Origin of the sequence: Pseudomonas guariconensis (assembly GCF_900102675.1) — a bacterium.
Taxonomy (GTDB): domain Bacteria; phylum Pseudomonadota; class Gammaproteobacteria; order Pseudomonadales; family Pseudomonadaceae; genus Aquipseudomonas; species Aquipseudomonas guariconensis.
On record NZ_FMYX01000007.1, the window covers coordinates 224,112 to 281,620 of the forward strand.

54 protein-coding genes (2 of these 54 cut by a window edge) are annotated in these 57,509 nt (G+C 62.3%); 32 read left to right on the forward strand and 22 right to left on the reverse strand.

Annotation, left to right across the window (positions count from 1 at the left end):
- From secD to BLS27_RS14070, 3 genes are all read left to right on the forward strand, one after another.
- On the forward strand, positions 1–187 hold the 3' end of the coding sequence (gene secD / locus BLS27_RS14060) for a protein translocase subunit SecD (protein ID WP_090345274.1). The gene continues 1,676 nt to the left of window position 1, outside the view; 187 of the gene's 1,863 nt are visible here — the last part of the coding sequence; its start codon lies off the left edge, out of view; it ends in the stop codon at positions 185–187.
- 10 nt (positions 188–197) lie between these two features.
- The gene (gene secF / locus BLS27_RS14065; RefSeq protein WP_043208072.1) at positions 198–1,106 is read left to right on the forward strand and encodes a protein translocase subunit SecF; all 909 of its coding nucleotides are present in this window, start codon (positions 198–200) and stop codon (positions 1,104–1,106) included.
- 120 nt (positions 1,107–1,226) lie between these two features.
- Positions 1,227–1,775, forward strand: a complete 549-nt coding sequence (locus BLS27_RS14070; RefSeq protein WP_043208074.1) for a glycine zipper 2TM domain-containing protein — start codon at positions 1,227–1,229, stop codon at positions 1,773–1,775.
- Positions 1,776–1,920: 145 nt separating this feature from the next.
- Here BLS27_RS14070 and suhB read toward each other — a convergent pair whose 3' ends face one another.
- The gene (gene suhB / locus BLS27_RS14075) at positions 1,921–2,739 is read right to left on the reverse strand and encodes a type III secretion system regulator SuhB (protein WP_043208077.1); all 819 of its coding nucleotides are present in this window, start codon (positions 2,737–2,739) and stop codon (positions 1,921–1,923) included.
- A 150-nt stretch (positions 2,740–2,889) separates the two neighbouring features.
- Between suhB and trmJ the strand changes: the two genes are divergently transcribed.
- From trmJ to BLS27_RS14180, 21 genes are all read left to right on the forward strand, one after another.
- Entirely contained in the window at positions 2,890–3,660 is a 771-nt protein-coding gene (gene trmJ / locus BLS27_RS14080) for a tRNA (cytosine(32)/uridine(32)-2'-O)-methyltransferase TrmJ (protein WP_090345276.1), read from the forward strand.
- 6 nt (positions 3,661–3,666) lie between these two features.
- The gene (gene cysE, locus BLS27_RS14085; RefSeq protein ID WP_043208082.1) at positions 3,667–4,452 is read left to right on the forward strand and encodes a serine O-acetyltransferase; all 786 of its coding nucleotides are present in this window, start codon (positions 3,667–3,669) and stop codon (positions 4,450–4,452) included.
- Positions 4,453–4,620: 168 nt separating this feature from the next.
- Positions 4,621–5,112 carry a Fe-S cluster assembly transcriptional regulator IscR gene (gene iscR, locus BLS27_RS14090; protein ID WP_043208084.1) on the forward strand — a complete coding sequence of 164 codons (492 nt, stop codon included), beginning with the start codon at positions 4,621–4,623 and terminating at the stop codon, positions 5,110–5,112.
- A gap of 42 nt (positions 5,113–5,154) precedes the next feature.
- Positions 5,155–6,369: an IscS subfamily cysteine desulfurase gene (locus BLS27_RS14095; protein WP_043208086.1), complete on the forward strand. Its 1,215-nt coding sequence runs from the start codon at positions 5,155–5,157 to the stop codon at positions 6,367–6,369.
- 46 nt (positions 6,370–6,415) lie between these two features.
- Positions 6,416–6,802 (forward strand): Fe-S cluster assembly scaffold IscU, encoded by a 387-nt coding sequence (gene iscU, locus BLS27_RS14100; protein WP_043208088.1) that lies wholly within the window; start codon positions 6,416–6,418, stop codon positions 6,800–6,802.
- A gap of 42 nt (positions 6,803–6,844) precedes the next feature.
- Complete coding sequence (iscA, locus tag BLS27_RS14105; protein ID WP_043208089.1) at positions 6,845–7,168, forward strand: iron-sulfur cluster assembly protein IscA; 324 nt, start codon at positions 6,845–6,847, stop codon at positions 7,166–7,168.
- Between the two features lie 8 nt (positions 7,169–7,176).
- Positions 7,177–7,698 carry a co-chaperone HscB gene (gene hscB, locus BLS27_RS14110; RefSeq protein ID WP_090345278.1) on the forward strand — a complete coding sequence of 174 codons (522 nt, stop codon included), beginning with the start codon at positions 7,177–7,179 and terminating at the stop codon, positions 7,696–7,698.
- 43 nt (positions 7,699–7,741) lie between these two features.
- Positions 7,742–9,604, forward strand: a complete 1,863-nt coding sequence (gene hscA, locus BLS27_RS14115; RefSeq protein ID WP_090345280.1) for a Fe-S protein assembly chaperone HscA — start codon at positions 7,742–7,744, stop codon at positions 9,602–9,604.
- A 3-nt stretch (positions 9,605–9,607) separates the two neighbouring features.
- Positions 9,608–9,949, forward strand: a complete 342-nt coding sequence (fdx, locus tag BLS27_RS14120; protein ID WP_043208095.1) for an ISC system 2Fe-2S type ferredoxin — start codon at positions 9,608–9,610, stop codon at positions 9,947–9,949.
- A gap of 9 nt (positions 9,950–9,958) precedes the next feature.
- Positions 9,959–10,159 carry a Fe-S cluster assembly protein IscX gene (iscX, locus tag BLS27_RS14125; protein WP_023382209.1) on the forward strand — a complete coding sequence of 67 codons (201 nt, stop codon included), beginning with the start codon at positions 9,959–9,961 and terminating at the stop codon, positions 10,157–10,159.
- An 89-nt stretch (positions 10,160–10,248) separates the two neighbouring features.
- Complete coding sequence (gene ndk / locus BLS27_RS14130; RefSeq protein ID WP_023382208.1) at positions 10,249–10,680, forward strand: nucleoside-diphosphate kinase; 432 nt, start codon at positions 10,249–10,251, stop codon at positions 10,678–10,680.
- Between the two features lie 24 nt (positions 10,681–10,704).
- A complete protein-coding gene (rlmN, locus tag BLS27_RS14135; RefSeq protein WP_043208097.1) occupies positions 10,705–11,850 on the forward strand; it encodes a dual-specificity RNA methyltransferase RlmN in 1,146 nt (381 codons plus the stop codon).
- A 12-nt stretch (positions 11,851–11,862) separates the two neighbouring features.
- Positions 11,863–12,624 carry a type IV pilus biogenesis/stability protein PilW gene (gene pilW, locus BLS27_RS14140; protein ID WP_090345282.1) on the forward strand — a complete coding sequence of 254 codons (762 nt, stop codon included), beginning with the start codon at positions 11,863–11,865 and terminating at the stop codon, positions 12,622–12,624.
- The gene (locus BLS27_RS14145; protein ID WP_090345284.1) at positions 12,621–13,661 is read left to right on the forward strand and encodes a RodZ domain-containing protein; all 1,041 of its coding nucleotides are present in this window, start codon (positions 12,621–12,623) and stop codon (positions 13,659–13,661) included. The genes pilW and BLS27_RS14145 overlap by 4 nt, the downstream gene beginning before the upstream one ends.
- Positions 13,662–13,663: 2 nt before the next feature.
- Positions 13,664–14,773, forward strand: a complete 1,110-nt coding sequence (gene ispG, locus BLS27_RS14150) for a flavodoxin-dependent (E)-4-hydroxy-3-methylbut-2-enyl-diphosphate synthase (RefSeq protein WP_090345286.1) — start codon at positions 13,664–13,666, stop codon at positions 14,771–14,773.
- Positions 14,774–14,797: 24 nt separating this feature from the next.
- Entirely contained in the window at positions 14,798–16,087 is a 1,290-nt protein-coding gene (gene hisS / locus BLS27_RS14155; RefSeq protein ID WP_043208106.1) for a histidine--tRNA ligase, read from the forward strand.
- A gap of 39 nt (positions 16,088–16,126) precedes the next feature.
- On the forward strand, positions 16,127–16,768 hold the full coding sequence (locus tag BLS27_RS14160; RefSeq protein ID WP_043208108.1) for a tetratricopeptide repeat protein: 642 nt from the start codon (positions 16,127–16,129) through the stop codon (positions 16,766–16,768).
- A gap of 1 nt (position 16,769) precedes the next feature.
- The gene (gene bamB, locus BLS27_RS14165) at positions 16,770–17,912 is read left to right on the forward strand and encodes an outer membrane protein assembly factor BamB (RefSeq protein WP_070577057.1); all 1,143 of its coding nucleotides are present in this window, start codon (positions 16,770–16,772) and stop codon (positions 17,910–17,912) included.
- Between the two features lie 117 nt (positions 17,913–18,029).
- Positions 18,030–19,496, forward strand: coding sequence for a ribosome biogenesis GTPase Der (gene der / locus BLS27_RS14170; protein WP_043208112.1), 1,467 nt, complete (start codon positions 18,030–18,032; stop codon positions 19,494–19,496).
- 168 nt (positions 19,497–19,664) lie between these two features.
- Entirely contained in the window at positions 19,665–20,813 is a 1,149-nt protein-coding gene (locus tag BLS27_RS14175; RefSeq protein ID WP_090345288.1) for a pyridoxal phosphate-dependent aminotransferase, read from the forward strand.
- A complete protein-coding gene (locus BLS27_RS14180; RefSeq protein ID WP_043208116.1) occupies positions 20,801–21,595 on the forward strand; it encodes an amidohydrolase in 795 nt (264 codons plus the stop codon). The genes BLS27_RS14175 and BLS27_RS14180 overlap by 13 nt, the downstream gene beginning before the upstream one ends.
- 83 nt (positions 21,596–21,678) lie before the next feature.
- Here BLS27_RS14180 and BLS27_RS14185 read toward each other — a convergent pair whose 3' ends face one another.
- Positions 21,679–24,234: a sulfite reductase flavoprotein subunit alpha gene (locus tag BLS27_RS14185; RefSeq protein WP_090345290.1), complete on the reverse strand. Its 2,556-nt coding sequence runs from the start codon at positions 24,232–24,234 to the stop codon at positions 21,679–21,681.
- A gap of 108 nt (positions 24,235–24,342) precedes the next feature.
- Positions 24,343–26,583, reverse strand: coding sequence for a TonB-dependent receptor (locus BLS27_RS14190; RefSeq protein WP_070577065.1), 2,241 nt, complete (start codon positions 26,581–26,583; stop codon positions 24,343–24,345).
- Positions 26,584–26,804: 221 nt separating this feature from the next.
- On the opposite strand from BLS27_RS14190, the gene BLS27_RS14195 reads away from it, so the two are divergent.
- Together BLS27_RS14195 and BLS27_RS14200 are read left to right on the forward strand one after the other, a co-directional pair.
- Positions 26,805–27,485 (forward strand): Fe2+-dependent dioxygenase, encoded by a 681-nt coding sequence (locus tag BLS27_RS14195; RefSeq protein ID WP_070577067.1) that lies wholly within the window; start codon positions 26,805–26,807, stop codon positions 27,483–27,485.
- Between the two features lie 3 nt (positions 27,486–27,488).
- The gene (locus BLS27_RS14200; RefSeq protein WP_090345292.1) at positions 27,489–28,238 is read left to right on the forward strand and encodes a tetratricopeptide repeat protein; all 750 of its coding nucleotides are present in this window, start codon (positions 27,489–27,491) and stop codon (positions 28,236–28,238) included.
- Between the two features lie 124 nt (positions 28,239–28,362).
- Here BLS27_RS14200 and BLS27_RS14205 read toward each other — a convergent pair whose 3' ends face one another.
- The gene (locus tag BLS27_RS14205; protein ID WP_043208127.1) at positions 28,363–29,526 is read right to left on the reverse strand and encodes a type III PLP-dependent enzyme; all 1,164 of its coding nucleotides are present in this window, start codon (positions 29,524–29,526) and stop codon (positions 28,363–28,365) included.
- A gap of 213 nt (positions 29,527–29,739) precedes the next feature.
- Entirely contained in the window at positions 29,740–30,060 is a 321-nt protein-coding gene (locus BLS27_RS23665) for a hypothetical protein (RefSeq protein WP_139205752.1), read from the reverse strand.
- Positions 30,061–30,120: 60 nt separating this feature from the next.
- On the opposite strand from BLS27_RS23665, the gene BLS27_RS14210 reads away from it, so the two are divergent.
- The 3 genes from BLS27_RS14210 to BLS27_RS14220 all read left to right on the forward strand — a co-directional run bounded on the left by BLS27_RS14210 (position 30,121) and on the right by BLS27_RS14220 (position 34,136).
- Entirely contained in the window at positions 30,121–30,621 is a 501-nt protein-coding gene (locus tag BLS27_RS14210; RefSeq protein WP_043208129.1) for an RNA polymerase sigma factor, read from the forward strand.
- A 17-nt stretch (positions 30,622–30,638) separates the two neighbouring features.
- Positions 30,639–31,601 carry a FecR family protein gene (locus tag BLS27_RS14215; RefSeq protein WP_043208130.1) on the forward strand — a complete coding sequence of 321 codons (963 nt, stop codon included), beginning with the start codon at positions 30,639–30,641 and terminating at the stop codon, positions 31,599–31,601.
- A 108-nt stretch (positions 31,602–31,709) separates the two neighbouring features.
- Entirely contained in the window at positions 31,710–34,136 is a 2,427-nt protein-coding gene (locus BLS27_RS14220; protein ID WP_090345295.1) for a TonB-dependent siderophore receptor, read from the forward strand.
- Positions 34,137–34,242: 106 nt separating this feature from the next.
- Here BLS27_RS14220 and BLS27_RS14225 read toward each other — a convergent pair whose 3' ends face one another.
- From BLS27_RS14225 to BLS27_RS14240, 4 genes are read right to left on the reverse strand one after another with little or no spacing between them, the layout of a single operon-like run.
- Entirely contained in the window at positions 34,243–35,403 is a 1,161-nt protein-coding gene (locus BLS27_RS14225; RefSeq protein WP_090345298.1) for an osmoprotectant ABC transporter ATP-binding protein OsmV, read from the reverse strand.
- The gene (locus BLS27_RS14230; protein ID WP_043208136.1) at positions 35,400–36,053 is read right to left on the reverse strand and encodes an ABC transporter permease; all 654 of its coding nucleotides are present in this window, start codon (positions 36,051–36,053) and stop codon (positions 35,400–35,402) included. The genes BLS27_RS14225 and BLS27_RS14230 overlap by 4 nt, the downstream gene beginning before the upstream one ends.
- On the reverse strand, positions 36,050–36,961 hold the full coding sequence (locus tag BLS27_RS14235) for a glycine betaine ABC transporter substrate-binding protein (protein ID WP_043208137.1): 912 nt from the start codon (positions 36,959–36,961) through the stop codon (positions 36,050–36,052). Before BLS27_RS14235 ends, BLS27_RS14230 begins: the two co-directional genes overlap by 4 nt.
- 13 nt (positions 36,962–36,974) lie before the next feature.
- Complete coding sequence (locus tag BLS27_RS14240) at positions 36,975–37,688, reverse strand: ABC transporter permease (protein WP_043208139.1); 714 nt, start codon at positions 37,686–37,688, stop codon at positions 36,975–36,977.
- 565 nt (positions 37,689–38,253) lie between these two features.
- Here BLS27_RS14240 and BLS27_RS14250 point away from each other — a divergent pair.
- Complete coding sequence (locus tag BLS27_RS14250; protein WP_043208143.1) at positions 38,254–39,837, forward strand: peptide chain release factor 3; 1,584 nt, start codon at positions 38,254–38,256, stop codon at positions 39,835–39,837.
- A gap of 95 nt (positions 39,838–39,932) precedes the next feature.
- On the opposite strand, the gene BLS27_RS14255 is transcribed toward BLS27_RS14250, so the two are convergent.
- From BLS27_RS14255 to BLS27_RS14315, 13 genes are all read right to left on the reverse strand, one after another.
- Positions 39,933–41,012, reverse strand: coding sequence for a polyamine ABC transporter substrate-binding protein (locus BLS27_RS14255; RefSeq protein WP_043208145.1), 1,080 nt, complete (start codon positions 41,010–41,012; stop codon positions 39,933–39,935).
- Between the two features lie 56 nt (positions 41,013–41,068).
- Positions 41,069–41,410, reverse strand: coding sequence for a cupin domain-containing protein (locus BLS27_RS14260; RefSeq protein WP_090345302.1), 342 nt, complete (start codon positions 41,408–41,410; stop codon positions 41,069–41,071).
- A gap of 33 nt (positions 41,411–41,443) precedes the next feature.
- Entirely contained in the window at positions 41,444–42,850 is a 1,407-nt protein-coding gene (locus BLS27_RS14265; protein ID WP_090345304.1) for an NAD(P)/FAD-dependent oxidoreductase, read from the reverse strand.
- Between the two features lie 64 nt (positions 42,851–42,914).
- The gene (locus tag BLS27_RS14270; protein WP_090345306.1) at positions 42,915–43,724 is read right to left on the reverse strand and encodes an AraC family transcriptional regulator; all 810 of its coding nucleotides are present in this window, start codon (positions 43,722–43,724) and stop codon (positions 42,915–42,917) included.
- 350 nt (positions 43,725–44,074) lie between these two features.
- Positions 44,075–45,043 (reverse strand): peptide ABC transporter ATP-binding protein, encoded by a 969-nt coding sequence (locus BLS27_RS14275; protein WP_043208153.1) that lies wholly within the window; start codon positions 45,041–45,043, stop codon positions 44,075–44,077.
- Complete coding sequence (locus tag BLS27_RS14280) at positions 45,043–46,011, reverse strand: ABC transporter ATP-binding protein (RefSeq protein WP_043208155.1); 969 nt, start codon at positions 46,009–46,011, stop codon at positions 45,043–45,045. Before BLS27_RS14280 ends, BLS27_RS14275 begins: the two co-directional genes overlap by 1 nt.
- 10 nt (positions 46,012–46,021) lie before the next feature.
- Positions 46,022–46,948: an ABC transporter permease subunit gene (locus BLS27_RS14285; RefSeq protein ID WP_043208158.1), complete on the reverse strand. Its 927-nt coding sequence runs from the start codon at positions 46,946–46,948 to the stop codon at positions 46,022–46,024.
- 10 nt (positions 46,949–46,958) lie between these two features.
- On the reverse strand, positions 46,959–47,969 hold the full coding sequence (locus BLS27_RS14290; protein WP_043208159.1) for an ABC transporter permease subunit: 1,011 nt from the start codon (positions 47,967–47,969) through the stop codon (positions 46,959–46,961).
- A 78-nt stretch (positions 47,970–48,047) separates the two neighbouring features.
- On the reverse strand, positions 48,048–49,643 hold the full coding sequence (locus BLS27_RS14295; RefSeq protein ID WP_043208161.1) for an ABC transporter substrate-binding protein: 1,596 nt from the start codon (positions 49,641–49,643) through the stop codon (positions 48,048–48,050).
- Between the two features lie 65 nt (positions 49,644–49,708).
- A complete protein-coding gene (locus BLS27_RS14300) occupies positions 49,709–51,085 on the reverse strand; it encodes an OprD family porin (RefSeq protein ID WP_043208163.1) in 1,377 nt (458 codons plus the stop codon).
- A gap of 203 nt (positions 51,086–51,288) precedes the next feature.
- Positions 51,289–52,881, reverse strand: coding sequence for an ABC transporter substrate-binding protein (locus BLS27_RS14305; protein ID WP_090345308.1), 1,593 nt, complete (start codon positions 52,879–52,881; stop codon positions 51,289–51,291).
- Between the two features lie 162 nt (positions 52,882–53,043).
- Positions 53,044–54,669, reverse strand: a complete 1,626-nt coding sequence (locus BLS27_RS14310; RefSeq protein ID WP_090345310.1) for an ABC transporter substrate-binding protein — start codon at positions 54,667–54,669, stop codon at positions 53,044–53,046.
- 333 nt (positions 54,670–55,002) lie between these two features.
- Positions 55,003–55,719, reverse strand: coding sequence for an SIMPL domain-containing protein (locus BLS27_RS14315; RefSeq protein ID WP_090345312.1), 717 nt, complete (start codon positions 55,717–55,719; stop codon positions 55,003–55,005).
- A 198-nt stretch (positions 55,720–55,917) separates the two neighbouring features.
- Between BLS27_RS14315 and BLS27_RS14320 the strand changes: the two genes are divergently transcribed.
- Positions 55,918–57,177 (forward strand): ATP-binding protein, encoded by a 1,260-nt coding sequence (locus tag BLS27_RS14320; RefSeq protein WP_070577091.1) that lies wholly within the window; start codon positions 55,918–55,920, stop codon positions 57,175–57,177.
- Positions 57,174–57,509 carry the 5' portion of a response regulator transcription factor gene (locus BLS27_RS14325; RefSeq protein ID WP_070093026.1) on the forward strand. It continues 225 nt past the right edge of the window, so the window shows 336 of its 561 coding nt (coding positions 1–336); the start codon lies at positions 57,174–57,176; its stop codon lies off the right edge, out of view. The genes BLS27_RS14320 and BLS27_RS14325 overlap by 4 nt, the downstream gene beginning before the upstream one ends.

A 57,509-nucleotide genomic window follows, 5' to 3' on the forward strand; every position in this document is an offset into this window, starting at 1 on the left:
CGATGCCAACCTGACCACGCTGCTGGTCGGCGGCATCCTGTTCGCCATGGGTACCGGTCCGGTTAAAGGCTTCGCCGTCACCATGTCCCTCGGGATTTTCACCTCGATGTTCACCGCCGTCATGATGACCCGTGCACTGGTCAACCTGACTTGTGGCGGGCGTGACATCAAGAAGCTGTGGGTTTGAGGGAGCTGACATGAAAACCATCAACTTCATGGGCGTACGCAACGTCGCGTTCGCCATCACTGCGCTCCTGACTGTCCTGGCGTTGTTCAGCTGGTGGCAAAAGGGCCTGAACTTCGGCCTGGACTTCACCGGCGGTACGCTGATCGAGCTGACCTATGAGCGTCCTGCGGACCTCAAGGCGGTCCGTGCCGAGCTGGTCGACTCCGGCTTCCACGAGGCTGTCGTGCAGAGCTTCGGCGCCACCACCGACCTGCTGGTGCGTATGCCTGGTGACGACCCGCAATTGGGTAATAAGGTGGCCGAAGCCCTGCAGAAGGCAGGTGGCGACAATCCGGCAACCGTCAAGCGTGTCGAGTTCGTCGGCCCTCAGGTGGGCGAGGAGCTGCGTGACCAGGGTGGCCTGGGCATGCTCCTGGCGCTGGGGGGCATCCTGGTCTACCTGGCATTCCGCTTCCAGTGGAAGTTCGCCGTTGGTGCAATCGTCTCGCTGATCCACGACGTGGTGGTGACGCTGGGTATCCTGTCGTTCTTCCAGATCACCTTCGACCTGACGGTGCTGGCGGCGGTCCTGGCGATCATTGGTTACTCGCTCAACGACACCATCGTCGTCTTCGACCGGGTACGTGAAAACTTCCGCGTCATGCGCAAGGCCTCGCTGATCGAGAACATCAACGTTTCGACCACCCAGACCCTGCTGCGTACCATCGCCACCTCGGTGTCGACCTTGCTGGCTATCGCTGCGCTGCTGTTCTTCGGTGGTGACAACCTGTTCGGCTTCTCCCTGGCGCTGTTCATCGGTGTCATGGCGGGTACCTACTCGTCGATCTACATCGCCAACGTGGTGCTGATCTGGCTGAATCTGAGCAGTGAAGACCTGATTCCGCCCGCCAAGACTGACGGTGTGGACGACCGTCCGTAAGGTTGTTTCCTACGCCATTTGGCGTAAAGAGAGGCGCGAGTATTGAACTCGCGCCTTTTTTTTTGCTCCAAGGCTGGGAGAAGGCGGGCGCGAGCCCGCAGGTGCGATCAGGAGGTTCACGTGAATAAATCAATGCTAGTGGGTGCGGTTCTGGGTGCTGTCGGTGTAACCGCCGGAGGTGCTGTGGCGACCTACAGCTTGGTGAACAAGGGGCCGGAGTACGCCCAGGTCACGGACGTGCAGCCCATCAAGGAAACCATCAAGACGCCGCGTCAGGTCTGCCGGGACGTCGCGGTCACGCGTCAGGCGCCGGTCAAGGACCAGCATCAGATCGCCGGTACCGTGGTCGGAGCAATCGCAGGTGGCCTGCTGGGTAACCAGATCGGTGGCGGCACCGGCAAGAAGATCGCGACCGTGGCCGGTGCGGTCGGTGGCGGCTATGCGGGAAACAAGGTGCAGGAGGGGATGCAGGAGCGTGACACCTATACCACCACGCAAACCCGCTGCAACACCGTCAATGACCTGAGCGAGAAAGTGGTCGGCTACAACGTGACCTACTCCATTGGAGACAAGGTCGGGCGGGTGAAAATGAACCACGAGCCGGGTTCGACCATCCCGCTGGACAAGAACGGCAACCTGGTCCTTAGCGAAAACCAGGCAGGACAATGACGCTCACGCCGGCACTCTGGTGCTGGCCGCTTCGCGGGTGAGTCCGCGCTCCCACAGGTTCTAGGCTTGCACAGCGCTTGTGGTCTTTCTCTGAACCATAAAAAAAGCACCCCGAGGGGTGCTTTTTTTATGCGGCAATCGGCGCTTAGCGTTTCATGTGCTCGGGCAGGTGTGGCTGGATGGCAGTCAGCACGGCCTTGAAGCACTTGATGTTGCCGGCGACGATGTGGCCTTTGTCGAGGAAGTCGTGGCCGCCATTGAAGTCGCTCACCAGTCCACCAGCTTCCTGGATCAGCAGTACACCAGCGGCCATGTCCCACTCGGACAGGCCCGACTCCCAGAAGGCGTCGAAACGGCCGGCAGCAACATAGGCCAGGTCCAGGCTCGCGGAGCCGGCCCGACGGATGCCGGCGGTCTGGCCAGTCAGGGCGCGGAACATACCCAGGTAGTTGTCCAGATCGGCCATCTGGTTGTCGCGGAACGGGAAGCCGGTACCCAGCAGGGCGCCTTCCAGGCTGGTGCGCGAGCTGACGCGCAGGCGACGGCCGTTGAGTTGCGCGCCGCGACCCCGGCTGGCGGTGAATTCTTCCTGGCGAACCGGATCGACGATGACGGCGTGCTCAAGGCGGCCACGGTACTTGCAGGCGATGCTGACGGCGAAGTGAGGAACGCCACGCAGGAAGTTGGTGGTACCGTCCAGTGGGTCGATGATCCACAGGTAGTCCTTGCCTTCCTCGCCGGAGCCGGCGTGCAGGCCGGTCTCTTCACCCTGGATGGAGTGGTTCGGGTAGGCCTTGCGCAGGGCGTTGACGATGGTCTGCTCGGCGGCGCGATCGACTTCGGAGACGTAATCCTTGGCGTCTTTCTCGTCGACCTTGAGGCTATCCAGGCGTTCGATGGAGCGGAAAATCAGTTCACTGGCGCTGCGAGCGGCGCGCAGCGCGATATTCAGCATAGGCTGCATGGGCGTTTCACCTGGGATGTTAAAGAAGAAAGCCGCACATTCTATCAGAAAACTGTTCCGGCAGAAGGGTGACATTTGCTTTCATGGCGTTACGTCTGTCGGTTCTGTAAGATCGACTCCCCCTTTTCCTGTCTCTGTGAGCTCTACACCTTGCTGCAAAATATTCGTGTTGTTCTGGTCAATACCAGCCACCCCGGCAATATCGGCGGCGCTGCGCGAGCCATGAAAAACATGGGCTTGTCGCGCCTGGTGCTGGTCCAGCCACTGGATTTCCCTTCGGTGGACGCCACCGCCCGCGCATCCGGCGCCGATGACGTGCTGGAAAACGCCCAAGTGGTCGACAGCCTGGAAGCGGCGCTGGTCGGCTGCAGTCTGGCGATCGGCACCAGTGCCCGCGATCGCAGCATTCCCTGGCCCTTGCTCGACCCCCGCGAATGCGGTGCAAAGACCGTCGAGCAGGCGGGGGCTGGTGAGGAAATCGCCCTGGTGTTCGGTCGTGAGCACGCCGGTCTGACCAACGAAGAGCTGCAGCGATGTCACTTCCACGTGCACATTCCCTCGAACCCCGACTTCAGTTCGCTGAACCTTGCCGCCGCGGTCCAGGTGCTCGCCTACGAGGTGCGCATGGCTTGGCTGGCGGCACAAGGTTCGCCAACCAAGGTCGAGAAGTTCGAAGCCAACTCGCTGCGTAGCGGTGAGCTGGCGACCATGGACGAAATGGAGCTGTTCTACGAACACCTGGAGAAGACCCTGGTGGAAATCGGCTTCCTCGACCCTGAAAAGCCCAAGCACCTGATGCCGCGACTGCGCAGGCTCTATGGGCGCAGCTCGGTCAATCGTTCGGAAATGAGCATTTTGCGCGGCATTCTCACCGAGACCCAGAAAGTCGCCCGGGGCGAGCCGCATAAACGGAAGGACTAGAAAGAGATGTTCGAGCGTCTGCGTGAAGATATCCAGAGCGTATTCCATCGGGACCCGGCGGCGCGCAACGCCTTCGAGGTGCTGACCTGCTACCCGGGCATGCATGCAATCTGGCTGCACCGCCTGGGCCACGCATTGTGGATTCGTGACTTCAAGTGGCTGGCGCGCCTGGTGTCGAACTTCGGTCGCTGGCTCACCGGCATCGAGATCCATCCGGGAGCGACCATCGGACGGCGCTTCTTCATCGACCATGGCATGGGCATCGTCATCGGCGAAACCGCCGAAATTGGCGACGACGTCACCCTCTACCAGGGCGTGACCCTCGGCGGCACCAGCTGGAACAAGGGTAAGCGCCATCCGACCCTCGAGAATGGCGTGGTGGTGGGGGCGGGCGCCAAGGTGCTTGGTCCGTTCACCGTCGGGGCCGGGGCCAAGATAGGCTCCAACGCCGTGGTCACCAAGGCAGTGCCTGCGGGTGCCACAGCGGTCGGCATTCCGGGGCGTATCATCGTCAAGACCGAGGACACCGAGGTCGAAGCCAAGCGCAAGGCCATGGCTGAAAAAATCGGTTTCGATGCCTACGGCGTCAGTGGCGATATGCCTGACCCAGTTGCCCGTGCGATCGGTCAGATGCTCGATCATCTGCAAGCGGTCGACGAGCGGCTGGAAGGTATGTGCGGGGCGCTGACCAAACTCGGTAGCGATTATTGCGGCAAGGAGCTGCCTGCGCTGCCCGAGGAAGACTTCGTCGAAGTTAAGCAAGCCGCACAGAGCGACACTCAGCCGCATTGATTACGGCGCCATGACACACGGGGCGTGTGCTCGCGCCCCTGGTCTGTTAAACTCGCGCCCGCCTCCCTGATGCAAACCCGACTAAAGCAGTAGGTCTAATAGTTGACTTAAATGCTCGGGAATCGCATACTCGCTCACATCCTGTAACTCCCGTGGTACCCATTAGCCATGCGACTGACTACCAAAGGCCGATATGCCGTGACCGCCATGCTCGATCTGGCGTTGCACGCGCAGCATGGGCCGGTGTCTTTGGCCGACATTTCCGAGCGCCAGGGCATTTCCCTCTCTTATCTGGAGCAGCTGTTCGCCAAGTTGCGCCGCAGCAGCCTGGTTTCCAGCGTGCGCGGCCCGGGTGGCGGCTACCAGCTGTCGCGGGGCATGGAAACCATCCAGGTGGCCCAGGTCATCGATGCGGTCAACGAATCGGTCGATGCCACCCGTTGCCAGGGCCTGGGGGACTGTCACGCCGGTGACACCTGTCTGACCCATCACCTGTGGTGCGACCTCAGCCAGCAGATCCATGAATTCCTTAGCGGTATCAGCCTGGCCGACCTCGTCATGCGCCGCGAGGTGCAGGAAGTCGCCCACCGCCAGGACCTGCGACGCGTCGCGGGCCGTACCGCCCAGCTGGACAAGATTGAGACGTCCGCCGTCGACTGATAGCAGCGACGAGCGACGCCACCGCCTGATAGGAGATACTCAATGAAGTTGCCGATCTACCTCGATTACTCCGCGACCACTCCGGTCGATCCCCGTGTCGCCCAGAAGATGGCCGACTGCCTGCTGGTCGACGGGAACTTCGGTAATCCGGCCTCGCGCTCCCACGTCTTCGGCTGGAAAGCCGAGGAAGCGGTCGAGAACGGCCGTCGCCAAGTCGCCGAGCTGATCAACGCCGACCCGCGCGAGATCGTCTGGACCAGCGGTGCCACCGAGTCCGACAACCTCGCCCTCAAAGGCGTGGCGCACTTCTATCAGACCAAGGGCAAGCACATCATCACCTCCAAGATCGAGCACAAAGCGGTCCTGGATACCGCTCGCCAGCTCGAGCGTGAAGGTTTCGAAGTCACCTACCTGGAGCCGGGTGAAGACGGCATCGTCACCCCGGCAATGGTCGAGGCTGCACTGCGCGAAGACACCATCCTGGTCTCGCTGATGCACGTGAACAACGAAGTCGGCTCGATCAACGACATCGCCGCCATCGGTGAGCTGACCCGCTCGCGTGGTGTGCTGTTCCATGTCGACGCCGCGCAGTCGGCCGGCAAGGTCGAGATCGACCTGCAGAAGCTCAAGGTCGACCTGATGTCGTTCTCGGCGCACAAGGTCTATGGTCCGAAGGGCATCGGCGCGCTGTACGTCAGCCGCAAACCACGTGTACGCCTGGAAGCCATCATCCATGGTGGTGGTCATGAGCGCGGCATGCGTTCAGGCACCCTGCCGACCCACCAGATCGTCGGCATGGGCGAGGCCTTCGCCATCGCCAAGCAGGAAATGGCCGCCGAGAACGCGCGCATCAAGGCCCTGAGCGACCGCTTCTTCGAGCAGGTATCCAACCTCGAAGAGCTGTACGTCAACGGCAGCCGCACTGCCCGCGTGCCGCACAACCTGAACCTGAGCTTCAACTACGTTGAAGGCGAATCGCTGCTGATGTCGCTCAAGGACATCGCCGTATCGTCCGGTTCGGCCTGTACCTCCGCTTCGCTCGAGCCGTCCTATGTGCTGCGCGCCCTGGGGCGCAACGACGAACTGGCGCACAGCTCGATCCGCTTTTCCTTCGGCCGCTTCACCACCGAGGAAGAAGTCGACTACGCCGCGCAGAAAGTCTGCGAGGCCGTGAACAAACTGCGTGAGCTGTCGCCGCTGTGGGACATGTACAAAGACGGCGTTGACATCTCCAAGATCGAGTGGGCCGCCCACTAAGCAGTCGCCAGCAAGAGCGGCTCCCTGATGAGGAAGGAATTGCACCATGGCATACAGTGAAAAGGTCATCGACCACTACGAAAACCCACGCAACGTCGGCAAGATGAACGCCGATGATCCGGATGTCGGTACCGGCATGGTCGGCGCGCCGGCTTGCGGCGACGTCATGCGCCTGCAGATCAAGGTCAACGAGCAAGGCGTCATCGAAGACGCCAAGTTCAAGACCTACGGTTGTGGCTCGGCGATCGCCTCCAGCTCCCTGGCCACTGAGTGGATGAAGGGCAAGACTCTGGACGAAGCCGAGACCATCAAGAACACCCAGCTGGCCGAAGAACTGGCGTTGCCGCCGGTGAAGATCCACTGTTCGGTACTTGCCGAGGACGCCATCAAGGCGGCCGTGCGCGATTACAAGCAGAAGAAAGGCTTGCTCTAAGTCGCCTGTCGCAAGGCCACTGACGTTGAGGAAAGAGTTCCGATGGCTATCAGCATGACAGAAGCCGCCGCCAACCACGTGCGGCGTTCCCTCGAAGGGCGCGGCAAGGGCGAAGGCATCCGCCTGGGCGTGCGCACCACCGGCTGCTCGGGCTTGGCTTACGTCCTGGAGTTCGTTGATGAGCTGGCCGCCGAAGACCAAGTGTTCGAGAACCATGGCGTGAAGGTCATCATCGACCCGAAGAGCCTGGTGTACCTCGATGGCACCGAGCTGGACTTCGTCAAGGAAGGGTTGAACGAAGGCTTCAAGTTCAACAACCCCAACGTGCGCGGTGAGTGTGGCTGCGGCGAAAGCTTCAATGTCTGAGGCTTGACGTGGGTACTCCTTGCCATTTCGCTCTGTTTGACCTCCAGCCTGGTTTCCGTCTGGACCTCGATAAACTGGCCAATCGCTATCGCGAGCTGGCCCGTGAGGTCCATCCGGACCGTTTCGCCGATGCCTCCGAGCGTGAGCAGCGCGTGGCGCTGGAAAAATCGGCGGCACTGAACGACGCCTACCAGACTCTGCGCAGCGCACCGCGCCGTGCCCGTTACCTGCTGGCCATCAGTGGCCATGAAGTGCCCCAGGAAGTCACCGTGCACGACCCGGACTTCCTCCTGCAACAGATGCAGTGGCGCGAAGAGCTCGAAGAGCTGCAGGACGAAGCCGATCTGGAAGGTGTGGCGGTGTTCAAGAAGCGCCTGAAGGCTGCGCAGGAGACGTTGAACGAGGACTTCGCCGCCTGCTGGGACGTGGCTGGCGAGCGTGACAGGGCCGAGCGCCTGATGCGCCGCATGCAGTTCCTCGACAAGCTCGCCCAGGAAGTGCGCCAACTCGAAGAGCGCCTCGACGATTAACTCCGGCGTTGCCCGTGACGACGCCTAAGGTACTCAGATAAGCATGGCCCTACTGCAGATCGCCGAACCCGGTCAAAGCCCTCAGCCTCACCAGCGTCGCCTGGCGGTGGGGATTGACCTGGGCACCACCAACTCCTTGGTCGCTGCCGTGCGCAGTGGTCGCAGCGAACCCCTGCCCGATGAGCAGGGCAACGTCATTTTGCCGTCCGCGGTGCGCTACCTCGACGGCCGCAGCGAAGTCGGCCTGGCTGCGCGCGAAGCCGCTTCAAGCGACCCGCTCAACACCATTCTTTCGGTCAAGCGCCTGATGGGGCGTGGCTTGGCCGACGTCAAGCAATTGGGTGAGCAACTGCCGTACCGCTTCGTCGGCGGCGAGTCGCATATGCCGTTCATCGAAACTGTCCAGGGGCCCAAGAGCCCGGTGGAAGTGTCTGCAGACATTCTCAAGGTATTGCGCCAGCGCGCCGAGCAGACCCTCGGTGGTGAGCTGGTGGGGGCTGTGATCACCGTTCCGGCCTATTTCGACGATGCCCAGCGCCAAGCCACCAAGGACGCTGCGCGCCTGGCCGGTCTTAATGTCTTGCGCCTGCTCAACGAGCCTACCGCAGCTGCCGTGGCCTATGGCCTGGACCAGAACGCTGAAGGGCTGGTGGCCATCTATGACCTGGGTGGTGGCACCTTCGATATTTCCATCCTGCGCCTGACCGGTGGTGTCTTCGAAGTCCTCGCCACTGGCGGCGACACGGCCTTGGGTGGCGACGATTTCGACCATGCCATCGCCGGCTGGATCATCGAACAGGCCGGTCTTTCGTCCGACCTTGACCCGTCTGCCCAGCGCCAGCTGTTGCAGGCTGCCTGTGCTGCCAAAGAAGCCCTGACCGACGCCGATGTCGTCAGCGTGCGTCATGGCGACTGGCACGGAGAGTTGAGCCGTGCCGGTTTCGAAGCGCTGATCGAACCGCTCATTGCCCGTAGCCTCAAGGCCTGCCGCCGCGCCGTGCGCGACAGTGGCGTTGAGCTCGAGGAGGTCGGTGCGGTGGTGATGGTCGGTGGATCGACCCGCGTACCTCGCGTTCGCGAGGCGGTGGGTGGCCTGTTCGGCCGTACTCCGCTGACTTCGATCGATCCGGACCAAGTGGTTGCCATCGGTGCTGCCATCCAGGCCGATACGCTGGCCGGCAACCGTCGTGAAGGCGGCGAACTGCTCTTGCTGGACGTCATCCCGCTGTCCCTGGGCCTGGAAACCATGGGCGGGCTGATGGAGAAGGTGATCCCGCGCAACACGACCATTCCGGTGGCTCGCGCGCAGGAGTTCACCACCTACAAGGATGGCCAGTCGGCCATGATGATCCACGTCCTGCAGGGCGAGCGCGAGCTGATCAGCGATTGCCGTTCGCTGGCGCGCTTCGAGCTGCGCGGCATCCCGGCCATGGTGGCGGGCGCGGCGAAGATCCGCGTCACCTTCCAGGTGGATGCCGATGGCCTGCTCAGCGTCTCGGCCCGTGAGCTGGGTTCGGGCGTTGAGTCCAGTATCCAGGTCAAGCCGTCTTATGGGCTGACCGACGGCGAAATCGCCCGCATGCTCAAGGATTCCTTCGAGCATGCCGGTTCCGACAAGCAGGCGCGCCAGTTGCGCGAGCATCAGGTCGACGCTGAACGCCTGCTCGAAGCGGTGCAGGGCGCCTTGGATGCCGATGGCGATCGACTGCTCAGCAGCGAAGAGCGCGAAGCGATCGAGTACCAGATGCAAGAATTGCGTGATTTGCTCAGCGGCACCGATGGCGCGGCCATCGAGCAGCAGACCAAGCGTCTGTCGCAGGTGACCGATGCATTTGCCGCCCGTCGCCTTGATTCGACGGTCAAAGCCGCACTGGCCGGGCGCAACCTGAATGAGATCGAGGAGTAACCGATGCCCCAGGTGATTTTCCTGCCGCACGAGAAGTTCTGCCCGGATGGGCTGGTGGTGGAGGTGGAGCCAGGCACCAATATCCTGGAGTTGGCTCACGAGCACCACATCGAAATGGAGAGCGCCTGCGGTGGCGTTTGTGCCTGCACCACCTGTCATTGCATCGTCCGCGAGGGTTTCGACTCGCTGGAGGAAGCCGATGAGCTGGAAGAGGATATGCTGGACAAGGCCTGGGGTCTGGAGGCGCAATCGCGTCTGGCCTGCCAGGTGATCGTCGGGGAAGAAGACCTGACCATCGAGATTCCCAAGTATTCGCTCAACCACGCCGCCGAAGCGCCGCACTGAGGTTTCAGCATGAGCCTGAAATGGATTGATGTACTTGAGATCGCCATCCAGCTTGCGGAAAGCAAGCCGGACGTCGATCCTCGTTATGTGAATTTCGTCGATCTGCACCGCTGGGTGCTGGCTTTGCCAGAGTTCAGCGACGATCCGTCACGCGGCGGTGAGAAGGTGCTCGAGGCCATCCAGGCGGCCTGGATCGAAGAAGCCGACTGAGCGTTACCTGCAGGTTAGGCAATCCCCTGGAACCCGCGTATAATTCGCGGGTTTAATTTTTCGCAACACTCAATTTTCTGGAGTTATCCATGGCTGTTCAACGTACTTTCTCCATCATCAAGCCTGACGCCGTCGCCAAGAACGTCATCGGCGAAATCACCACTCGTTTCGAGAAAGCCGGCCTGCGCGTCGTCGCTTCGAAAATGAAGCAACTGTCCAAAGCCGAAGCCGAAGGCTTCTACGCTGAGCACAAAGAGCGCGGTTTCTTCGCTGATCTGGTTGCCTTCATGACCTCTGGTCCAGTCATCGTTCAGGTTCTGGAAGGCGAAAACGCCGTTCTGGCCAACCGTGAGCTGATGGGCGCTACCAACCCGAAAGAAGCTGCTGCCGGCACCATCCGCGCCGACTTCGCCGTTTCCATCGACGAGAACGCTGTCCACGGTTCCGACTCGGAAGCTTCGGCTGCCCGCGAAATCGCTTACTTCTTCTCCGCTACCGAGCTGTGCGACCGCATTCGCTAAGCGAAGCAGGTCTTGGGTGATTCCATGAGTGACATGACTGGCAAGATCAACCTGTTGGGCCTGACCCTGCAGGAAATGGAAAAATTCTTCGAGTCCATCGGAGAGAAGCGTTTTCGTGCCGGTCAGGTCATGAAATGGATTCACCACTTTGGCGTCGATGATTTCGCTGCCATGACCAATGTCGGCAAGGCCTTGCGCGAAAAGCTCGAGGCCGTTGCCGAGATTCGGGCTCCGGAAGTGGTCAGCGAAGACATTTCCGCCGACGGTACCCGCAAGTGGGTGGTCCGCGTTGCCTCCGGCAGCTGCGTCGAGACCGTCTACATTCCCACCGACGATCGCGGCACCCTCTGCGTTTCGTCCCAAGCCGGCTGCGCGCTGGATTGCAGTTTCTGCTCCACCGGCAAGCAAGGCTTCAACAGCAACCTCACTGCCGCCGAAGTGATCGGCCAGGTGTGGCTTGCCAACAAATCCTTCGGGACCGTCCCGGCCAAGATCGACCGCGCCATTACCAACGTGGTCATGATGGGCATGGGCGAACCGCTTTTGAATTTTGACAATGTCATCGCCGCCATGAAGATCATGATGGATGATCTGGGCTATGGCATTTCCAAGCGCCGCGTCACGCTTTCCACCTCGGGCGTGGTGCCGATGATCGACGAGCTGGCCAAGCACATCGATGTGTCCCTGGCCCTGTCGCTGCACGCGCCCAATGACGAACTGCGCAACCAACTGGTACCGATCAACAAGAAGTACCCGCTGAAGATGCTGCTCGAATCGTGCATGGGCTACATGTCGACCCTGGGCGGCAAGCGTGTGCTTACCATTGAGTACACCCTGCTCAAGGACGTCAACGACCAGCCCGAGCATGCCGCCCAGATGATCGAGCTGCTGCGCGATGTGCCGTGCAAAATCAACCTGATCCCGTTCAACCCGTTCCCGCATTCGGGCTACGAGCGGCCGAGCAACAATGCCATCCGCCGCTTCCAGGATCTGCTGCACCACGGTGGCTTCAATGTCACCACCCGCACTACCCGCGGCGAAGACATCGATGCCGCCTGTGGTCAACTGGTCGGCCAGGTCATGGATCGCACCCGTCGCAGCGAGCGCTACATCGCCGTGCGCCAGTTGAGCGCCGATGCAGAGCGCCAAGACAACGCCCCGCGCCACTGACGGTACCCGCCCATGACCTTGCGCGCCGCGCTGTCGATCCTGTCGCTTTCGCTGCTGGCCGGCTGCGTGTCTGGTGGCGCAGGTGACCCTCTGGCCAGTCGCCAAGGGCGCGAAGAGGCCGGGCGGGCCTACGTGCAATTGGGCCTGGGTTATTTGCAACAAGGTTTGACCGGGCAGGCCAAGGCTCCATTGGTGCGAGCCTTGGCACTCAACGGCGGCGATGCCGATGCCCACGCCGCGCTGGCGCTGGTGTTCCAGGCCGAAGGCGAGCCAGAGCTGGCCGAAGCGCATTTCCGTAAGGCCCTGGCAGCGCGCCCGGGGGACACGCGTATTCGCAACAACTACGGCAGTTTCCTTTATGCTCAGGGGCAATTTGCCAAGGCCGAGCAGATGTTTCGCCAAGCCGCCGCCGATACCCTGTATCCTGAGCGCTCGCGAATCTACGAGAATCTTGGCCTGGTCGCCCTGAAGCTCGAGCGTCGGGACCGGGCGCATGAGTATCTGGTCAAAGCCCTGCAACTCAATCCGCAGCAACCGAAGGCGTTGCTCGAAATGGCTGAGTTGTCCTATGAAAACAGGCATTATGTGCCGGCCCGGGACTACTACGATCGTTTCAGCCAGCTGAACGACCCGAGCGCCCGTAGCCTGTTGCTGGGTAGCCGCCTTGCCCAGGCATTCGACGAGCCTGGCACGGTGGCCGAACTGGGCCAGCAATTACAACGACTTTATCCCGGTACGCCGGAATATCAGCAATACCTGTCGGAGCAACGATGAAAGCCGCGCACCCCGAAGTAGCAGCAGCGACTCGCCAGAATCCCGGTGAGGTCTTGCGCCAGGCCCGCGAGAATCGGGAATGGTCGCAAGCCGAGGTGGCCCGCAAGCTCAACCTCACGGTAAGTTCGTTGAACAACCTTGAAAACGGCGCCTTCGACAAGCTGCCGGGGCACACCTTCGCCCGCGGATACATCCGTGCCTATGCCAAGCTGATGGGCATGGACCAGGCGCCTCTGGTCGAGGCATTCGATCACTACACCGGCACTCATGCCAAGGGCAGCGAGGTCCATTCCCTGGGCCGGATCGAAGAGCCGGTGCGTCTGTCGCACAACATCCTGCGCGGCGTCAGCCTGCTGTTGCTGGTGGTCGTAGTCGGTGGTGGCTTCTTCTGGTGGCAGGACCAGAGCAGCCTGCGCGGCAAGGACCTGGCCAAGATCGCCCTGGAGCATGTCGAGGTCGAAAGCGCCGACGGCACCACCCAGATCCACCCGCTGGACGAGCCGGAAGACCAAGCTGTCACCGAAGGCCAGCAACCGGAAGCCTCACCGCTGCCGCTTGAGCAGGCCACCGAGGGCTCTACGCCTGAGGCGGTCATCAGCAGCGAAGCGCCGGCAAGCACGACCGAAACCCCTGCAGTCACGCCAGCGCCTCAGGCCCCAGCCGCAGCCCCAGCCGCCAACGCGCCTGTGGCACCTGCTGCTGCGCCCGTGCTGCCCGCCGCAGCTCCGTCGGCACCGGCCGCTCCTACCAATGCACCGCTCACGGCCGCTACGACCCCGTCCGAAGCGCCGGTGGGCAGCGCCAAGGTTCAAATCCAGTTCACCGCCGATTGCTGGACCCAGGTCACCGACGGCAACGGCAAGGTGCTGTTCAGCGCCATCAAACGCAAGGGCGACAGCCTCGACCTGAGCGGCAAACCGCCGTTCTCGGTACGCCTGGGCTTTGCCCGTGGCGCCCAGGTCAGTTACAACGGCCAGCCGGTCGACGTAGCTCCGTTCACCAGTGGCGAGACCGCTCGCCTGAAGTTGGGACAGTAACCATGCACGGCGAATCTCCGATCAAACGTCGCGAATCCCGGAAGATCTGGGTCGGCAATGTACCCGTGGGCGGCGATGCCCCCATCGCGGTGCAGAGCATGACCAACACCGACACCAATGACGTCGCTGCCACGGTCGCGCAGATCCAGCGCCTGGTCGATGCCGGCGTCGACATCGTTCGCGTTTCGGTACCGGACATGGACGCCGCCGAGGCGTTCGGCCGCATCAAGCAGCAGGTCAGCGTGCCGCTCGTCGCCGACATCCACTTCGACTATCGCATTGCGTTGCGTGTGGCCGAAGTGGGCGTCGACTGTCTGCGCATCAACCCGGGCAACATCGGCCGCGAGGACCGCGTGCGTGCGGTGGTCGACGCCGCCCGTGACCGTGGTATCCCGATCCGTATCGGCGTCAACGCCGGTTCCCTGGAGAAGGACCTGCAGAAGAAATACGGCGAACCGACCCCGGCAGCGCTGGTCGAGTCGGCACTGCGCCATGTCGAGCACCTTGATCGCCTGGACTTCCAGGACTTCAAGGTCAGCGTCAAAGCGTCCGATGTATTCATGGCCGTGGAGGCCTACCGCTTGCTGGCCAAGCAGATCGTCCAACCGCTGCACCTGGGCATCACCGAAGCCGGTGGCCTGCGTTCGGGGACGGTGAAATCCGCTGTCGGCCTCGGTATGCTGCTGGCCGAAGGCATTGGCGATACCATCCGCATTTCCCTGGCCGCCGATCCGGTCGAGGAAGTGAAGGTCGGCTACGACATCCTCAAGTCGCTGCACCTGCGTTCGCGTGGTATCAACTTCATCGCCTGCCCGAGCTGCTCGCGCCAGAACTTCGATGTGGTCAAGACCATGAACGAGTTGGAAGGGCGCCTGGAAGACCTGCTGGTACCGCTTGACGTGGCCGTAATCGGCTGCGTGGTCAACGGCCCGGGTGAAGCCAAGGAGTCCCATGTAGGCCTGACCGGCGGCACGCCGAACCTGGTCTACATCGACGGCAAACCGTCGCAGAAGCTGACCAATGACAACCTGGTCGATGAGCTGGAAAAACTCATCCGCCAGAAAGCGGCCGAAAAGGCCGAGGCCGACGCGGCGCTGATCGCCCGCGGCTGATTCCCAGATTCGTAAGGACTTTTCGTGAGCAAATCGCTGCAAGCCATCCGTGGCATGAACGACATCCTGCCCGACCAGTCGCCCCTGTGGCGCTACTTCGAAGGTACCGTGGCCGGCCTGCTGGACACCTATGGCTACAGCCAGATCCGCACGCCGATCGTCGAATTCACCGAGCTGTTCAAGCGCTCGATCGGTGAAGTCACCGATATCGTCGAAAAAGAGATGTACACCTTCGAGGACCGCAACGGCGATTCGCTCACCTTGCGTCCTGAAGGCACTGCCGCCTGCGTGCGCGCCGTCCTCGAGCACGGCATCACCGGCAACGGCCAGGTGCAGAAGCTGTGGTACGTGGGCCAGATGTTCCGCCATGAGCGCCCGCAAAAGGGCCGCTACCGCCAGTTTCACCAGATCGGTGTCGAGGTGTTCAACCTCGAAGGGCCGGACGTCGATGCCGAGCTGATCATGCTGACCTGGCGCCTGTGGGGCCTGCTGGGCATCCAGGACGCGGTCAAGCTCGAACTCAACAGCCTGGGCACCAGCGAGGCCCGTGCCCGCTACCGCGAAGCGCTGGTCGAATTCCTGTCGGCACGTCTCGAGCAACTGGATGAAGACAGCCAGCGTCGCCTCAAGAGCAACCCGCTGCGTATCCTCGATAGCAAGGACCAGGGTACCCAGGCGGTGCTGGTCGGTGCGCCAAAGCTCGAAGACTACCTGGACGAAGCGTCCCGCGTGCACTTCGAGGGCCTCAAGGCTCGCCTGGACGCCGCCGGCATTCCGTTCGTGATCAACACCAAGCTGGTCCGCGGGCTGGACTACTACAGCAAGACCGTGTTCGAGTGGGTTACCGACAAGCTCGGCGCCCAGGGCACTGTCTGTGCCGGTGGCCGCTATGATGGGCTGGTCGAGCAGATGGGCGGCAAGCCGACCCCGGGCGTTGGTTTCGCCATGGGCATCGAGCGTCTGATCCTGCTGCTGGAGACCCTGGGCAAGGTGCCCGAATCCATTAGCCGTCAGATCGACGTCTACCTGTGCGCCTTTGGCGAGCAGGCGGAGCTGGCCGGCCTGCGTCTTTCCGAGGCCCTGCGCGATCGCCTGCCGGGTCTGCGCCTGGCGGTCAACGCCGGTGGCGGCAGCTTCAAGAGCCAGTTCAAGAAGGCCGACAAGAGCGGGGCGCTGTTCGCCCTGATCCTCGGTGATGACGAACTGGCGCAGCAAATGATTGGATTCAAGCCCCTGCGTGGCCAGGGCGAACAACAGAACATTGCCTGGGATGCTCTGGCCGAGCATCTGCAAGCCGCTGTCGCGCAGGCGTGACAGGGTCAAACAGCCGAATTGCTGAAAAGGAGTATTGGGGTGTCGAGTACCGATGATGAAGGCCTGGCCGCAGCCAAGGACTGGTGGAACCGCAACGGCAAGCCGCTGCTGACCGGTGCCCTGCTGGCCGGCGTGGTGGTTATGGGCTGGCAGACCTGGCACAAGTACCAGAACAACCAGTCGCAAGGCGCCTCGGCCCTGTACCAGGCCCTGCTGGAAACCAGCCTGACGCCAAGCGGTCAGCCAGACGCAACCAAGGTTGCGGAACTGTCCGGCAAGCTCAAGAGCGAGTTCGGTGGCTCGGCCTATGCCCAGTACGGCAGCCTGTTCGTGGCCAAGGTCGCGGTCGACAGCGGCAAGCTTGACGACGCTGCCGCCGAGCTTAAAAGCGTGATGGAAAAGCCGGCCGATGCCACCTTGGGTGAGATCGCACGTCAGCGTCTGGCCCGTGTGCTCGCCGCCCAGGACAAAGCCGAAGAAGCCCTCAAGCTGCTCGACGGTGATGCCGACAAGGCCTTCCTGGCCAGCCGCGAAGAACTCAAGGGCGATTTGCTGGTTCAGCTGGGGCGAGCCGACGATGCCCATAGCGCCTATGAAAAAGCCAAGGCTGCGTTGTCCGATGACGCTGCGGTCGGTGGCTTGCAACTGAAGCTGGATGACCTGGCCAAAGGGGACGCCTGACGTGATCGGTTGGAAACAAGCAGCAGTGCTCACCCTGGCCGTGCTGGCCGCAGGTTGCAGCAGCAACAGCAAGAAGGAACTGCCTCCGGCCGAGCTGACCAAGTTCACCGAGGAAGTGGTGCTCAAGAAGCAGTGGAGCCGCTCGATCGGCGACGGCCAGGGTGAGACGTACAACACCTTGGTTCCGGCCATCGAGAACGACCGCATCTATGCCTCCGACGTCAACGGTCGGGTCATGGCCCTGAACCGCATCGACGGCGACGTGGTGTGGAAGAAGGACTTGGACCTGTCGGTCTCCGGCGCAGTCGGCGTGGGTTACGGTCTGGTCATGCTCGGCACCCTCAAGGGCGAAGTCATTGCCCTGGATGCCAGCACCGGCGAAGAGCGCTGGCGTTCTCGGGTGACCAGCGAAGTGCTGGCGCCGCCTGCCAACAACGGTGACGTGGTAGTGGTGCAGACCCAGGACGACCGTTTGATCGGCCTCGACGCTGCCACCGGTGACCGCCTGTGGATCTATGAGAACACTCCGGCCGTACTGACCCTGCGCGGCACCGGCGCACCGGTGGTGACCAACCGCCTGGCCGTGGCCGGCCTGTCCACCGGCAAGGTGGTCGCGGTGGATGTGCGCAACGGCGTGCCGGTGTGGGAGAGCCGCGTGGCCATTCCGCAGGGCCGTTCCGAGCTCGACCGCGTGGTGGACATCGACGGCGGCCTGCTGCTGTCCGGCGGCACCCTGTACGTGAGCACCTACCAGGGCCGTGTTGCGGGCCTGGACCTGGAAACCGGACGTGTGCTGTGGCAGCGCGATGCCTCCAGCTACGTCGGTGTCGCCCAGGGCTTCGGCAACGTCTATGTCAGCGAAGCGTCGGGCACCGTGGAAAGCGTCGATGAGCGCTCGTCCAGCGCCCTGTGGACCAACGACTCCATGGCACGCCGTCAGCTGTCAGCGCCGGAGGTGTTCTCCAGCTACGTGGCCGTAGGTGATTTCGAGGGCTACCTGCACCTGCTCAGCCAGGTCGATGGTCGCTTCGTGGGTCGCGAGCGGATCGACAGCGATGGCCTGCGCGCCCGTCCCCTGGTGGTCGGCGACACCATCTATGTCTTCGGCAACAGCGGCAAACTCGAGGCACTGACCATCCGCTGAAGCTAAGCTTGAGGCCGGATACGGCCTCGAGCCGCGGCGCTTGATGCGCCGCACGAACTCCGGCCGCTGCCTTGCAGCGGCCTTTGCATTTTCAAGAATTCAAGAGTGGAGAGCCGCATGGTTCCCGTAATCGCCCTGGTGGGACGGCCGAACGTCGGCAAATCCACCATGTTCAACCGCCTGACCAAGACCCGCGATGCCATCGTCGGTGACCTGTCGGGCCTGACCCGTGACCGCCAATATGGTGATGCCACCTGGCAGGGTCGTTCCTACATCCTGATCGACACCGGTGGTATCACCGGTGACGAAGTGGGCATGGACGAGAAGATGGCCGAGCAGTCGCTGATGGCCATCGAAGAAGCCGACTATGTGTTGTTCCTGGTGGATGCCCGCGCCGGTATGACCGCCGCTGACCAGATGATCGCCGAGCACCTGCGCAAGCGAAACAAAGAGGCAATCCTGGTCGCCAACAAGATCGACAACATCGATGCGGACGTTGCCCGCGCCGAGTTCTCGCCACTGGGCATGGGTAATGCCATCCCGGTCGCCGGCTCCCAAGGGCGTGGCATCAACGCCTTGATGGAAGCCGTGCTGGGCCACATTCCGCGCGACAAGGTCGAGGAAGCCCTCGACGAAGACGTTGCCGAAGGCGAAGAAGCCGCACGCATCCCGGGGCCGAGCGAGAAGGATGGCATCAAGATCGCCATCATCGGTCGTCCCAACGTCGGCAAATCGACCTTGGTCAACCGTATGTTGGGCGAAGAGCGCGTGGTGGTCTACGACCAGCCGGGCACTACCCGGGACAGTATTTACATCCCGTTCGAGCGTGACGACGAGAAGTACACCTTCATCGACACCGCCGGGGTGCGCAAGCGCGGCAAGATCCACGAGGAAGTCGAGAAGTTCTCGGTGGTCAAGACGCTGCAGGCGATCAAGGACGCCAACGTGGTGATCTTTGTCATGGATGCCCGTGAAGGCGTGGTCGATCATGACCTGAACCTGCTGGGCTTCGCTCTGGAAGCGGGTCGTGCCATCGTCATCGCCCTGAACAAGTGGGACGGCATGGAGCCGAGCGAGCGCGAATACGTGAAGACGGAGCTCGAGCGCCGGCTATTCTTCGTCGACTTCGCCGACATCCACTTCATCTCTGCGCTGCACGGCACCGGTGTGGGCCATCTGTACAAATCCGTGCAGGCTGCGTTCAAGTCGGCAGTCACCCGCTGGCCGACCAGCCGCCTGACCCAGATCCTCGAGGACGCCATCAGCGAGCACCAGCCGCCAATGGTCAACGGTCGTCGCATCAAGCTGCGTTACGCCCACCTCGGCGGCGCGAACCCGCCGCTGATCGTGATCCACGGCAACCAGACCGACAAGATCCCGCGGTCGTACTCGCGTTACCTGGAAAACACCTACCGCCGGGTGCTCAAGCTGGTCGGCACGCCGATCCGTATCGAGTACAAGGGCAGCGACAACCCGTTCGAGGGCAAGAAGAACACCCTCACCGATCGTCAGGTCAACAAGAAGCGCCGCCTGATGTCGCACCACAAGAAAGCCGAGAAGAAGCGCAAGGACAAGCGCAAGTAAGCGGCGAGCTTCAAGCTTCAAGCCTCAAGAGAGAGCAGTGCACCGAGTCCGCTCTTTCTTGCCGCTTGAAGCTTTTCGCGTGTGGCTTCGTCCTTTTTCCTGACCGCTCGATCCGCTATGCTCGGGCTCTACCCCGTGCCGTATGCAGTGTTCAGGAAAGAGGGCTTCATGATCCGCAGCAAATTGCCGAACGTCGGCACGACCATTTTCACCACCATGTCGCAGTTGGCCGTACAGACAGGTGCGCTCAACCTGTCCCAAGGCTTCCCAGACTTCGACGCGCCCCAGGCGCTGCTCGATGCCGTGTGCCGCCATGTCATGGCCGGCCATAACCAATACTCGCCGATGACCGGCCTGCCAGCCTTGCGCCAGCAAGTGGCGGCCAAGATCGCACGCCTGTATGGCGTGACGGTCGATGCCGATCAGGAAGTGACCATCACGCCAGGTGCCACCGAGGCGATCTTCTGTGCCATCCAGGCGGTGATCCAGGCGGGCGACGAGGTGATTGTCTTCGATCCGTCCTATGACAGCTACGAGCCGTCCGTTGAACTGGCCGGCGGACGCTGCGTGCACGTGCAACTGTGCGATGGCGAGTTCCGTATCGACTGGCAGAAGTTCAGCAATGCACTGACGCCGCGCACGCGCATGGTCATCCTGAATTCGCCACACAACCCCAGCGGCGCATTGATTAGCCGTGAGGACCTGGACCAGCTGGCACACTTGATCGAAGGTCGTGATATCTACCTGGTCAGCGACGAAGTGTACGAGCACCTGATCTTTGACGGCGTGCGCCATGCCAGTGTATTGGCCCATGAGCAGCTCTACTCACGTGCATTCGTGGTCAGCTCGTTCGGCAAGACCTATCACGTCACTGGCTGGAAGACCGGCTATGTGGTGGCGCCACCGGCGTTGAGCGTGGAGTTGCGCAAGGTCCACCAATACGTCAACTTCTGTGGTGTAACGCCCTTGCAGTGTGCCTTGGCCGACTACATGGCCGAGCACCCTGAACATCTGGATGAGTTGCCGGGCTTCTATCAGGCCAAGCGCGACCTGTTCTGCGACTTGCTGCAGGACTCGCGTTTCACCTTCACTCGTACCCCAGGTACTTACTTCCAGCTGGTGGATTATTCGCAGATACGCCCGGATCTGGGTGATGTCGAAATGTCGCTGTGGCTGACCCGTGAGCACGGCGTGGCGACCATTCCGGTTTCGGTGTTCTACCAGCAACCTATCCCCGAGCAACGCCTGGTGCGCCTGTGCTTTGCCAAACGTGAGGAGACGCTGCGTCAGGCGGCGGAAAAACTATGCGCGATCTGAGCCAACTGCCTAACCTGAAAGTCGCCCTGGTGCAGACAACCTTGGCCTGGCACGACCGCGAGGCCAACTATGCGCATTTCGAAGAGCTGTTGGCCCAGGTCGGCGAGGCGGATCTGGTGATCCTTCCTGAGATGTTCACCACTGGCTTCTCCATGGAGTCCGAAAGCCTCGCCGAGCCTGAGAATGGCCCCACCTACAAATGGCTGAAGGCTCAGGCCAAGAAGTTCGATACGGTGATCACCGGCAGCGTGATCATCCAGGCCGCCGATGGCAGCCACCGCAACCGCTTGCTGTGGGCGCGGCCCGATGGCGAGATCCTGCATTACGACAAGCGCCACCTGTTCCGCATGGCCGGCGAGCACCGGCACTACACACCGGGCGAGCGCCAGGTGCAGTTCGAGCTCAAAGGTTGGCGCGTGCGTCCGCTGATCTGCTACGACCTGCGCTTCCCGGTGTGGAGCCGTGATGCCCAGGACACCGACCTTTTGCTTTATACCGCCAACTGGCCGGCCGCGCGCCGTCAGCACTGGAACCGTCTGTTGCCGGCGCGGGGGATCGAGAACCTGTGCTATGTGGCGGCAGTGAACCGTGTCGGCACCGACGGCAAGGGCTTTGCCTATTCAGGCGACAGCCAGGTGCTGGATTTCCAAGGGGAGAGCCTGCTCAGTGCCGGCGAAGCCGATGGGGTGTTCACCGTGGTGCTCCGGGCGGCGGAGCTGGCGGCGTATCGCGCACGTTTCCCGGCCAACCTGGATGCCGATACCTTCGAACTGCATTATTGAATCTTTCGCAGGTCAACCCGCTCCCACCAGTACTGCGCTGAGCCACAGGACAGCGCAATACCTGTAGGTGCGGGTTTGCTCAATCAATACACATCCCGCCGATACCGCCCATCCTCGATCAACTGCTGCACCATCTCGGCCCCGAGGATTCCATTGAGCGCTGCATCCACGCCAGCGGCCATCCCCTGCAAGCTGCCGCAGACATAGATACAAGCCCCCTCGGCCACCCAGCGCTTGAGCACCTCGGCCTGCTGCAACAGGACATCCTGCACATACACTTTATCTGCCTGGTCCCGTGAAAACGCCAAGTCCAGTCGTTGCAGGTCGCCAGCGGTCAACCAGGCCTGAAGCTCGTTCCCGCACAGCAAGTCATGAGCGCGGTTGCGCTCGCCGAACAGCAACCAATTGCGTGTTTCGCCAGCGGCGATACGCGCCTTGAGCAGGCTGCGCAGGCCCGCAAGGCCTGTGCCGTTGCCGATCAGAATCATCGGCGCGGGTGCATCCGGCAGGCGGAAGCCGCTGTTGCGACGCAGGCGCAGGGTGACATTGCCCTGCAGCGGTAAGTATTCAGTCAGCCAGCCTGAGCCCAGGCCCAGGCTGCCGTCGGGGTGCAGTTCTTGACGAACGATCAGCTCCAGCATGCCGTCGCTGGCGATCGACGCGATGGAGTACTCCCGTGGGGTGATGGGAATCAAGGCATCGACCACTGCCTGGGCATGCAGACCCACCAGATGTTCCCGGCCCAGCGGCAACTGGCGGGTGGCCAGGGCCTTACCGAGAGGCTCGCACAGGCCGTCCAGTTGCACCGGGGTCGTCACGTCCAGCCCCAGGCCGGCGAGCAAGGCGTCAATGCGCGGTTGACCGTTGCGCGGCAGGACCTCTACCAGATCACCCGCTTCCCAGGTGTGGGGCTGGTCTGACTGCAGCGCCAGCAGGTAGACCGGTGCGCCCTGGCTGCCTGGGTTCAGGCATTGGCGCTGGCGCAGGGTCCAGTTGGCGAACGACGGCGCTGGCCAGGCAGTCACCGGTTCGGCTCCGGTCAGTCGGGCGAGTGCCTGATGCCATTGCAGCAGGGCTGCCGGATCAGCGTTGTCCACTTCCACTGGGCTGAAGGCACGGGTGGCGCCGCGCTCGCCCAGCCAGGCCTGGAGTCTGCGGGCGAAGCCACAGAAGTGCGGGTACTGGCGATCGCCCAGCGCGAGCACGGCGTAGTTCAGGTGGTCCAGCGCCCACGGTTTGCCGAGCACCTTGCGCTCGAAGGCGCGGGCGCTGTCAGGGGCTTCGCCGTCGCCGAAGGTACTGACCACGAACAGCGCGCGACGGGCCTGTTGCAGGTCGGCTTGACCCAATTCGGCGAGCGCACGGACTTGCACCGGCAGACCGGCTGCTTGCAGTTGGCCGGCGCTCTGCCAGGCCAGCTGTTCGGCGAAACCGCTCTGGCTGGCGAAACCGATCAGCCAGTTGTCGCCACCGGCCTTGGCGGGGGTTACCGAGCTGCGGGCTGCCTGCACTTGGCGTTTCTTGCGTCGGCGATCGAGGTACAGCAGCCAGCCGGTGATGAAGAACAGCGGCATGGTCAGGCTGGCCACGGTGACGATGATCCGACCTGGCAGGCCGAAGTAGCTGCCCACGTGCAAGGCATAGACGCTTTGCAGCAACTGCGCTTTGAACGGTTTGTCGGCGTAGCGCTCGTGGTGTTTCACCTGGCCGGTGGCCGGGTCCAGCGTGAGGGTGTTGAAAGCGCGCTCGTGGTCGGCACCTTCGAGGAGGTAGAAGAGCGTCGCCGGTCGCCCTCCGGCAGGCGGCAGGCGCAGGTTGTAAGTCAAAAGGCCGGGGCCTGCGGCCTCCTTGAGGCTGGTCCAGATGGCGTCGTAGTCCACCACCAGAGGCGGTGCGTCCTTGTCGAGCTTCTGCGGGCCGTGGCGGCCACGACCCTCTCCACGCTTTTGCTGCTGCCCGGCGGCGGGGGCCTCGGCCAATAGTTTGTTCAGGCCTTCGCGGTACCATTCGTAGGACCAGAACAAGCCCGTCAGGGCGAACAGCAGATAGAACAGCAGACACCAGGTCCCGGCGACGGCGTGCAGGTCCCAATTGAAGGCACGGCCTTTCTTGGCCCACTCCAGCGTCAGCCATGCCCGCCAGTTCAACGCCTGACGTGGCCAGCGCAGATACAGGCCTGAGAGGCAGAAGAACACCAGCATCAGGGTGCAGGCACCGGTAATTTGGCGACCGGTGTCGCCCATGGCCAAGAAGCGATGCAGCTGCAGCATCAGATTGAAGAAGCCTTGCCCCGTGACGTCACCCTGGAACTGGCCGGTGTAGGGGTCGACATAGCGCATCTGGCCGCGGCGCTCACCGGGTGGCGGCTGGAAGAAAATGCGTGCAGCGTTGCCCTCACGGGTATCGACCCACAGCATCGAGACGGTGTCGCCCTGGGCCGCCTCGACCCGGCGCACCAGCTCGGCCGGCGGTAGCACGCCTTCCTGGCGTACCTGCACCTTGAGCACGTGCGGATTGAACAGGCGCAGCAGTTCTTCCTGGAACGAATAAACCGCCCCGGTGACGCCCATCAACGCCAGCACCAGGCCGGCGGTGATGCCAAAGAACCAGTGCAATTGGAACAGCGACTTCTTCACCACATCATTCACCTTGTCTGGACGCCGGGCGAGGCGCGGCGAGCATTATGCCTTGGTGCGCGAAAGCCCCGGTCACCGGAAAGGTGAGCGGGGCTTTGGGGCGCGACTTGATTAGAAGTGGAAGTTCGCGCTCATCAGTGCAGTACGTCCTGGTGCGACGTGCGCATAGTGCGGAGCGAACACCTGATCGAAATAGCGCTTGTCGGTCAGGTTCTGCACGTTGAGTTGGAGATCGACGTTCTTGGTCAAGCGATAGGTCGCCATCGCATCGTAACGCCAGTACGACGGTACTTCGACCGAGTTGGCTTCATCGCCAAAGCGGGAATCCATGAAGGTAGCGCCTGCACCAACGGTCAGTTGCGGAACGATGTCGTAGGTAGACCAGAAGGTGAAGCTGTTACGAGGCGTGTTAGGCATGTGATTGCCCTTGTTCGCCGGGGTCGTGGTCTTCACGATCTCGCTTTCCATATAGGTGTAGCCGCCATAGACCTTCCATTTCTGGGTCAGGTTGCCCGCGTAGGTGAACTCGAGGCCTTGGACACGCTGTTCACCGTCCAGTACTTGGTAGCTGGCATTGTCAGGGTCCGTTACCCGCGCATTGGTCTTGTCGGTGCGGAACAGTGCAGCGGTCAGCGAGAGGTTGTCATCGAAGAAGTCCCACTTCGTGCCGATCTCGTAGTTGCGGTTACGTTCTGGGTCGAGGTCGCTGTTGTTTCTCGTCAGATCCAAGCCACCGTTGCCGCTGGTTTCACCCGAAGGGTTGCTCGAAGTTGACCATGCGGCATAGATGCTGCCATTGGGCAGAGGGTTGTAGACCACGCCCAATTGGTAGTTCCACAGGTGGGTATTGTTCTCGCGCGAGAAGCTGCCGGCCGGGCCATTACGACCTGCGTTGGCGTAACCACTGGACTTGGTCTGGTAGTCGTCGTAGCGCAGCCCCATGTTCAACGACCATTGCTCATTGAATTTCAACGTGTCGAAGACGTAGACAGCGCTGGTCTTGGTGTCGGTGTCGGTAAACGCCTTGCTGTCGGTGATGGTGCCGGACCATGCGTCATCTGGAGACGGATCGTGCAGACTGGTGCAGTCGCCAGATGCCAGCAAAGCAGGGGTGCACTTGGTGCCATTGCCCGCCGCGGATTTGATGTCGTAACCACGGTTGTGCGTATCGCTGTAGGTGAACTCCAAACCAGTGACGAGGCTGTGCTCGATGGAACCGGTATTGAACTTCGCGCTCAAGTCGGTCTGGTTGACCCAACCTTTGGAGGTCGAATTCCGGTTCTTGGTCGCACGGTAGACTGTGCCGTCGGCCACGTTGCCCTTGCTGTCGTCAGGGTTGGTGACGATGTAGTCCAAGGTTGAACGCGACATGCGGAAACTGTTGGACAGCGTCAGGTTTTCGTTGAAGTCGTGCTCGATCTTGATCGTGCCGCTGTCGTTGGTGGTCTTGCGATAGTCGCGATCGTTCAGGCCGTAGAAGTTGTCGCGGTCCACATGCGCGGGTTTGTCGACGTTGTATTTGCTGCGATTGGCGCTACGCGTGAGCGGAATGCCGTAGTCCGGCATGTCGTCGGTCTTGAGGTGGTAGTAGCCGACGGTCACGCGAGTATCGGTACCGAGGCCGAACGCGAACGAGGGGGCGACACCCCAACGGCTGACATCCACATCATCTCGGCCGGCTACGTTGGCTTCGTGCTTCATCAGGTTCAGGCGAAACGCCGAAGTGTCGGTCAGCTGCTTGTTCAGGTCCAACGTGGTCCGCTTGGTCTGGTCAGAGCCCCAAGTAAAGCCACCATTGTAGGCATCACCGAGCTTGGCGGTTTTGGTGACCAGATTCAGGCTGCCACCCGTGGAGCCTGCGCCTGTGAAGGCCGAGCCAGGGCCTTTGCTGACTTCGATCGATTCGACGTTGAAGATTTCACGGCTCTGCGAAGCCACGTCGCGCATGCCATCGACGAATACATCGCTTTCTGCGTTGAAACCGCGAATGATCGGACGGTCGCCTGCCGGGTTGCCGCCTTCGCCAGCACCGAAAGTGATGCCAGGGGTCGTACGCAATGCGTCTACGAGACTGGTTGCGCCCGTATCACGAATGACCTGCTGTGGGATGACGGTGACACTCTTGGGTGTTTCGCGCAGCGGCGCCGTGTACTTCTTCGAGGTTGCCGTGTCGGTCTTGTAGCTGGTGGTGTCCTGTGCCGCGTTGACACTGGTGGCATCCAGCGAGACGACGCCATCGGTTGGCTGTTCCGCCGCTAGGGCAAGCTGGGCGGCGGAGGAAGCAGTGATGGCAACGCCGATGGCGGAGGCGAGCAGACGTGGTGAACTCACAGCAGATGGCACGTGACGCATTTCGATGAACCTTCCCCAAGGTTTGAAGTCGGCGGATCTTAATGCAAGCAATTGCGAGTCTCAATTGAGAATCGTTAACAGTCGCGAGAAACTTACAATCTTTACAATTTCTCTTTACGGTTTTGCTGTGCTGAAACGTCTTAAGCGGCTGGCGGGGCTTGTGTGGTGCAAAAGGGAATCAATATCATTGGCGGCCTTACTACCTCTCAGGTGCCACCGTCATGCTGCTTCACATTCCCGGTCTGTTCGACGCCGACGAACTCTCCCGCATCCGTGAGGCGCTGGAGCAGGCGGACTGGGCCGACGGCAAGGTCACCGCGGGTTATCAGTCGGCTAAGGCCAAGCACAACCTGCAGTTGCCAGAAGGGCACGCGCTGGCCAAGGAGATCGGCAGCGCCTTGATCGATCGTCTGTGGCGCAATCCGCTGTTCATGTCTGCGGCATTACCGCACAAGGTGTTTCCACCGCTGATCAACTGCTACCGCGAAGGCGGCAATTTCGGCTTCCACATCGACAACGCGCTGCGTCAGCCCAAGGGCAGCGCCGAGCGGATACGCACGGATGTCTCTTCTACGTTGTTCTTGAGCGATCCGGACAGCTATGACGGTGGCGAACTCGTCATCCAGGACACCTATGGTGTGCAGCAGGTCAAGCTGGCGGCCGGCGACATGGTGCTGTATCCGGGCACCAGCCTGCACAAGGTCAATCCGGTTACCCGTGGGGCGCGCTATGCGGCGTTTTTCTGGACCCAAAGCCTGGTGCGCGAGGACAGCCAGCGCACCTTGCTGTTCGAGATGGACAATGCCATCCGCCAATTGACCGCCGATGTCCCCGATCACCCGTCGTTGCTGCAACTGACCGGCACCTATCACAACCTGCTGCGCCGCTGGGCCGAGGTCTGAGCCGTGTCATATCAGTTGCGTCGTGAGGAAGTCGTCGATATCGCAGGTCTGCAAGCCATGCTCGAACAAAGCCCTGGCAAGGCGGCCCAAGCCATCCTGGCCGCGGCGCAACGGGGGGTTGTCGAGGCGCAGTTGATGCTCGGGCAGATTCTGCTGGATGGCCGCGGCATCGAGCAGGACCGGGCGCTGGCGCGGCAGTGGTTTGCTATAGCGGCCCAAGGCGCAAGCGCCATGGGGCACAACATGCTGGGACGATGCCTGGAGCATGGCTGGGGCGGGGAAAGCGACCTGCGGATGGCCGCTGCTCACTATCGCCAGGCGGCTGACGCCGGTCTGGACTGGGGGCTGTACAACTATGCCAACCTGCTGGCTACCGGGAGAGGCGTCGCTGTGGACCAGGCTCTGGCGTTGAGCTGTTATGAAAAGGCGGCGCACTTGGGCCATGCCAAGTCGATGAACCTGTATGGCCGTTACCTGGAGCAGGGGATCGCCACCGCTGCCAGTCCGGTGCGCGCGGTGCGCTGGTATCGCCGTTCGGCTGAGGCGGGTGATTTTCGCGGCATGTTCAGCCTGGCGATGGTACTGGTCGAACGTGGGCAGTTGGCCGAGGCCCAGCCTTGGTTGGAGCGGGCGCGGGTCGAGGGGAACCTGAATTTTCTGCGCAGTGCCTTGGTGACCTTGCAGCACGCGGGGCCGATGCTGATGGCGTTTGCCGCGCGGTATGCCCAAGAGCTGCAAAGGCGTAAGCCTTGAAGGCGTCTGTCTTTACAGTCCTTCGCGTAAATCCGCTCCACCAGGCCCGTAATGGACTTGATGGGGCGGGTTTACCCACGAAGAAGGCGCACATGAAAACGGGGCCTCGCGGCCCCGTCTTGCATTACAGGTAGTAGGCCTTCAGCGGCGGGAAGCCGTTGAACTCCACCGCGCTGTAGCTGGTGGTGTAGGCGCCGGTGGACAGCCAGTAGAGGCGGTCACCGATGGCCAGGTTCAGTGGCAGGCCGTACTTGTAGTGCTCGTACATGATGTCGGCGCTGTCGCAGGTGGGGCCGGCGATGACCACTTCTTCGGTCTCGCCTTTCTTCTCGGTCCAGATCGGGAACTTGATCGACTCGTCCATGGTTTCGATCAGGCCGGAGAATTTGCCCACGTCGGTGTAGATCCAGCGTTCGACAGCGGTGCGCGACTTGCGTGCCACCAGCACCACTTCGCTGACCAGGATGCCGGCGTTGGCGATCAGCGAGCGACCTGGCTCGAGGATGATTTCCGGCAGGTCGTCACCGAAGTCTTCTTTGAGGAAGCGGATGATTTCCTCGGCGTAGGTTTCGAGGCTGTTGGTACGGGTGATGTAGTTGGCCGGGAAACCACCGCCCATGTTGATCAGCTTGAGCTCGATGCCGTCTTCTTCCTTCAGGCGCTCGAAGATCACCTTGACCTTGGCGATGGCCGCGTCCCAGACGCTGATGTCGCGCTGCTGGGAGCCGACATGGAAGGAGATGCCGTAAGGCACCAGGCCCAGGTCACGGGCCAGGATCAGCAGGTCCATGGCCATGTCGGTCTGGCAGCCGAACTTGCGCGACAGCGGCCAGTCGGCAGTGGTGGAGCCTTCGGTGAGGATGCGCACGTAGACTTTCGAACCCGGTGCGGCCTTGGCGATGTTGCGCAGGTCCGCCTCGGAGTCGGTGGCGTACAGGCGCACGCCCTTCTCGTAGAAGTAGCGGATGTCCTTGGACTTCTTGATGGTGTTGCCGTAGCTGATGCGGTCGGCGGTGACACCACGGCCCAGCACTTTGTCCAGCTCGTAGATCGAGGCGATATCGAAGCTCGAGCCTTTTTCCTTGAGCAGGTCGATGATCTCGACTGCCGGGTTGGCCTTGACCGCGTAGTAGACCTTGGCGAATTCGAAGCCTGCGCGCAGGTCGTCATAGGCCTGGCTGATCATCTGGGTGTCGATGAGTACGAACGGGGTTTCCTGCTTGTCGGCGAACGCCTTCATCTTCTGGAAGGTGTCACGCGCGAAATAGTCTTCGACCTGGATCGACATGCTGAGGGACTCCATGGGCAAACTGAAAAATTAAGTGGTGCAAACTGAACGTCCTCCGTATCCCCACTTTGGTTCGCCTACTTCCCAAGGCATGTCGCCGAAAGCAAAAAGGTCAACCGTGCCCGTGAAGCGGAGCGGCGGGTGACCTTGCTGTCTCGTCGTCAGTACTTGAGCCGGATGGATCGTTTCCAGCATGGACGTTCGGCGCGCACTTTAGGGCGTGAGGAATGCAGAATCAACAGGCAATCCCGGCACGTTCGTCGCGTTTTGGCCACCTGCCACTGGAATAACCGACCTGTGTGAACGGCTGATGTTCCCAAGCGTAAAGAATTGTGGAATGGACCGCGCCGCCCCCTTCAGAGGCGAGCCCCCGAAAAAGACGCCATGGTGTTCTCTTGGCGACGCGAGACCGAGCAAAGGCAACAGATCGATGGCGCCAAAGTGTTCATATTTATGGCCACTTGAGGGGCGCGTCAGATCGACCGAAATTCCAATAAATTTTTTGTTACCGATCTCTAGGTCGGGCTGGGTCATCGTTGATTTGCCGTCGTTTATGAGAAGCATTACTATTCGCGACCTTGTACCTGCCCCTAGATGGCCTCGACCATGTCTGGACACAAAGGCTTCCTCGATCACTATCACGAGCTGATCGGCACCTGGACGCGCAAGCTGCGCAACCGTCCACAGGCCGAGGACCTCGCCCATGACGCTTTCGTGCGGGTGCTGGAAAACCCGCGAGAGGTCATCGAGCAGCCGCGCGCCTACCTGCACCAGACGGCCCGCAACATTGCCGTCGACGGTTACCGCCGTGAGGACCGGCGCCAGGCCTTGGAAGAGGAGATGTTCGATGAAGGCGCCGCAGGCAATGGTGATCCGGAAGCCTATGTGCATGCCCTGGAACTGGCCGACAGCGTCGAGCGCGCCCTGGCCGAGCTGCCGGTCAATTGCCGGCAGGTGTTCGTCTGGCAGAAGCTCGAGGGGCTGACCCAGGCGGAGATTGCCGAGCGCATGGGCCTGAGCAAGAACATGGTCGAAAAGTATATGATCCGCACGCTCCGGCATCTGCGTGAGCACCTGGATGTGTCCACCCGATGAGTCAGGAGACCCTTTGCATGAAACAGCCCGGCGCCGAAGACGTGCGTGAGCAGGCCGCCGAATGGTTCGCGCGTATCCAGGATGCGCCGGGAGATACCCAGCTGCAGGCGCGCTTGCATCAGTGGCTTAAGGCCGATCCTCGCCACCGCCAGGAGTACGGCCTGCTCGAGCGGTTGTGGCAGGCCGCCGACCACATCCCGCCCCAGCGCCTGGAGGCGCTGTGCGTTCCTGAGCCTGTGCGGCATCTGCCCCGTCGGCGTTTCCTGCAGCAGGCCCTGGCGGCGGGGGTGGGCGCCGCCGCCCTTGGATTGGGCTGGCGTGGCTGGCAATACACCCGCGAAAACCATAGCGAAGACCTGCAGACCGCCTTGGGCGAGCGCCGTGATATCGAGCTGCCGGACGGCTCGCAGCTGCAACTCAATGGCGCGACTCGCCTGGGCGTGAGGTACAGCGCCGGGCAGCGACAGGTCGTGCTCGAAGCGGGTGAAGTGATGTTCAGCGTCGCCCACGACAGCGCACGGCCTTTCGTGGTCGACACCGCTCAGGGACGCGTCACCGTAACCGGGACCCGTTTCGATGTGCGCCTGGACCGCGGGCACACCCGGGTGGCCGTGGAACAGGGCTCCGTCAAGGTGGAAGGGGCTTCGGGTCCATCGGCGCAGCTCACCGCGGGCCTGGGCGCGCATATCGATCCGCAAGGGCAGGTCGTGGCGCCGTACCCTGTGGATGCGGCTGTCGTGACGGCCTGGCGTCACGGCAAGCTGGTGTTCGATAACGCCACCTTGGCCGAGGTGGTGGCGGAAGTCTCCCGTTACCGCAGCCAGCCACTGCGCGTCGCCCCTGGCAAGGCGGCGGGCCTGCGCCTGTCCAGCACCTTCAGTGTCGATGACACCGACGCGCTGCTTCGGGCCCTGCCGAGCATTTTGCCGGTGGCCATCAAGACCCACGGCGACGGCTCCAGCGAAATTATCGCGAAATAAATTCAGGTTTTTTTTCACTCGTTCGTCTTCCTCGCCAGCTGCAACTGCCAAGCATTTCCATTTGCGTGTGGTTGGCGTTCATCCGGACTTTCAGGATTCTTCGACGACGTGAATAACAACAAGCCTTTCCTGCGTTTGCCTTCCCTCGCGCTGGCCCTGGCGATCAGTGCCGCCACGGCCAATGCCTACGCCGAACAAACGCCGGCGACGATCCAAATCCAGGCTCAGCCCCTGGCTTCGGCCTTGAGCCAGTTGGGGCAACAGACCAACCTGCAATTGTTCTTCAGCCCTGAACTGGTGGCGGGCAAGCAGGCCCCGGCGGTCTCGGGAAATCTTGCGCCGGAGCAGGCGCTGCAACAATTATTGCAAGGCAGTGGGCTGACCTATGAGCTGTCCCAGGGCACCGTGGTGGTCAAGCCGGCCGAGAGCGCAGGCGTGTTGACCACCGGCAGCCTTGAGCTGGCGCCCACCGACGTCAAAGTGGTCGGCGACTGGCTGGGGGATGCCCAGCAGAGCGTGGTACAGAACCATCCCGGCGCGCGCACCGTGGTGCGTCGTGAGGCCATGGTGGAAAAGGGCGCGATGAACGTACGCGACGTGCTGCGCGGCATCCCCGGTGTGCAGGTCCAGGATTCCAATGGCACCGGTGGCAGCGACCTGTCGCTCAACGTGGGTGTGCGCGGACTGACATCACGCCTGTCGCCGCGCTCGACGGTGTTGATCGACGGTATCCCCGCCGCGTTCGCGCCCTATGGCCAGCCACAGCTGTCCATGGCGCCAATTTCCTCGGGCAACCTCGACAGCATCGATGTGGTTCGCGGCGCAGGCTCCGTGCGCTATGGCCCGCAGAACGTCGGCGGGGTGATCAACTTCGTGACCCGTGCCATCCCGGAGAAAGCTTCGGGTGAGTTGTCCACAACGCTGGAAACCTCTCGCCATGGCGGCTGGAAACACACCGAGTCGGCATTTGTCGGCGGCACTGCCGATAACGGCATGGGTGTGGCATTGCTCTATACCGGCGTGAACGGCAACGGTTACCGCAGCAGCAACAATGGCAATGACATCGACGACGTCATCCTCAAGACCCACTGGGCGCCCACCGACAGCGACGAGTTCTGGCTCAACTTCCATTACTACGATGGTCGGGCCGACATGCCCGGTGGCCTGACCCAGGCGCAGTTCGACCAAGACCCCTTCCAGTCGGTGCGCGACTACGACTACTTCGCCGGCCGTCGCAAGGACGTGTCGTTCAAGTGGCAGCGTCAGCTCGACGAGGCCACCCAGTTCGAAGTGCTGACCTATTACACCGACAGCTTCCGCGGCAGCTCCATCGCCGACCGCACCATGAAGACCCTGTCGTCGTACCCGCGCAATTACCATACCTTCGCCATCGAGCCGCGCCTGTCGCGGATCTTCTTCGCCGGCCCTACCACCCAGGAAGTCAGCGTCGGCTATCGCTACCTGAAGGAAGCCATGCGCGAGCAGTCTTCGCAGCTGGCGCTGATCGACAACGTGCCGACGCCGGTCCCGGGTTCCGACGGCCATGTCATCCAGGACCGCAGCGGGGGCACCGAAGCCAGTGCCTACTACATCGACGACAAGATCGACGTCGGCAACTGGACCATCACCCCCGGCATCCGCTTCGAGCACATCAATACCGACTGGCGCGACCGCCCGGTGCTGGATGGAGACTACCAGCGCGTCCCTGAGAAAAACCGCAGTGTCACCAGCAACGAACCCCTGCCAGCATTGAGCGTGATGTATCACCTGTCCGATGCCTGGAAGCTGTTCGCCAACTACGAGACCTCTTTCGGCAGCCTGCAGTACTTCCAGCTTGGGCAAGGTGGTAAAGGCGACAGCACCGCCAATGGCCTGGAGCCGGAAAAGGCCAAGACCTACGAGATCGGCACGCGTTATGACGATGGCCATTTCGCGGGCGAGCTGACCGCGTTCTACATCGACTTCGACGACGAGCTGCAATACATCAGCAACGAGGTCGGCTGGACCAACCTGGGGGCGACCAAGCACCAGGGCATCGAAGCTGCCGTGCGTTATGACCTGTCCGGGTTGGATGCACGCCTGCAAGGGCTGACGGCCAATGCAGGCTACACCTATACCCGCGCCACCTATGAAGGCGAGATCCCTGGCTTCAAAGGTCGTGACCTGCCGTTCTACTCCCGCCAGGTGGCCACGGCGGGGCTGCGCTACGAGATGAACCGCTGGACCTGGAATCTGGATGCTTATGCCCAGTCCAAGCAGCGCTCGCCAGGCACGGGGATCACCAATGGCCAGTTCAACGGCAACTACATCACCGAGCCGAGTGCCGATGGACGGTTCGGCGATATTCCGGGTTATGTCACCTGGCATGCCCGTGGTGGGTATGACTTCGGACCGCAGCTATCGAACCTGAAGCTGGCGGCGGGCGTGAAGAACCTCTTCGACAAGCAGTACTACACCCGCTCCAGCGACAACAACGCCGGGCTCTATGTGGGGGAGCCGCGCACCTTCTATGTGCAGGCCAGTGTAGGGTTCTGACACCAGTGGTGCCTGATTCGCAGGTAAATCCGCTCCTGCAAATACAACGCTATTGGCTGTAGGAGCGGGTTTACCCGCGAAGCGGTCGGCACAACCGACACGCCTATTAGAGGGCGACAACCGCCTCTGCCGGCGAAACGATACTGGTCTTGCCCCCACGCGAACGCCCCGAACTCAGGTAGGCCGCAATGGACTCCTGGGTCACCTCGCCTAGGAACACCTGCTCGGCATCGAGCACCGGCAACCAGGCACGATTGAACTCATACATCCGCGACAGGAGGATGCGCAGGTGTTCGTCGTGGGCTGCGGTGGCGTTGAACGGGCGCAGGAAATCGCCACAGCTCCCTTGCTGGCGATGCAGGTCGCGCCTGCGCACGTATCCCAACGCCCGGTTCTGCGCATCGGTGACCACCACGTAGCGGCGGTCATGCTCGTCCATCAGCTCCAGGGCATCGCTCACGGGCGTCTCGGGGCTCAGGGACGGGGCGTTGTCTGCGGCATCCTCGGCACGGACCAGCAACAGGCGCTTCAAGGTGCTGTCCTGGCCGACGAAATTGCTCACGAAGTCATCCACCGGATGGGCCAGCAAGGTGTCCGGGTGGTCGAGCTGCAGCAGTTTGCCGGCGCGGAAGATGGCGATCTTGTCGCCCAGCTTGATCGCCTCGTCGATGTCATGGCTGACCATGATCACGGTCTTGTTCAGCGCCCGTTGCATCTCGAAGAACTCGTTCTGGATCATCTCGCGATTGATCGGGTCGACCGCGCCGAAAGGCTCATCCATCAGCAACACCGGTGCCTCGGCGGCCAAGGCACGGATCACGCCGATCCGCTGTTGCTGGCCGCCCGAAAGTTCACGCGGGTAGCGCTGCAGGTACTGCTTGGGCTCGAGCTTGATCATGTGCATCAGCTCGCGGGCGCGCTCGTGACATCTTTGCTTGTCCCAGCCCAGCAAGCGCGGGACGACTGTGATGTTTTCCTCGATGGTCATGTTCGGGAACAGGCCGATCTGCTGGATCACGTAGCCAATGTGGCGGCGCAGGGTCACCTCGTCTAGGGCGCTGGTGTCCTCGCCGTTGATCAATACCTGGCCGCTGGTCGGTGTGATCAGGCGGTTGATCATTTTCAGGGTTGTGCTCTTGCCGCAGCCCGAGGGGCCGAGAAACACGCAGATTTCGCCTTCGTTGACGGTGAGGCTGACCGCGTCGACGGCTTTGACGTCCTTGCCGTTGACGTTGAAGGTCTTGCTGAGGTTCTTCAGTTCGATCATGGACGCAGTCCTTCCGGAGTCAGGGCACGTTGCAGGGTTTGCAGAAGCAGGTCGGCGATGATCGCCAGCAGGCTGACCAGCACGGCGCCGACCAGCAGCATGGACATGTCGCTGCGGCTGATGGAGGTGAGGATGAGTACACCCAGGCCGCCGGCGCCGATGGTGGCGGCGATGGTCATCACGCCGATGTTCATCACCACGGCGGTGCGCACGCCGGCGAGAATCACCGGCACCGCGATGGGCAACTCGACCATGCGCAGGCGCTGGCCGAAGGTCATGCCGATGCCGCGCGCCGCTTCACGGATGCCAGGTTCGACATTGGTCAGGGCCAGATAGGTGTTACGCATGATCGGCAGCAGCGAATAAAGGAATACCGCCGTGATCGCGGGCAATGGCCCCAGGCCCTGGCCGAACTTGGAGTAGAACGGCAGCAGCAGGCCGAACAGGGCGATCGAAGGGACGGTCAGCAGCACCGTGGCGCTGGCCTGCAGGGGGCCAGCCAAGGATGGGAAGCGGGTCATCAAGACCCCCAAGGGCACCCCGACCAAGATCGCCAGGCCCACGGCCACGCCCACCAGGGTGATGTGCTGGCCGGTCAGGTGCAGCACTTGGAACCAGTCCAGATGCGTGAACGTATCGAGCAGGTTCATGGCTGTACCTCGCTGATCGGGTGCTCGCGCAGAAATGCCGCGGCCACGGTCGCCGGGCTCTGGTGCTCGACATCGACCTTGGCGTTGAGTGCACGCATGGTCTGGTCGTCGAGCAGCTCGGCCAGAGGCTTGAGCAGGTCGGCCAGGCGCGGGTTGGCGTCGAGCGTCTGTTGGCGCACCACCGGGGCGGCGGTGTAGTCGGGGAAGTAGTGTTTATCGTCTTCGAGCAGCTTGAGGTTGAACGCGTTCAGGCGCCCGTCGGTGGTGTACACCAGGCCGGCGAAGACTTGGTTATTGCGCATCGCGGTATAGACCAAGCCGCCGTCCATCTGCCGAATGTTGCGCCGGTCGAGCGGCAGGTCATACAACTCGCGCAGCCCCACCAAGCCGTCCGGCCGATTGGCGAACTCGGTGTCCAGTGCCACCAGGTGGTTGCGCTCATGCTCGTCGCGCAGCACCCGCTGCAACTGACTGATGGTGTTGAGCTGCGGGTAAGCCTTGGCCACGGCTTGGGGCAGGCCCAGGGCATAGGTGTTGCTGAATTTCGACGGGGTTAGCCAGACCAGGCCCTTCTCGGCGTCCAGTGCCTTGACCCTGGCGTAGGTGGCCTCGGCGCTGGGCATGCGTTCGTCGATGTGGTTGTAGGAGACCAGCGAAACCCCGGTGTATTCCCACATCAGGTCGAGTTGGCCGGTTTCCTGGGCCTGGCGTGCAATGTTGCTGCCCAGGCCTTCGGTGACGCGCACGGTGTAGCCGTTGGCGCGCAGGTATTGGGCGGTGATTTCAGCGAGCACGGTCTGTTCGGTGAAGACCCGCGCGCCGATGCGAATCAGCGGTTTTTCCGCGGCCTGGGAGAGCCCTGCGAATAGCATGGCCGCGCCCAGGAGCAAGGCGATTTTCTTGTTCATTGGTTCCCTCTTTTTATTGGGACAGGCCGCGTTCCAGCCAGCGCTTGCTGGAAAGGCTCACCAAGGCATCGAGCGCCAGTGCCAGCAAGGCCGTGCAGGCTGCGCCCAGCAACAGTTGCGGCTGGTTGTTCAGGGCGATGCCGGGGAAGATCAGGCTGCCCAGGCTGTTGGCGCCGATCAGGAAGGCCAGGGGGGCCGTGCCCACGTTCAGCGCCAGGGCCACGCGCACACCGCCGACGATGATCGGCACAGCGTTGGGCAGCTCTACCTGCCAAAGTTGCTGGCGCGCGGTCATGCCGATGCCGGTGGCCGCTTCCTTGAGTGAGGCGGGGACGTTCTTCAGGCCTTCGTAGGTGTTGCGCACGATGGGCAGGAGGGAGGCGAGGAACAGGGCGAAGATCGCAGGGCCTGCGCCGATGCCCAGGACACTCAGGGCAATGGCCAGGACGGCCAGGGGAGGGATGGTGTTGCCAACGTTGAACAGCTGCATGAAGCGCTCGGCCTTGTCGACCCTGTGCGGTCGACTCAAGGCAATGCCGGCTGGGATACCCACGGCTAACGCCGCCGCCATCGAAGCCAGCACCAGCACCAGGTGCGCTTGCAGATAGAACCAAAGGTCTTCGCGATAACGCGCGAAGGTATCGATGCCGATCCAGTGGACCAGCAGGGCCAGGATGACGAGCACGGCGGCCCATCCCAACAGCCCTTTGCCATAGCGTTCAGCCACAGGCGGACTCCTTTTCAGTCGGCGAACACACTCCCGTGGCGGGCGCCATACCTGGCGCCAGGCAGTGTGGTCGCGAGTAGCAGCGTGACGCACTGAAGACAGGCGGTCACGCCATGAGCCGAACCCCGTCGGGCCCGAAATGCAGATGAAACACGCCCTGAACCGAGGCGGGTTGCAGGGGAGTGGACGTCTCCGAGGCGTTAAAGGTTCCCATCTGAAGAGGCGTTTGGCCAGTGTTAATCACTGGCTCTTCAGAAAAATCACGCGATAAAAAAGCGTGGATAGCACGTGGAGGCGTTGAAGTACCTGCTATTCGGCGGTTTGCCGTACGGCGACTTGGCTGGGCAATTTTCTTGTTATTCGCTTGAATCGAGGCTCTCGGCGGAACACTTGAGCTTGAACCGCATATGGCTGGGCATGCACTGGTCACGCTTGAAGGCTCTCTGCGACACCGGCGACTCGCAAGATTCAAAGCTGATGCCCAATGGCCTCAGGCGGGTTTTGGCCCTGCTCCGACTTCAGGTATGATATTGCCCCTTTTTGATCCCAAGTCAGGCGATTTCCCATGACCAACCAGGCCGCCGAAGTCGCGAAGCGCCGCACTTTCGCCATCATTTCCCACCCCGACGCCGGTAAGACCACCATCACCGAGAAGCTCCTGCTGATGGGCAAGGCCATTGCCGTCGCCGGTACCGTGAAGTCGCGCAAGTCCGACCGCCACGCCACCTCCGACTGGATGGAAATGGAGAAGCAGCGCGGCATCTCCATCACCACCTCGGTGATGCAGTTCCCCTACCGCGAGCACATGATCAACCTGCTCGACACCCCCGGCCACGAGGACTTCTCCGAAGATACCTACCGCACCCTGACCGCGGTCGACTCGGCGCTGATGGTGCTCGACGGCGGTAAAGGTGTAGAGCCGCGGACCATCGCCCTGATGGATGTCTGCCGCCTGCGCGACACGCCGATCGTCAGCTTCATCAACAAACTCGACCGTGACATCCGCGACCCGATCGAACTGCTCGACGAGATCGAGGCGGTCCTGAAGATCAAGGCTGCGCCGATTACCTGGCCGATCGGTTGCTACCGCGACTTCAAGGGTGTGTACCACCTCACCGGCGACTATATCGTGGTCTATACCCCGGGTCATGGTCATGAGCGCACCGAAGCCAAGATCATCCAGAAGCTGGACTCCGACGAGGCCCGTGCGCACCTGGGCGACCAGTACGATTCGTTCGTCGAGCAGCTGGAACTGGTGCAGGGCGCCTGCCATGAGTTCAACCAGGACGAGTTCATCAACGGTCAGCTGACCCCGGTGTTCTTCGGTACCGCCCTTGGCAACTTCGGTGTCGACCATGTGCTCGATGCAGTTGTCGATTGGGCACCGCGTCCGCTGGGCCGCGTGGCGCACGAGCGTACCGTCGAGCCTGTGGAAGAGAAGTTCACCGGCTTCGTGTTCAAGATCCAGGCGAACATGGACCCGAAACACCGCGACCGCATCGCCTTCATGCGGATCTGCTCGGGCAAGTACGAAAAAGGCATGAAGATGCGCCACGTGCGCCTGGGCAAGGACCTGCGCATCGGCGATGCGCTGACGTTCTTCTCCTCCGAGCGTGAACAGCTCGAGGAAGCCTATGCCGGCGACATCATCGGCCTGCACAACCATGGCACCATCCAGATCGGCGACACCTTCACCGAAGGCGAGGCGCTGGGCTTCACGGGTATTCCGCACTTCGCCCCGGAACTGTTCCGCCGCGTGCGCCTGAAGGACCCGCTCAAGTCCAAGCAACTGCGCCAGGGCCTGCAACAGCTGGCCGAAGAAGGCGCGACCCAGGTGTTCTTCCCCGAGCGCAGCAACGACATCATCCTCGGCGCCGTGGGTGTGCTGCAGTTCGATGTGGTCGCCAGCCGCCTGAAGGAAGAGTACAAGGTCGAATGTGCCTACGAGCCCATCACCGTCTGGTCGGCGCGCTGGATCAGCTGCGACGACAAGAAGAAGCTCGAGGAATTCCAGAACAAGGCCATGGAGAACCTGGCCATCGACGGTGGCGGTCACCTGACCTACCTGGCGCCGACCCGGGTGAACCTATCGTTGATGGAAGAGCGCTGGCCGGACATCAAGTTCCGCGCCACTCGCGAGCATCACTAAAGAGCAGCGGCAAGCTACCAGCAGCAAGCTTCAAGCGGCGCGAGCCTGAACGGGCTCCGTTCTTCTTGCCGCTTGCCGCTTGCCGCTGACGACTGTCAGTTGCCTGCTTTGATACTGGTCCAGATCCGTGTACGGATGCGGTCGATCTTCGCCGGCATCGCCTCCAGGGCATACAGCTTGCCCAGCACCTCGTCACTCGGGTAGATCATGCTGTTGGCCTTGAGTTTCGGGTCCACCAGGCTGTCTGCCTTCAAGTTGCCGTTGGCGTACTGCACATAGTCGCTGATATTGGCCATCACCTCTGGCTGCAACAGGTAGTTCATGTAGGCGTAGCCGGCTTTTTCGTCCGGTGCGTCGGCGGGCATGGCGACCATGTCGAACCACAGCGGCGCCCCTTCCTTGGGTATCGAGTAGCCCACCTTCACCCCATTGTTCGCCTCTTCGGCGCGGTTCTTCGCCTGCAGCACATCCCCCGAGAAACCTACCACCACGCAGACATCGCCGTTGGCCAGGTCGCCGGTGTACTTGGATGAGTGGAAGTAGCTGATGTACGGCCGCACCTGCATCAACAGCGCCTTGGCTTTGTCGTAATCGGCCGGGTTCTGGCTGTGGTGCGGCAGGCCCAGGTAGTGCAGGGCGATCGGTAGCAGCTCCGGGCCGTTGTCCAGCACGGCAACGCCGCAGCTTTTGAGTTTGGAAATGTTCTCGGGCTTGAAGATCAGGTCCCAGGAATCCACCGGCGCATTGTCGCCCAGTACCGCCTTGACCTTGTCGATGTTGTAGCCAATGCCCGTGCTGCCCCAGAGGTAGGGGAAGCCATAGCGATTGCCCGGGTCGTTCACCTCCAGCGCCTTGAGCAGCACCGGGTTGAGGTTATGCCAGTTGGGCAACTGGCTCTTGTCCAGCGGCTTGAGGGCTTTGCCCTGGATCTGCCGGGCCATGAAGTGGTTGGAGGGGAACACCACGTCGTAGCCGGAGTTGCCCGTCATCAGCTTGCCGTCGAGGGTCTCGTTGCTGTCGAACACGTCATAGGTCGGCTGGATGCCGGTGGCCTGCTGGAACTGCTTGAGGGTGTCGGGGGCGATGTAGCTGGACCAGTTGTAGATCTTCACCGAGTCGGCGGCGTTGGCCACGCAGGTGGCGAGCATCAGAGGGGCGAGCAGGAGGGTGCGCATGTCCGGTATACCTTGCTGTGCTTGTTGTTATCGAAGGGCGGCAGGCGATCGTCGGATCAGAAAATCAGAACGTAGGTCTTGCGCACTGTTTCCTGGATATCCCAGGTGCCGGTGCTGTTGGCCGGCAGCATCAGGGCGTCGCCGGCTTCGATGAGCAAGGGCTCGCCACCGTCGGGGGTGAAGGTGCAGCGGCCCTTGATGAAATGGCAGAACTCCTGCTGCACGATCTGCCGCCGCCAGCGCCCCGGGGTGCACTCCCAGATGCCGGTTTCGACGCCGTCGTTGCGCTCGACGCAGGTCACGGAGGTGACCGCGACCGGCTCGCCGAGAGGGACGGCGACAGGACTGGTGTTTTCCAGGGTGACGCTGCCCGTGTGCTTGAACTGGGTGATGCTCATGACCTTGGATCCTGTGTGTTGGTTTGGGTTGAATCAGCGCATGAAGCCTTCCATGAAGTCGGCAAGCGTGCTGGCCAGGCGCCTTCGCCAAGGAGCGCTGCCGGGCTGGGCGAGGGTCTGGTCCTCGTGCACGAAGCTTCGGATGATCGCGTTGTAGCCCAGCCAGCGGCAGGGCTCGGGCGGCCAGCTGGCCAGGCTCGACAGCGGGCGGTTGTCGTACACCCAAGGCTGCGCGGTCAGGGCGTTGTGCTGGCCGAGTATCAGCGCGGCCAGGGTGCGTCCGCCCAGGTTGGTGGCGCCGACGCCTTCGCCGCCATAGCCGCCCGACAGCGCAATGCCGCGCTGGCGATCGCACAGCATGTGCGGGTGGAAGCGCCGGGCCATGCCCAGGTTGCCGCCCCAGGAATGGGTGATGCGCACGTCCTTGAGCTGTGGGAACAGGTCGCCGAACAGGTAGCGGCGCAGGGCGATCTCGCTGTCGGTAAGGCTGAAGTCTTCCCGCAGCCGGCCGCCGAAGCGGTAGCCGCCACGAGCACCGAATACCAGGCGGTTGTCGGCGGTGCGTTGGCCATAGGTGACTTGGCGGCTGCCCTCGCTGAAGGCCTGGCCCTGATCCAGGCCGATCTGTGCCCAGGTCGATTCAGGCAGGGGTTCGGTGGCCACCAGCAGGCTCTGCACGGGCAACTGATGACGTCCCAGCGGCGGCAGACTGGCGGCGTAGCCTTCCACGGCTGGCACGATCCACTGGCTGCGGATCGTCGCCTGGGGCGTACGTACCTCGCCGGTTCGCCAGTCGATGGCCGGGGTGTTCTCGTAGATCGGTACGCCCAGGCGTTCGACCGCACGGGCCAGGCCGCGCACGAGTTTGGCCGGCTGGAGGGTAGCGACATGCGGGCTGAAGATCGCGCCATAGGCATTGCTCACCCGCAGTTGGCCATTCAACGCCTCAGGCCCCAGCCAGCGGTAGTCGTCTTCATTCATGCCTTGGCGATAGAGGTCATCCAGGTAGGCACGCAGACTGCGTTCCTGCTCCGGGTAACGGGCGGCGCAATAGAGCACGCCGCCTTTGCGGTAGTCGCAGTCGATGCCTTCGCGTTGCAGGACGCTGTGGACCTCGTTGGGGATGTCATGCAGCAAATCGGTGCTGGCGCGGCGTTGCTGGGGCGAGAGGGTGGCGAGCATCCGGTCCTCGCCCAGCAGGTTGCCCATCAGCCAGCCGCCATTACGACCCGAGGCGCCGTAACCTGCGATATTGGCGTCGATCATCGCGACGTTCAGTTGTGGCGCCTGGCGCTTGAGGTAATAGGCGGTCCATAGGCCTGTGTAGCCGGCGCCGATGATGCATACATCCACCTCCAGGTCCTGGTCCAGGGCCGGGCGGGCGCAGAGTGGCTCCTCGAGCTGGTCCATCCAAAGGCTGATCGTACGCCAGGCTTGCATCGGGTTCGGCTCCACATCCGTAAAGGTCTGCGGGCGATCCTAGTGGCGTGTGGGGAGGGTTGTCTTACGTGCGTGCACGCAGGGAAATCTGCTTCACATAGGCCTTGGGCGACAAACCGGTGTGCTCGCGGAAGCACTTGTAGAACGCCGACAGCGAATTGAAACCCGCGGCAAAGGCCAGATCGTCGACCGGGGTTGTCGCGTGCTGGGCGTCGAGGCTGGCCAACAGATGTTGCAGGCGGGCCTGGTTGACGTAACGGTAGAAGCTTTGGCCGAGCACCTGGTTGAGCAGGTAGGAAATCTGATTACGGCTGTAGCCGCTGTGGTCGGCGACCTGTTGCAGGTCCAGCTCCGGGTCAAGGTAGGGGCGCTGTCGCTGAAAGTAGTGCTCCAGGTCCTGGGCCATGGTGGAGAGCTGGCGCGGTGAAAGGCCCAGGCGGCTGGTGGCCGAACGCGGGTTGGCGCGGCGGGCGACTTGGGCATCACGACGCACCAAGGTGGCGTATTCGTTGATACGCCAGATCAGCCCATCCTTGACGGTGATCGCCTCGCTGGCCTGGAACGCCACCAATCCGTCACCACCCTGGACCGTGACTTCGTACTGGATGAATGCCGTGCAGCCGTCCACGCGGATGCGGTCGCTGTGTACGATGTCTTCGCCGACCTGGTGGGGCAGCGAGGCGCGAACGTAATCGCGCAGCTCATCGATGCCGAGCACGCGGTTCTGGAAGAAGTCGTGGTATTGGATGTCGGGGTGGTACAGCGCCATGACACCGTCGAGGTCGCGGTGCTTCCAGCACAGGTGGTAGCGCAACACGGTGTCGGCGGTGAGCGGGGTTTGCTCGGGGCCGTCGGGGAGGGTAGTGGCGGTCATGGACACTGATAGTGCATTGCAGAACACCCTGGCGCAAGGCTGCGGATCCGGCATATTGCACGGTGTTGCCAAGCGGCTTGTCGGCTAAACCGTTGATTACGCTGAGGGTGATTTTTCAGTGAGGCTGGCATGGGCACTGCAGCTGTCTTTTCACCAACGAACGGGAGAAAGGCCATGCGCTCGATACTGCTTTGGATGATTGGGGTGCCGATTCCGGTGATCATTTTGATCTGGTTCTTCATGCATTGAGGCACAGGGCCACTGTGCGGCCTGTTCACGGCTAACCCGCTTCCACAAGGAGCGATGATCCTGGTGGAAGCGGGTTTACCCGCGAACAGGTCTAGACCGATCTAGAGAAACTGCTCGGCGTAGTGGCAGGCCACCTGCCGCGTACCCACTTGTCTCAACGCTGGTATTTCTTTGGCGCAGCGCTCGGTGGCATACGGGCAGCGCTTGTGGAACGCACAGCCGTCCGGTGGATTGAGTGGGTTGGGCAGCTCACCGGCGATACGGATCTTCGGCTTGAGTGGATCGGGGTGAATCGCCGGAGTCGCCGACAGCAGCGCCTGGGTATAAGGGTGCAGGGGCTTCTCGTAGATATCCTCCTTCGGTCCCATCTCCGCCGGTCGTCCCAGGTACATCACCAGCACCTGGTCGGCCACGTGTCGCACTACCGCCAAGTTGTGGGAGATGAACACGTAGGCGGTGTTGAACTCCTTCTGCAGGTCCATGAACAGGTTCAGCACCTGTGCCTGGATCGACACGTCGAGGGCCGACGTCGGCTCGTCGGCCACCAGTACTTTCGGCTGCAGCATCATCGCCCGGGCCAGGGCGATGCGCTGGCGCTGGCCACCGGAGAACATGTGCGGATAGCGCTGGTAGTGCTCCGGACGCAGGCCGACCTGCTCCATCATCTTCTGCACTTTCTCGCGGCGTTCGGTCTTGCTCAGCGAGGTGTTGATCAGCAGGGGTTCTGCGAGTTGGTCACCGATCTTCTGCCGCGGGTTGAGCGAGGCGTAAGGGCTCTGGAAGACCATCTGCACGTCGCGGCGCAGTTGCTTGCGCTCAGCCTTGCTGGCGCCTTTGACCTCCGTTCCGGCGATCTGCAGGGAGCCGGAGGACGGCTCCTCGATCAGCGTCAGGGCTCGGGCCAGGGTGGACTTGCCGCAGCCGGACTCGCCGACCACGGCAAGGGTCTTGCCGGCCTCCAGTTCGAATGACACGCCATTGAGGGCGCGCACCAGCGCATGGCCCTTGAACAGGCCGCGGGAGACTTCGTAATGGCGGGTCAGCTCACGGGCGGATAGGACGACGGTCATCACGCCACCTCCTGGTTCAGCGGATAGAAGCAACGCACCAGGCTATGGGCCTGGGGATCGAGGGGCGGACGCTGCTGGCGGCAGTTTTCCTGCACATAGGGGCAGCGCGGCGACAACAGACAGCCCTTGGGCCGGTCGTAACGCCCTGGCACGATGCCTGGCAGCGTGGCCAGGCGCTCGGCCCCGATGCTGTGCTCGGGGATGGCAGCCAGCAAGGCCTCGCTGTAGGGGTGAGCGGGGACGTCGAACAGCTCCGGCACCTGGCCCACTTCCACGGCTTGGCCGGCATACATCACGCATACGCGCTTTGCGGTCTCGGCCACCACGGCCAGGTCGTGAGTGATGAGAATGAGCGCCATGTTGCGCTCTTTCTGCAGGTTCACCAGCAGTTCCATGATCTGCGCCTGGATGGTCACATCCAGCGCCGTGGTCGGTTCGTCGGCAATCAGCAGCTTAGGTTCGCCGGCAATTGCCATGGCGATCGCCACACGTTGGCTCATGCCGCCGGAGAGCTGGTGGGGATAGGCGTCCAGACGGCTTTCGGCAGCCGGGATCTCGACTTTCTTGAGCAGCTCCAGGGCCCGCTGTCGAGCGGCCTTGCCCTTCAGGCCCAAGTGCTGGCGCAGGACTTCCTCGATCTGGTAGCCCACGGTGTAGCTGGGATTCAGGGCGGTCATCGGGTCCTGGAAGACCATGGCGATGTCCTTGCCCACGACCTTGCGCCGTTGCCGGCCGCTCAGCTTGAGCATGTCGGTGCCGTCGAAATTGAGCACGTCGGCGGTGATGCGCCCGGGGGCGTCGATCAGGCCCATCAGGGCCATCATGGTCACCGACTTGCCGGAGCCGGACTCGCCGACGATGGCGAGGATTTCGCCGGCGTCCACCGCAAGGTCCAGGCCGTCCACCACGGGTACGGCGTTGGCGTCGCCGAAGCGCACGTTCAGGTTGTTGATCTGCAACAGTGACATGGCGTTCTCCTCAGGCGGCGTTCTTGAGTTTCGGGTCCAGCGCATCGCGCAGGCCGTCGCCCATCAGGTTGATTGCCAACACACTGAGCAGGATCGTCAGGCCCGGCAGGCTCACCACCCACCAGGCGCGCTCGATGTAGTCGCGGGCCGAGGCCAGCATGGTGCCCCATTCGGGCGTCGGCGGCTGCACGCCCAGGCCCAGGAAGCCCAGGGCGGCGGCGTCGAGGATCGCCGAGGAGAAGCTCAAGGTGGCCTGTACGATCAGCGGCGCCATGCAGTTGGGCAGCACGGTGACGAACATCAGGCGCGGCAGGCCGGCACCGGCCAGACGTGCGGCGGTGACGTAGTCACGGTTCAGCTCGCCCATCACCGCCGCGCGGGTCAGGCGTACGTAGGAGGGCAGCGAGACGATGGCGATGGCGATCACGGTGTTGATCAGGCCAGGGCCGAGGATGGCGACGATGGCCACGGCCAGCAGCAGCGATGGCAGCGCCAGCATCACGTCCATCAGGCGCATGATCGAAGGGCCGAGGATCTGCGGGAAGAATCCGGCCAGCAGGCCCAGCAGGATGCCAGGGATCAGCGACATCACCACTGACGACAGGCCGATCAGCAGCGACAGCCGCGCGCCCTGGATCAGGCGTGAAAGCAGGTCCCGGCCGAGCTCGTCGGTGCCGAGGATGAACTGCCAGGTACCGCCTTCGAGCCACACCGGCGGGGTGAGCAGGAAGTCGCGGTATTGTTCGCTCGGGTTGTGCGGCGCGATCCAGGGGGCGAACAGTGCGCAGAACACGATCAGGCACATGAAGGCAAGGCCGGCCACGGCGCCTTTGTTGCGCGAGAACGCCTGCCAGAATTCCTTGTACGGGGAAGGGTAGAGCAGGCTCTGGTCCACTGGGCTGGCCGGTGTGACGGATTTTGGAATAGGGCTAGTCATGGCTTGGGCCTCAGCGCTGATGACGGATGCGTGGGTTGGCCAGGCCGTAGAGGATGTCCACGACGAAGTTGACCAGGATCACCAGGCAGGCGATGAGCAGGATGCCGTTCTGGACCACGGGGTAGTCACGGGCGCCGATGGCTTCGATCAGCCACTTGCCGATGCCCGGCCAGGAGAAGATGGTTTCGGTAAGCACGGCACCGGCGAGCAAGGTGCCGACCTGCAGGCCGAATACCGTCAGCACCGGGATCAGTGCGTTGCGCAGGCCGTGGATGAACACCACGCGGCTGGGCGACAGGCCCTTGGCGCGGGCGGTGCGGATGTAGTCTTCGCGCAGGACTTCGAGCATTGAAGAGCGGGTCATGCGGGCGATCACTGCCAGGGGGATGGTGCCCAGCACGATGGCCGGCAGGATCAGGTGCATGACGGCGTCCTTGAACGCGCCTTCCTCGTCGCTGAGCAATGTGTCGATCAACATGAAGCCGGTTTTCGGCTCGATGTCGTAGAGCAGGTCGATCCGCCCTGAGACCGGCGTCCAGCCAAGGCTCACCGAGAAGAACATGATCAGGATCAGGCCCCACCAGAAAATCGGCATGGAGTAGCCGGCCAGCGAGACGCCCATGACCCCGTGGTCGAACAGCGAGCCGCGCTTGAGCGCGGCGATCACCCCGGCCAACAAGCCAACGATGCCAGCGAACAGCAAGGCGGCGAAGGCCAGTTCGAGGGTGGCGGGGAACAGGGTGAGAAATTCGTTCCACACGCTCTCACGCGTGCGCAGGGACTCGCCCAGGTCGCCCTGGGCCAGCTTGCCGATGTAATCCACGTACTGCACCGGCAGCGGTTTGTTCAGGCCCAGGCGCTCCATGGCCTGGGCGTGCATTTCAGGGTCGACCCTGCGTTCGCCCATCATCACTTCCACCGGGTCGCCGGGGATCAGGCGTATGAGCGCGAAGGTCAGCAGGGTGATGCCGAAGAAGGTCGGAATCAGCAAGCCGAGGCGCCGGGCAATAAAACTCAACATCGTCGGGTGTACCTCATTAAGCCGGTCAGGCGGTGCCGCCGGTTCCCGTGTGGGTCGCCGGCGGTCGTTGTTGTTGTGTTACTTCACCTTGGTGGTGGCGAAGTTGTTGTTGGTCAGAGGGTTGATCACGTAACCCTCCACGTTGTCACGCATGGCGGTGAACATCTTGGGATGGGCCATGTTGATCCAGGGTTGGTCGTCATCGTACACCCTCATGGCCTCGGCATAGACCCATCCGCGCTCTTCATCCTTGGTGATCGTGCGTGCGCGGGTGATCAGATCCTGGAACGTCTTGTTGCACCAGCGGGCGTAGTTCTCACCGTTCTTTGCAGCCTCGCAGCTGAGCAACGGGCCGAGGAAGTTGTCCGGGTCACCGTTGTCGCTGGCCCAGCCGGCAGACACCAGGTCGGCTTCACCGGCTTTGGCACGGCGCAGCATTTCGGCCCATTCCATCACCCGGATGTCCAGCTTGATGCCGATCTGGGCCAGGTCCGCCTGGAGCATCTCGGCGGAGAGCCGCGGGTTGGGGTTGGTTGGCCCGCCACCGTTGCGGGTGAAGAGGCTCATCACGGTCCCCTCCGGCACGCCAGCTTCCTTCAACAGCGCTCGGGCCTTGTCCAGGTCGCGTGGCGGATTCTGGATCGTCACGTTGTTGCCCAACATGGTATGCGGGTACGGATTGACCGCCTCGGTCGCGTTGCCTTTGCCGAACAGCTGGTCAATGTGATGCTGACGGTCGAAGGCCATATTGAGGGCTTTGCGCACCCGTACGTCATTCAGGTACTTGTGCTCTGTGTTCATGGCGATGTAACCGGTGACCAGCGCCTCGATCTCGGCAACCTTGAGTTTCGGATCGGCCTTGATCGCCGGCACGTCGTCCGGCTTTGGATACAGGGCGATCTGACACTCGTTGGCACGCAGCTTTTGCAGACGCACGTTGCTGTCGGTGGCGATGGCGAAGATCAACGCGTCTGCCGGTGGTTTGCCCCGGAAGTAATCCGGGTTGGGCTTGTAGCGAACCTGGGCGTCCTTGTTGTAGCGCTGGAAGATGAACGGCCCGGTGCCGATCGGCTTGCTGTTGAGCTCGCCAGTCTTGCCGGCCTTGAGCAACTGGTCGCCGTACTCGGCGGAGTAGATCGAGGTGAAGGCCATGGCCATGTCGCGCAGGAAGGGGGCTTCCGGACGGGTCAGGGTGATCACCACGGTGTGGTCGTCGGTCTTGCTTACCGACTTGAGCAAGTCCTTGAAGGCCATGCTCTCGAAGTAGGGATAGCCGACGCTGGTCTTGTCGTGCCAGGGATGCTTCGGGTCAAGCTGGCGGTTGAGGCTCCAAAGCACGTCATCGGCATTGAAGTCGCGTGTGGGTTTGAAGTACGGGGTGGTGTGGAACTTGACGCCTTCGCGCAGGTGGAAGGTGTAGGTCAGCCCGTCCGGGCTGATGTCCCAGCTTTTGGCCAGCGCCGGCTGGATATCGGTGGTACCGGGCTTGAAGTCGACCAGGCGATTGAAGAGCGTCTCGGCCGAGGCGTCGGCGGTGACCGCGGTGGTGTACTGGACGATGTCGAAGCCTTCCGGGCTCGCCTCGGTGCACACCACCAACGGCTTGGCCGCGAGCTGGGTCGCGGCGCCGAGAAGGACGGCCGCCAGGGCGGCACGTAATGGTAGCGATGTCATGAAACCTCCCTGCAGATTGTTCCAGCGTAGCGCTTCGGCCCGCACAAGGCGGGCCGGCGCGGGGGTCAGAGGATGTTGAATGGAATGGTGGTGACGATACGCAGCTCGTCCAGGCTACCGTCGGCCTGGGCTTTGCTGGCGCGGTGCGCGGTGTAGGTGGCGCGGATGCTGGTGTCTTTCAGCGGACCGCTCTGCACGGCGTAGCTGGTACCGATGCCCCACTCGTAGTGGGTCTCGCCATCCATGCCTTTGACGTCGTAGGCATCGCCCCGGTAGTGGGTGCCGTCGATACCCCAGCCACGGGCGTTGTAGACGTTGAACTTCAAGCCCGGCACGCCATAGGGGGCCATGTTCAGCACGTAGGAGATCTGCAGGGACTTCTCGTTGGGGCCGTTGAAGTCCGACAGCAGCGAGTTGGCCAGGTAGATGCCGTTGGTTTCGTGCAGGTAGTCGAAGTACTCGTTGCCGTTGACCTGTTGCCAGGAGGCGCTGAGCGTGTGGGCCTGATGGGTGAGGCCGAACGACAGGCTGTAGGTGTCGTTGTCGATCTCGCCCATCTTCTTGCTGCCGGTATCCACGGTCTTGTAGTAGTTCAGGCCCGTGGTCAGGCTCAGCACCGCGCTGTCGCCCAGCACGTGGTTGGCGCCGAAATAGTACTGGTTCCAGAAGTCGTCGACCTTGGTGGCGTAGAGGCTGGTGGAGAGGCTCTTGAACGGCTGGTAGTTGACCCCGGCGGTGCTGGCACGGTCGGTTTCCACGCCATTGCCATACTCGCTGCGGAACTTGCTCAAGCTCTGCTCGGTACGGGGCGAGACGCGGTCGAAGGTGCCCAGGTCGAACGACAGGTTGTCGAATTCGGCGCTGTGCAGGAATGCACCCTGGAAGCTCGACGGCAACGCGCGGTTGCCGATGTAGGAAATCATCGGCGTGTCCACCGACTGACGGCCCACGGTAAGGGTACTGTTGGATACCCGTGCCTTGACGTTGCCCAAGCCCATCTTGCTCCACTGGCCGATCACGTCGCCATCGCTGTGGGTCAGCGTGCGGTTGTTCGGCCCGGCCACCGCGGCGCGGCCACGCTCGAGGGCGATGGCGTTGTAGCCGGCGGCTTCGACAGCGAAGCCCACGGTGCCTTGGGTGAAGCCTGAGCTGTAGTTCAGGATGGTGCCCTGCACCCAGTTGTCACGGCTGTGAGTCCGGTGCAGAGTGCCGTCGCTCTTGTAGTACCTGAACAGCGGTGCGCGGGTGGCGCGTTCGCGGGCGTACCAGTTGCGCGTGCTACCGGTCAGGCTCTGGCCTTCGAGAAAGCCTGTGGCCTCGGCCTGCTCGCTGCTGGATTTGAGGGTGACCGGGACGAAGTCCTGGCTGACGGGTTCGGCCTGGGCTGTGGCGGACAATGCGCCTAACGACAGGGCCAGTGCGGTAAAGGTTGTACGTCTCAAGGTGAAGCTCCCTTTCTATTTCTAGTTATTCCCGCGCCTTGTGGGCTGGGGGTTTTGCTGCGGTGTTGCCAGGGGTGCCGCGGGATCGCCGGGCAGAGTCGGGGGCGTTGTGCTGGCGGTGCCGGTCTGTTCATGGATAAACCCGCTGCCGCAGGGGCGGTGATCAGTGCGGGAGCGGGTTTACTCGCGAAGAGAGGGGCTAATCAGTCAACACTCACACCGGAAAAGTCGTTGCGTCCAAAGGGGCTGACGCGAAAGTCCTTGACCTTGGCGCTGATCGGCTGGTTGACCGTGGAGTGGGCCACCGGGGTGATCGGCACCTGTTGCTTGAGACGTTGCTGGGCTTGCTGATAGAGCCGGGTGCGCTGCTCGCGGTCGGTGACCTGCTTGGCCTGCTTGACCAGCGTGTCGTACTCACGGTCGCACCACAGGGAGTAGTTGTTGCTGCCGATGGCATCGCAGCTGTACAGAGTCCCCAGCCAGTTGTCCGGGTCGCCGTTGTCGCCGGTCCAACCGATCAGGGCGATGTCGTGCTCGCCGTTTTTCATGCGCTTGAGGTATTCCCCCCATTCGTAACTGACGATCCTGGCCTTGATGCCGACCTTGGCCCAGTCGGCTTGGAGCATCTCGGCCATCAGCTTGGCATTGGGGTTGTAGGGCCGCTGTACCGGCATGGCCCACAGGGTCACTTCGGTGCCCTCCTTGACGCCGGCGGCCTGGAGCAGTTCGCGGGCTTTGGCCGGGTTGAAACCTGCGTCCTTGATGGTTTTGTCATAGGACCACTGAGTCGGCGGCATGGCGTTGACCGCCGCCTGGCCGGAGTCTTGGTACACGGCCTGGATGATCGCCTGCTTGTTCACGGCCATGTCCATGGCCTGGCGTACCTCGAGGCGATCGAAGGGCGGATGCTGGGTGTTGTAGGCGATATAGCCAAGGTTGAAGCCCGGCTTGTGCAGCACGCTCAGCTTGCTGTCGGCCTTGATCGCCGGCAGGTCGGCGGGGCGGGGGTGCAAGGTGACCTGGCATTCGTTGCGGCGGAGTTTCTGGATGCGTACCGAAGGGTCGATGTTGATGGAGAACACTAAGTTGTCGAGCTTGACCTGCTCCGGCGCCCAATAGGCCGGGTTGCCCTTGTAGCGAATCTGCGAATCCTTCTGGTAACGCTGGAACACGAACGGGCCGGTGCCGATCGGCTTTTGGTTGATGTCGCTGGCGCGACCTTCGGCCAGCAGGTGGTCGGCGTATTCGGCGGAGAGGATCGAGGCGAAGCTCATGGCGAGGTTCTGGATGAACGCGGCATCGACACTGTTGAGGGTGAACACCACCGTCAGCGGGCCGGTCTTTTCGACCTTGGCGATGTTCTTGTCCAGCCCCATGCTGACGAAGTAGGGGAACTCGGTGGGGTAGGCCTTGCGGAAGGGGTGTCGTTTGTCGAGCATGCGATTGAAGGTGAACAGCACGTCGTCGGCGCTGAAATCACGGCTTGGCGTGAAGTCCTTGTTGCCATGGAACTTGACGCCTTCGCGCAGGTGGAAGGTGTAGCGCATGCCATCCTCGGAGATCTCCCAGAAGGTCGCCAGCGCCGGATGCACGGCAGTGCCGCCTCGCTCGAATTCGACCAGGCGGTTGTAGATCGGCTCGGCGGCATCGTTGTCGGTAGCGCTGGTGTACTGGGCGGTGTCGAAGCCGGCCGGGCTGCCTTCGGAACAGAACACCAGGTTCTTGGCGAGCAGGTCGGGGGCCTGGGTCATCAGGCCGAGGCCAAGCAGGGTGCCGAGGAGAGTGATGGGGCGCATGGCTAGTCCTTTTGCATCTGTCGTGCCGCAACTTTGTAGGAATCGCGGCAACAGGAATCCGATCCCGCTGCGGGTGGCATCGGGAGGGCGCTTGTTTCTGGGGGGCGCTCGTGGCGCGGAATGTCACCGTGGGCGCTCAGGCCCACGGCGCAGGGGCTGGCCCTATTTCTCCACGCTGACGCCGTAGAAGGAGTTCAGGCCGAACGGGCTGATCTTGAAGTCCTTCACCTTGTCGCTCATCGGCTGATAGACAGTGGAGTGAGCGATCGGCGTGATCGGCACTTGCTCCTTGAGGATGTGTTGCGCTTTTTGATACAGCTCGGTGCGCTTGGCCTGGTCGGAAGTGGCCTTGGCCTGCTTGATCAGGTCGTCGTAGGGCTTGTAGCACCACTTGGAGAAGTTGTTCCCATCCATGGCATCGCAGCCGTAGAGGGTACCCAGCCAGTTGTCGGGGTCACCGTTGTCGCCGCTCCAGCCGATCAGCATGGCGCCTTGCTCGCCGCCTTTGGAACGCTTGATGTACTCGCCCCACTCGTAGCTGACGATCTTGGCCTTGATGCCGATCTTGGCCCAGTCGGACTGGAGCATTTCGGCCATCAACTTGGCGTTGGGGTTGTAGGGGCGCTGCACGGGCATGGCCCACAGGGTGATCTCGGTGCCTTCCTTGATGCCGGCTTCCTTGAGCAGTTGCTTGGCTTTCTCCGGGTCGTACTTGGCATCCTTGATGGAGGTGTCGTAGGACCACTGCGTCGGCGGCATGGCGTTGACCGCCAGTTGGCCTGCGCCCTGGTACACCGATTCGATGATCTGCTGCTTGTTCACCGCCATGTCCAGTGCCTGGCGAACCTTCAGCTGGGACAGGGGGTTGGCTTCGTTGCTGCCCTTGATCTTGTCCATCACGTTGTAGGCGATGTAGCCAAGGTTGAAGCCGGCCTGTTCAGGCATTTGAAGTTTCGGATCTTTCTTCAGCGGCTCGATATCGGCAGGGCGTGGGAACAGAGTGACCTGGCACTCGTTCTTCTTGAGCTTCTGCATGCGTACCGAGGCGTCGGTACTGATGGCGAAGATCAGGTTGTCGATCTTCACGTCATCGGGGTTCCAGTAGTCCTTGTTGCCCTTGAAACGGATCTGGGCGTCCTTCTGGTACTTGCTGAACACGAACGGGCCGGTGCCGATCGGTTTCTGGTTGATGTCGGCGGCCTTGCCCTGCTTGAGCAACTGGTCGGCGTACTCGGCGGACTGGATCGAGGCGAAGCTCATGGCCAGGTTCTGGATGAAGGCGGCGTCCACCTCGTTGAGGGTGAAGCGTACGGTGTGATCGTCGACCTTTTCGAGACGGGCGATGTTCTTGTCCATGCCCATGTCGGTGAAGTAGGGGAATTCGGTGGGGTAGGCTTTGCGGAACGGATGGTTCTTGTCGAGCATGCGGTTGAAGGTGAACAGCACGTCGTCGGCGTTGAACTCGCGGGTCGGCTTGAAGAAGTCGGTGGTGTGGAACTTGACGCCTTCGCGCAGGTGGAAGGTGTAGGTCTTGCCGTCGTCGGAGACGTCCCACTTGGTTGCCAGCCCCGGAATGACCGCGGTGCCGCCGCGCTCGAACTGGGTCAGGCGATTGAAGACGGTTTCGGCCGAGGCGTCGAAGTCGGTTCCTGTGGTGTATTGGCCCGGGTCGAAGCCTGCGGGGCTGCCTTCGGAGCAGAACACCAGGTTGGTCGCGGCTAGCGCGGAGGGTGCGCCGGCGAGCAAGCCTGCGCTGACCAGGAACGGAATGACTGCGTGTTTGAGCATGGTGGCCTCATTGTTGTCATTTTTCGATTGAGGCGGCCTCGTGAGCCGACCTGCGGATACTAATGCAGGGTAGATCGCCAATGCAACAGGCAGAGGGATAGTTGACGTCAAAATTGTGGGACTAACGTACATGGATGTCGCATCCATGTAATTTTCATGAAAGTTGAACGTTTGCGCTGGTTTTTTGCAGGCAATTTGCCAGATGTTTTTCAACTTTGAAGTCAATAGGAAAGCAGCTATAGCGCTGTAGGAATGAGGCTTGAAACTGTCAGTTCTGGAAATGACATCAAAGCGACGGGCATTGCACCCGTCGCTTCGGTTCACTGAGGTCGATCAGGGCATCTGGACTTCGATCAGGCCATCGGCGTTCATGCTGACTTCGCTGGTACCGGCTTCGATGTCCGGCGCGGGAGCGGCTTCATCGGCTGCCATGGCCTTCATGGCCATCGGCGCGCTGCGCAGGTAGGGGCGTGGGTAGCCGCTGCTGTTGAGGTTCAGGCTGACCACTTTGTAGCCTTTGCCGCCGAGGGCTTCGGTGGCCAACTGGGCGCGTGCCTTGAAGGCGTCGACGGCCTCCTTGAGCAGGGCGTCCTCGTTTCTCTTGCGGGTGGCTTGGGCAATGGAGAAGTCCATGCCGCCCATTTTCAGGTCTTGGAGCAGTTCCCCGGTGAGTTTGGACAGGGCTGGGAAGTCGGCGCTTTCCAGGCGCAGTTCGGCGCGTTCGCGCCAGCCAGTGATCTTCTGGCCTTTGCTGTCATAGACCGGGTAGCTGTTGCGGCTACCCTGGCTGATCTTCACGTCCTTGACCTGGCGTGCCTGCTGCACGGCTTTGTTCATGGTCTCGGTGATTTCCTTGGCCAGCTTGCCTGGGTCGTTGTTCTGGGCTTCGCTGTACAGGGTTACGACCATCAAGTCGCGCGCCACTTCCTTGGTGACTTCGGCGCGCAGCGATACCTGGTTGTAGCGCGGCGCATCGTCCGCCAACGCCGGCAGGCTGGCCAGCAGGCCACAGGACAGGATCAGCGCGGTGCCACGACGGGGGATGTGCATGTAGGACTCCTTGGCAAATAAAGGCGCGGGCATTGTCCATCCCGCGCATGGCCCATCAGACCGGGAACAGTGTAGTGGGTTCCTAAATGCCATCATTAACCTGTGACAAAGTGTGGCGCTTTGCCGCATCGCTGCAGCGGGGCGCCTGGCTTCGGTATACTCCGGTCGATTTTCCTGGAGCACTCATCAGGAGAGCTCATGCTCGCTGCCGCACATCCGCTGTCCGCTACGCGCCAGAACCTCTGGCGTCTGACCTTCATCCGTATCCTGGTCCTGGCCGCCCAGGCTGGCTCCGTTGGCGTGGCCTACTGGACCGAACTGGTCCCGCTGCCCTGGCTGTCGCTGGCTATCACACTGGCCTTGTCGTCGTTGCTGTGTGCCTTCACCGCCTTGCGCCTGCGCTTGTCGTTGCCGGTCACCGAACTCGAGTATGCCCTGCAGCTGGCCTGTGACCTGCTGATCCACAGTGCCTTGCTGTACTACTCCGGCGGCTCGACCAACCCGTTCGTTTCCTACTACCTGGTACCGCTGGCGATCGCCGCGGTGACCTTGCCATGGATCTATTCGCTGGTGCTGTCTGGCATTGCTCTGGTGGCCTATAGCCTGCTGCTGGTGCAGTTCTACCCGCTCGAGACCCTGCCCATGGCGCGGGAAAAGATGCAGGTCTATGGCATGTGGTTGAGCATCGCCTTGGCGGCCGGCGTGATCACGTTCTTCGCCGCACGCATGGCTGAAGAGCTTCGTCGCCAGGAGAAACTGCGCGCCGATCGCCGCGAGGAGAGCCTTCGAGACGAGCAACTGCTCGCCGTGGCCACCCAGGCCGCCGGGGCCGCCCATGAACTGGGCACGCCTCTGGCGACCATGAGCGTGCTGCTCAATGAAATGCGTCAGGACCACACAGACCCGCAATTGCAGGAAGACCTGGAGATCCTTCAGGACCAGGTCAAGCTGTGCAAGGAGACCTTGCAGCAACTGGTCCGCGCCGCCGAAGCCAACCGTCGTCTGAGCGTGGTCGAGCAGGAGGTGACCGCCTGGCTGGATGAAGCGCTCAACCGCTGGCACCTGATGCGCCCGGAGGCCACCTACCGCTTCCAGCGCCTGCGCGATGGCCAGGTTCCGCGTCTGACGCCCCCCCCGGACTTGACCCAGGCCTTGCTCAATCTGCTTAACAACGCCGCCGATGCCTGCCCCGAGGATCTGGAAGTGCGCCTGGACTGGAACGCCCAGGACATCATCATCACGATCCGCGATCACGGCCCTGGCGTTCCCGTCGCCATCGCCGAGGCGATCGGTAAACCCTTCTTTACCACCAAGGGCAAAGGCTTCGGCCTGGGCCTGTTCCTGAGCAAGGCCAGCGTGACCCGTGCTGGCGGCTCGGTGAAACTCTATAGTCATGAACAGGGCGGCACCCTCACCGAGCTGCGCCTGCCCCATGGCAAGCGAGGAGATGAACGATGAGCGAAGAAAACCTGGTCGAAGGCGAAGAGCTGCCGCACTTGTTGCTGGTGGACGACGACGCCACCTTCACCCGCGTCATGGCGCGCGCCATGAGCCGTCGCGGTTTCCGCGTGAGCACCGCCTCCTCGGCCGAGGAGGGGTTGGTGCTGGCCAAGCAGGACGTGCCTGATTACGCGACCCTAGACCTCAAGATGGACGGCGATTCCGGGCTGGCGCTGCTGCCCAAGCTGCTGGAGCTGGACCCTGAAATGCGGGTGTTGATCCTGACGGGTTATTCGAGCATCGCCACCGCGGTTGAGGCTATCAAGCGCGGTGCCTGCAACTATCTGTGC

Coding starts and splice junctions, on each gene's coding strand:
- rlmN (WP_043208097.1), top strand. CDS start 10,705: ATGAGTGACATGACTGGCAAGATCAACCTGTTGGGCCTGACCCTGCAG.
- BLS27_RS14095 (WP_043208086.1), top strand. CDS start 5,155: ATGAAGTTGCCGATCTACCTCGATTACTCCGCGACCACTCCGGTCGAT.
- iscA (WP_043208089.1), top strand. CDS start 6,845: ATGGCTATCAGCATGACAGAAGCCGCCGCCAACCACGTGCGGCGTTCC.
- ispG (WP_090345286.1), top strand. CDS start 13,664: ATGCACGGCGAATCTCCGATCAAACGTCGCGAATCCCGGAAGATCTGG.
- suhB (WP_043208077.1), bottom strand. CDS start 2,739: ATGCAGCCTATGCTGAATATCGCGCTGCGCGCCGCTCGCAGCGCCAGT.
- BLS27_RS14190 (WP_070577065.1), bottom strand. CDS start 26,583: ATGCGTCACGTGCCATCTGCTGTGAGTTCACCACGTCTGCTCGCCTCC.
- BLS27_RS14235 (WP_043208137.1), bottom strand. CDS start 36,961: ATGAACAAGAAAATCGCCTTGCTCCTGGGCGCGGCCATGCTATTCGCA.
- hscA (WP_090345280.1), top strand. CDS start 7,742: ATGGCCCTACTGCAGATCGCCGAACCCGGTCAAAGCCCTCAGCCTCAC.
- BLS27_RS14225 (WP_090345298.1), bottom strand. CDS start 35,403: ATGATCGAACTGAAGAACCTCAGCAAGACCTTCAACGTCAACGGCAAG.
- iscU (WP_043208088.1), top strand. CDS start 6,416: ATGGCATACAGTGAAAAGGTCATCGACCACTACGAAAACCCACGCAAC.
- BLS27_RS14175 (WP_090345288.1), top strand. CDS start 19,665: ATGATCCGCAGCAAATTGCCGAACGTCGGCACGACCATTTTCACCACC.
- BLS27_RS14215 (WP_043208130.1), top strand. CDS start 30,639: ATGAAACAGCCCGGCGCCGAAGACGTGCGTGAGCAGGCCGCCGAATGG.
- BLS27_RS14145 (WP_090345284.1), top strand. CDS start 12,621: ATGAAAGCCGCGCACCCCGAAGTAGCAGCAGCGACTCGCCAGAATCCC.
- BLS27_RS14290 (WP_043208159.1), bottom strand. CDS start 47,969: ATGTTGAGTTTTATTGCCCGGCGCCTCGGCTTGCTGATTCCGACCTTC.
- BLS27_RS14280 (WP_043208155.1), bottom strand. CDS start 46,011: ATGTCACTGTTGCAGATCAACAACCTGAACGTGCGCTTCGGCGACGCC.
- BLS27_RS14230 (WP_043208136.1), bottom strand. CDS start 36,053: ATGAACCTGCTCGATACGTTCACGCATCTGGACTGGTTCCAAGTGCTG.
- BLS27_RS23665 (WP_139205752.1), bottom strand. CDS start 30,060: ATGACCCAGCCCGACCTAGAGATCGGTAACAAAAAATTTATTGGAATT.
- BLS27_RS14270 (WP_090345306.1), bottom strand. CDS start 43,724: ATGACCGCCACTACCCTCCCCGACGGCCCCGAGCAAACCCCGCTCACC.
- cysE (WP_043208082.1), top strand. CDS start 3,667: ATGTTCGAGCGTCTGCGTGAAGATATCCAGAGCGTATTCCATCGGGAC.
- BLS27_RS14210 (WP_043208129.1), top strand. CDS start 30,121: ATGGCCTCGACCATGTCTGGACACAAAGGCTTCCTCGATCACTATCAC.
- BLS27_RS14275 (WP_043208153.1), bottom strand. CDS start 45,043: ATGACCGTCGTCCTATCCGCCCGTGAGCTGACCCGCCATTACGAAGTC.
- BLS27_RS14315 (WP_090345312.1), bottom strand. CDS start 55,719: ATGCACATCCCCCGTCGTGGCACCGCGCTGATCCTGTCCTGTGGCCTG.
- BLS27_RS14255 (WP_043208145.1), bottom strand. CDS start 41,012: ATGCGCACCCTCCTGCTCGCCCCTCTGATGCTCGCCACCTGCGTGGCC.
- ndk (WP_023382208.1), top strand. CDS start 10,249: ATGGCTGTTCAACGTACTTTCTCCATCATCAAGCCTGACGCCGTCGCC.
- secF (WP_043208072.1), top strand. CDS start 198: ATGAAAACCATCAACTTCATGGGCGTACGCAACGTCGCGTTCGCCATC.
- pilW (WP_090345282.1), top strand. CDS start 11,863: ATGACCTTGCGCGCCGCGCTGTCGATCCTGTCGCTTTCGCTGCTGGCC.
- iscX (WP_023382209.1), top strand. CDS start 9,959: ATGAGCCTGAAATGGATTGATGTACTTGAGATCGCCATCCAGCTTGCG.
- BLS27_RS14205 (WP_043208127.1), bottom strand. CDS start 29,526: ATGTCGATCCAGGTCGAAGACTATTTCGCGCGTGACACCTTCCAGAAG.
- BLS27_RS14180 (WP_043208116.1), top strand. CDS start 20,801: ATGCGCGATCTGAGCCAACTGCCTAACCTGAAAGTCGCCCTGGTGCAG.
- fdx (WP_043208095.1), top strand. CDS start 9,608: ATGCCCCAGGTGATTTTCCTGCCGCACGAGAAGTTCTGCCCGGATGGG.
- BLS27_RS14310 (WP_090345310.1), bottom strand. CDS start 54,669: ATGCTCAAACACGCAGTCATTCCGTTCCTGGTCAGCGCAGGCTTGCTC.
- BLS27_RS14295 (WP_043208161.1), bottom strand. CDS start 49,643: ATGACATCGCTACCATTACGTGCCGCCCTGGCGGCCGTCCTTCTCGGC.
- BLS27_RS14305 (WP_090345308.1), bottom strand. CDS start 52,881: ATGCGCCCCATCACTCTCCTCGGCACCCTGCTTGGCCTCGGCCTGATG.
- der (WP_043208112.1), top strand. CDS start 18,030: ATGGTTCCCGTAATCGCCCTGGTGGGACGGCCGAACGTCGGCAAATCC.
- BLS27_RS14320 (WP_070577091.1), top strand. CDS start 55,918: ATGCTCGCTGCCGCACATCCGCTGTCCGCTACGCGCCAGAACCTCTGG.
- BLS27_RS14265 (WP_090345304.1), bottom strand. CDS start 42,850: ATGCAAGCCTGGCGTACGATCAGCCTTTGGATGGACCAGCTCGAGGAG.
- BLS27_RS14250 (WP_043208143.1), top strand. CDS start 38,254: ATGACCAACCAGGCCGCCGAAGTCGCGAAGCGCCGCACTTTCGCCATC.
- iscR (WP_043208084.1), top strand. CDS start 4,621: ATGCGACTGACTACCAAAGGCCGATATGCCGTGACCGCCATGCTCGAT.
- BLS27_RS14195 (WP_070577067.1), top strand. CDS start 26,805: ATGCTGCTTCACATTCCCGGTCTGTTCGACGCCGACGAACTCTCCCGC.
- BLS27_RS14285 (WP_043208158.1), bottom strand. CDS start 46,948: ATGACTAGCCCTATTCCAAAATCCGTCACACCGGCCAGCCCAGTGGAC.
- BLS27_RS14260 (WP_090345302.1), bottom strand. CDS start 41,410: ATGAGCATCACCCAGTTCAAGCACACGGGCAGCGTCACCCTGGAAAAC.